The organism is Stenotrophomonas sp. STEN046, from assembly GCF_056759755.1.
Window position 1 is genome coordinate 1 of the sequence record NZ_JBRRDR010000026.1, and the last position, 55,958, is coordinate 55,958.

At 67.0% G+C, this 55,958-nt stretch carries 54 protein-coding genes (1 of these 54 running past the window's edge); 33 read left to right on the forward strand and 21 right to left on the reverse strand.

Annotated features, from left to right (window positions below):
* Window positions 1-473 precede the first annotated feature (473 nt).
* Window positions 474-1,685, reverse strand: coding sequence for a tyrosine--tRNA ligase (tyrS, locus tag ACVOLJ_RS12975; protein ID WP_481564278.1), 1,212 nt, complete (start codon window positions 1,683-1,685; stop codon window positions 474-476).
* 167 nt (window positions 1,686-1,852) lie between these two features.
* Between tyrS and ACVOLJ_RS12980 the strand changes: the two genes are divergently transcribed.
* Together ACVOLJ_RS12980 and ACVOLJ_RS12985 are read left to right on the forward strand one after the other, a co-directional pair.
* Window positions 1,853-3,325, forward strand: a complete 1,473-nt coding sequence (locus ACVOLJ_RS12980) for a peptidoglycan DD-metalloendopeptidase family protein (RefSeq protein WP_481564279.1) — start codon at window positions 1,853-1,855, stop codon at window positions 3,323-3,325.
* Window positions 3,326-3,389: 64 nt separating this feature from the next.
* Window positions 3,390-4,517, forward strand: a complete 1,128-nt coding sequence (locus ACVOLJ_RS12985; RefSeq protein ID WP_475280977.1) for an anhydro-N-acetylmuramic acid kinase — start codon at window positions 3,390-3,392, stop codon at window positions 4,515-4,517.
* Window positions 4,518-4,603: 86 nt separating this feature from the next.
* Here the strand turns inward: ACVOLJ_RS12985 and ACVOLJ_RS12990 are convergent, their stop codons facing one another.
* From ACVOLJ_RS12990 to ACVOLJ_RS13000, 3 genes are all read right to left on the reverse strand, one after another.
* On the reverse strand, window positions 4,604-4,834 hold the full coding sequence (locus ACVOLJ_RS12990; protein ID WP_475280976.1) for a hypothetical protein: 231 nt from the start codon (window positions 4,832-4,834) through the stop codon (window positions 4,604-4,606).
* Window positions 4,835-4,911: 77 nt separating this feature from the next.
* A complete protein-coding gene (locus tag ACVOLJ_RS12995; protein WP_475280975.1) occupies window positions 4,912-6,216 on the reverse strand; it encodes an AmpG family muropeptide MFS transporter in 1,305 nt (434 codons plus the stop codon).
* Window positions 6,213-7,013: an exodeoxyribonuclease III gene (locus tag ACVOLJ_RS13000; protein ID WP_475280974.1), complete on the reverse strand. Its 801-nt coding sequence runs from the start codon at window positions 7,011-7,013 to the stop codon at window positions 6,213-6,215. The genes ACVOLJ_RS12995 and ACVOLJ_RS13000 overlap by 4 nt, the downstream gene beginning before the upstream one ends.
* Before the next feature lie 163 nt (window positions 7,014-7,176).
* Between ACVOLJ_RS13000 and pyrE the strand changes: the two genes are divergently transcribed.
* From pyrE to ACVOLJ_RS13040, 8 genes are all read left to right on the forward strand, one after another.
* Window positions 7,177-7,836 carry an orotate phosphoribosyltransferase gene (gene pyrE, locus ACVOLJ_RS13005; protein WP_475280973.1) on the forward strand — a complete coding sequence of 220 codons (660 nt, stop codon included), beginning with the start codon at window positions 7,177-7,179 and terminating at the stop codon, window positions 7,834-7,836.
* A 19-nt stretch (window positions 7,837-7,855) separates the two neighbouring features.
* Window positions 7,856-8,515: a hypothetical protein gene (locus ACVOLJ_RS13010; protein ID WP_475280972.1), complete on the forward strand. Its 660-nt coding sequence runs from the start codon at window positions 7,856-7,858 to the stop codon at window positions 8,513-8,515.
* Window positions 8,516-8,690: 175 nt separating this feature from the next.
* Window positions 8,691-8,783, forward strand: a complete 93-nt coding sequence (locus ACVOLJ_RS13015) for a potassium-transporting ATPase subunit F (RefSeq protein ID WP_005407770.1) — start codon at window positions 8,691-8,693, stop codon at window positions 8,781-8,783.
* A 12-nt stretch (window positions 8,784-8,795) separates the two neighbouring features.
* Window positions 8,796-10,505: a potassium-transporting ATPase subunit KdpA gene (kdpA, locus tag ACVOLJ_RS13020; protein ID WP_475280971.1), complete on the forward strand. Its 1,710-nt coding sequence runs from the start codon at window positions 8,796-8,798 to the stop codon at window positions 10,503-10,505.
* Window positions 10,506-10,515: 10 nt separating this feature from the next.
* A complete protein-coding gene (gene kdpB, locus ACVOLJ_RS13025) occupies window positions 10,516-12,573 on the forward strand; it encodes a potassium-transporting ATPase subunit KdpB (RefSeq protein ID WP_475280970.1) in 2,058 nt (685 codons plus the stop codon).
* Window positions 12,570-13,214 (forward strand): potassium-transporting ATPase subunit KdpC, encoded by a 645-nt coding sequence (gene kdpC / locus ACVOLJ_RS13030; RefSeq protein ID WP_475280969.1) that lies wholly within the window; start codon window positions 12,570-12,572, stop codon window positions 13,212-13,214. The genes kdpB and kdpC overlap by 4 nt, the downstream gene beginning before the upstream one ends.
* Window positions 13,215-13,265: 51 nt before the next feature.
* Window positions 13,266-15,926, forward strand: a complete 2,661-nt coding sequence (locus tag ACVOLJ_RS13035; protein ID WP_475280968.1) for an ATP-binding protein — start codon at window positions 13,266-13,268, stop codon at window positions 15,924-15,926.
* A complete protein-coding gene (locus ACVOLJ_RS13040) occupies window positions 15,907-16,620 on the forward strand; it encodes a response regulator transcription factor (protein ID WP_475280967.1) in 714 nt (237 codons plus the stop codon). Before ACVOLJ_RS13035 ends, ACVOLJ_RS13040 begins: the two co-directional genes overlap by 20 nt.
* A 67-nt stretch (window positions 16,621-16,687) precedes the next feature.
* Here ACVOLJ_RS13040 and ACVOLJ_RS13045 read toward each other — a convergent pair whose 3' ends face one another.
* Genes ACVOLJ_RS13045 through coaBC form a run of 3 tightly spaced genes read right to left on the reverse strand, consistent with a single transcriptional unit; the run spans window position 16,688 to window position 20,796 of the window.
* A complete protein-coding gene (locus ACVOLJ_RS13045) occupies window positions 16,688-19,033 on the reverse strand; it encodes a phosphomannomutase/phosphoglucomutase (protein WP_481564280.1) in 2,346 nt (781 codons plus the stop codon).
* 12 nt (window positions 19,034-19,045) lie between these two features.
* Window positions 19,046-19,534 carry a dUTP diphosphatase gene (gene dut / locus ACVOLJ_RS13050; protein ID WP_475280965.1) on the reverse strand — a complete coding sequence of 163 codons (489 nt, stop codon included), beginning with the start codon at window positions 19,532-19,534 and terminating at the stop codon, window positions 19,046-19,048.
* Complete coding sequence (coaBC, locus tag ACVOLJ_RS13055) at window positions 19,531-20,796, reverse strand: bifunctional phosphopantothenoylcysteine decarboxylase/phosphopantothenate--cysteine ligase CoaBC (protein ID WP_475280964.1); 1,266 nt, start codon at window positions 20,794-20,796, stop codon at window positions 19,531-19,533. The genes dut and coaBC overlap by 4 nt, the downstream gene beginning before the upstream one ends.
* A gap of 225 nt (window positions 20,797-21,021) precedes the next feature.
* Between coaBC and ACVOLJ_RS13060 the strand changes: the two genes are divergently transcribed.
* The 4 genes from ACVOLJ_RS13060 to ACVOLJ_RS13075 all read left to right on the forward strand — a co-directional run bounded on the left by ACVOLJ_RS13060 (window position 21,022) and on the right by ACVOLJ_RS13075 (window position 25,139).
* On the forward strand, window positions 21,022-21,648 hold the full coding sequence (locus tag ACVOLJ_RS13060; RefSeq protein WP_475280963.1) for a response regulator: 627 nt from the start codon (window positions 21,022-21,024) through the stop codon (window positions 21,646-21,648).
* Window positions 21,649-21,719: 71 nt separating this feature from the next.
* Window positions 21,720-22,424, forward strand: coding sequence for a RadC family protein (radC, locus tag ACVOLJ_RS13065; RefSeq protein ID WP_475280962.1), 705 nt, complete (start codon window positions 21,720-21,722; stop codon window positions 22,422-22,424).
* 114 nt (window positions 22,425-22,538) lie between these two features.
* Window positions 22,539-24,227 carry an arginine--tRNA ligase gene (gene argS, locus ACVOLJ_RS13070; RefSeq protein WP_475280961.1) on the forward strand — a complete coding sequence of 563 codons (1,689 nt, stop codon included), beginning with the start codon at window positions 22,539-22,541 and terminating at the stop codon, window positions 24,225-24,227.
* A gap of 21 nt (window positions 24,228-24,248) precedes the next feature.
* Window positions 24,249-25,139 (forward strand): SPOR domain-containing protein, encoded by an 891-nt coding sequence (locus ACVOLJ_RS13075; RefSeq protein ID WP_475280960.1) that lies wholly within the window; start codon window positions 24,249-24,251, stop codon window positions 25,137-25,139.
* A gap of 118 nt (window positions 25,140-25,257) precedes the next feature.
* Here the strand turns inward: ACVOLJ_RS13075 and ACVOLJ_RS13080 are convergent, their stop codons facing one another.
* Window positions 25,258-26,010 carry an SDR family NAD(P)-dependent oxidoreductase gene (locus ACVOLJ_RS13080; RefSeq protein ID WP_481564281.1) on the reverse strand — a complete coding sequence of 251 codons (753 nt, stop codon included), beginning with the start codon at window positions 26,008-26,010 and terminating at the stop codon, window positions 25,258-25,260.
* An 89-nt stretch (window positions 26,011-26,099) separates the two neighbouring features.
* Entirely contained in the window at window positions 26,100-26,594 is a 495-nt protein-coding gene (locus ACVOLJ_RS13085; RefSeq protein ID WP_481564282.1) for a hypothetical protein, read from the reverse strand.
* A gap of 85 nt (window positions 26,595-26,679) precedes the next feature.
* On the opposite strand from ACVOLJ_RS13085, the gene ACVOLJ_RS13090 reads away from it, so the two are divergent.
* On the forward strand, window positions 26,680-27,147 hold the full coding sequence (locus ACVOLJ_RS13090; RefSeq protein WP_475280957.1) for a YehS family protein: 468 nt from the start codon (window positions 26,680-26,682) through the stop codon (window positions 27,145-27,147).
* On the opposite strand, the gene ACVOLJ_RS13095 is transcribed toward ACVOLJ_RS13090, so the two are convergent.
* A complete protein-coding gene (locus tag ACVOLJ_RS13095) occupies window positions 27,116-28,003 on the reverse strand; it encodes a LysR family transcriptional regulator (RefSeq protein ID WP_481564283.1) in 888 nt (295 codons plus the stop codon). The genes ACVOLJ_RS13090 and ACVOLJ_RS13095 overlap by 32 nt on opposite strands.
* 144 nt (window positions 28,004-28,147) lie before the next feature.
* Between ACVOLJ_RS13095 and ACVOLJ_RS13100 the strand changes: the two genes are divergently transcribed.
* Window positions 28,148-29,296 (forward strand): MFS transporter, encoded by a 1,149-nt coding sequence (locus tag ACVOLJ_RS13100; protein ID WP_481564297.1) that lies wholly within the window; start codon window positions 28,148-28,150, stop codon window positions 29,294-29,296.
* Here ACVOLJ_RS13100 and ACVOLJ_RS13105 read toward each other — a convergent pair.
* Window positions 29,293-29,961, reverse strand: coding sequence for a TorF family putative porin (locus ACVOLJ_RS13105; RefSeq protein ID WP_481564298.1), 669 nt, complete (start codon window positions 29,959-29,961; stop codon window positions 29,293-29,295). The two genes, ACVOLJ_RS13100 and ACVOLJ_RS13105, sit on opposite strands and share 4 nt — an antisense overlap.
* 192 nt (window positions 29,962-30,153) lie before the next feature.
* Here ACVOLJ_RS13105 and ACVOLJ_RS13110 point away from each other — a divergent pair, with 192 nt between their 5' ends.
* Window positions 30,154-30,543 carry a DUF6165 family protein gene (locus ACVOLJ_RS13110; RefSeq protein ID WP_481564284.1) on the forward strand — a complete coding sequence of 130 codons (390 nt, stop codon included), beginning with the start codon at window positions 30,154-30,156 and terminating at the stop codon, window positions 30,541-30,543.
* 7 nt (window positions 30,544-30,550) lie between these two features.
* Here the strand turns inward: ACVOLJ_RS13110 and ACVOLJ_RS13115 are convergent, their stop codons facing one another.
* Together ACVOLJ_RS13115 and ACVOLJ_RS13120 are read right to left on the reverse strand one after the other, a co-directional pair.
* The gene (locus tag ACVOLJ_RS13115) at window positions 30,551-31,228 is read right to left on the reverse strand and encodes a response regulator (RefSeq protein ID WP_481564285.1); all 678 of its coding nucleotides are present in this window, start codon (window positions 31,226-31,228) and stop codon (window positions 30,551-30,553) included.
* A gap of 190 nt (window positions 31,229-31,418) precedes the next feature.
* Window positions 31,419-31,991 (reverse strand): OmpO family porin, encoded by a 573-nt coding sequence (locus ACVOLJ_RS13120; RefSeq protein WP_475280953.1) that lies wholly within the window; start codon window positions 31,989-31,991, stop codon window positions 31,419-31,421.
* A gap of 299 nt (window positions 31,992-32,290) precedes the next feature.
* Between ACVOLJ_RS13120 and ACVOLJ_RS13125 the strand changes: the two genes are divergently transcribed.
* Window positions 32,291-32,650 (forward strand): DUF1428 domain-containing protein, encoded by a 360-nt coding sequence (locus ACVOLJ_RS13125; protein WP_475280951.1) that lies wholly within the window; start codon window positions 32,291-32,293, stop codon window positions 32,648-32,650.
* A gap of 15 nt (window positions 32,651-32,665) precedes the next feature.
* Here the strand turns inward: ACVOLJ_RS13125 and ACVOLJ_RS13130 are convergent, their stop codons facing one another.
* The gene (locus ACVOLJ_RS13130) at window positions 32,666-33,352 is read right to left on the reverse strand and encodes a hypothetical protein (protein WP_481564286.1); all 687 of its coding nucleotides are present in this window, start codon (window positions 33,350-33,352) and stop codon (window positions 32,666-32,668) included.
* 133 nt (window positions 33,353-33,485) lie between these two features.
* Complete coding sequence (locus tag ACVOLJ_RS13135) at window positions 33,486-34,412, reverse strand: histone (protein ID WP_475280949.1); 927 nt, start codon at window positions 34,410-34,412, stop codon at window positions 33,486-33,488.
* A 490-nt stretch (window positions 34,413-34,902) separates the two neighbouring features.
* Here ACVOLJ_RS13135 and ACVOLJ_RS13140 point away from each other — a divergent pair, with 490 nt between their 5' ends.
* The 10 genes from ACVOLJ_RS13140 to ACVOLJ_RS13185 all read left to right on the forward strand — a co-directional run bounded on the left by ACVOLJ_RS13140 (window position 34,903) and on the right by ACVOLJ_RS13185 (window position 43,383).
* Window positions 34,903-36,336, forward strand: a complete 1,434-nt coding sequence (locus tag ACVOLJ_RS13140; RefSeq protein ID WP_475280948.1) for a Do family serine endopeptidase — start codon at window positions 34,903-34,905, stop codon at window positions 36,334-36,336.
* A 102-nt stretch (window positions 36,337-36,438) separates the two neighbouring features.
* A complete protein-coding gene (locus tag ACVOLJ_RS13145; RefSeq protein ID WP_475280947.1) occupies window positions 36,439-36,801 on the forward strand; it encodes a hypothetical protein in 363 nt (120 codons plus the stop codon).
* 8 nt (window positions 36,802-36,809) lie between these two features.
* Complete coding sequence (locus tag ACVOLJ_RS13150; RefSeq protein ID WP_475280946.1) at window positions 36,810-37,280, forward strand: phage holin family protein; 471 nt, start codon at window positions 36,810-36,812, stop codon at window positions 37,278-37,280.
* Entirely contained in the window at window positions 37,277-37,708 is a 432-nt protein-coding gene (locus tag ACVOLJ_RS13155; RefSeq protein WP_475280945.1) for a protein sip-5, read from the forward strand. Before ACVOLJ_RS13150 ends, ACVOLJ_RS13155 begins: the two co-directional genes overlap by 4 nt.
* 67 nt (window positions 37,709-37,775) lie before the next feature.
* Complete coding sequence (locus ACVOLJ_RS13160) at window positions 37,776-38,873, forward strand: AI-2E family transporter (RefSeq protein ID WP_475280944.1); 1,098 nt, start codon at window positions 37,776-37,778, stop codon at window positions 38,871-38,873.
* A gap of 94 nt (window positions 38,874-38,967) precedes the next feature.
* Window positions 38,968-39,435: a hypothetical protein gene (locus ACVOLJ_RS13165; protein WP_481564287.1), complete on the forward strand. Its 468-nt coding sequence runs from the start codon at window positions 38,968-38,970 to the stop codon at window positions 39,433-39,435.
* Window positions 39,436-39,503: 68 nt separating this feature from the next.
* Entirely contained in the window at window positions 39,504-40,232 is a 729-nt protein-coding gene (locus ACVOLJ_RS13170) for an HAD family hydrolase (protein WP_475280942.1), read from the forward strand.
* A 3-nt stretch (window positions 40,233-40,235) separates the two neighbouring features.
* On the forward strand, window positions 40,236-41,603 hold the full coding sequence (locus tag ACVOLJ_RS13175) for a leucyl aminopeptidase family protein (RefSeq protein WP_475280941.1): 1,368 nt from the start codon (window positions 40,236-40,238) through the stop codon (window positions 41,601-41,603).
* A 143-nt stretch (window positions 41,604-41,746) separates the two neighbouring features.
* Window positions 41,747-42,850, forward strand: a complete 1,104-nt coding sequence (locus ACVOLJ_RS13180; protein WP_475280940.1) for a catalase family peroxidase — start codon at window positions 41,747-41,749, stop codon at window positions 42,848-42,850.
* Window positions 42,847-43,383 carry a cytochrome b gene (locus ACVOLJ_RS13185; RefSeq protein ID WP_481564288.1) on the forward strand — a complete coding sequence of 179 codons (537 nt, stop codon included), beginning with the start codon at window positions 42,847-42,849 and terminating at the stop codon, window positions 43,381-43,383. Before ACVOLJ_RS13180 ends, ACVOLJ_RS13185 begins: the two co-directional genes overlap by 4 nt.
* 49 nt (window positions 43,384-43,432) lie before the next feature.
* On the opposite strand, the gene ACVOLJ_RS13190 is transcribed toward ACVOLJ_RS13185, so the two are convergent.
* Genes ACVOLJ_RS13190 through ACVOLJ_RS13205 form a run of 4 tightly spaced genes read right to left on the reverse strand, consistent with a single transcriptional unit; the run spans window position 43,433 to window position 46,922 of the window.
* Entirely contained in the window at window positions 43,433-44,035 is a 603-nt protein-coding gene (locus ACVOLJ_RS13190) for a response regulator transcription factor (protein ID WP_475280938.1), read from the reverse strand.
* Window positions 44,032-45,246, reverse strand: coding sequence for a sensor histidine kinase (locus tag ACVOLJ_RS13195; RefSeq protein WP_481564289.1), 1,215 nt, complete (start codon window positions 45,244-45,246; stop codon window positions 44,032-44,034). Before ACVOLJ_RS13195 ends, ACVOLJ_RS13190 begins: the two co-directional genes overlap by 4 nt.
* 6 nt (window positions 45,247-45,252) lie before the next feature.
* Complete coding sequence (locus ACVOLJ_RS13200) at window positions 45,253-46,029, reverse strand: ABC transporter permease (protein WP_481564290.1); 777 nt, start codon at window positions 46,027-46,029, stop codon at window positions 45,253-45,255.
* Complete coding sequence (locus tag ACVOLJ_RS13205) at window positions 46,026-46,922, reverse strand: ABC transporter ATP-binding protein (RefSeq protein ID WP_481564291.1); 897 nt, start codon at window positions 46,920-46,922, stop codon at window positions 46,026-46,028. Before ACVOLJ_RS13205 ends, ACVOLJ_RS13200 begins: the two co-directional genes overlap by 4 nt.
* Window positions 46,923-47,124: 202 nt before the next feature.
* Between ACVOLJ_RS13205 and ACVOLJ_RS13210 the strand changes: the two genes are divergently transcribed.
* The 5 genes from ACVOLJ_RS13210 (at window position 47,125) to ACVOLJ_RS13230 (ending at window position 54,922) form a co-directional block, all read left to right on the forward strand.
* Complete coding sequence (locus ACVOLJ_RS13210; RefSeq protein ID WP_475280934.1) at window positions 47,125-48,372, forward strand: efflux RND transporter periplasmic adaptor subunit; 1,248 nt, start codon at window positions 47,125-47,127, stop codon at window positions 48,370-48,372.
* A 104-nt stretch (window positions 48,373-48,476) separates the two neighbouring features.
* Window positions 48,477-49,166: an ABC transporter ATP-binding protein gene (locus tag ACVOLJ_RS13215; RefSeq protein ID WP_049435531.1), complete on the forward strand. Its 690-nt coding sequence runs from the start codon at window positions 48,477-48,479 to the stop codon at window positions 49,164-49,166.
* A gap of 14 nt (window positions 49,167-49,180) precedes the next feature.
* On the forward strand, window positions 49,181-50,338 hold the full coding sequence (locus tag ACVOLJ_RS13220) for an ABC transporter permease (RefSeq protein WP_481564292.1): 1,158 nt from the start codon (window positions 49,181-49,183) through the stop codon (window positions 50,336-50,338).
* Window positions 50,339-50,348: 10 nt separating this feature from the next.
* Entirely contained in the window at window positions 50,349-51,665 is a 1,317-nt protein-coding gene (locus ACVOLJ_RS13225; RefSeq protein ID WP_481564293.1) for an ABC transporter permease, read from the forward strand.
* Between the two features lie 398 nt (window positions 51,666-52,063).
* Window positions 52,064-54,922, forward strand: a complete 2,859-nt coding sequence (locus ACVOLJ_RS13230) for a TonB-dependent receptor plug domain-containing protein (RefSeq protein WP_481564294.1) — start codon at window positions 52,064-52,066, stop codon at window positions 54,920-54,922.
* A 116-nt stretch (window positions 54,923-55,038) separates the two neighbouring features.
* On the opposite strand, the gene rarD is transcribed toward ACVOLJ_RS13230, so the two are convergent.
* Both rarD and yedA read right to left on the reverse strand, forming a co-directional pair.
* Window positions 55,039-55,938 carry an EamA family transporter RarD gene (gene rarD / locus ACVOLJ_RS13235; RefSeq protein ID WP_475280930.1) on the reverse strand — a complete coding sequence of 300 codons (900 nt, stop codon included), beginning with the start codon at window positions 55,936-55,938 and terminating at the stop codon, window positions 55,039-55,041.
* Window positions 55,935-55,958 carry the end of a drug/metabolite exporter YedA gene (gene yedA, locus ACVOLJ_RS13240; RefSeq protein ID WP_475280929.1) on the reverse strand. It continues 882 nt past the right edge of the window, so 24 of the gene's 906 nt are visible here — the last part of the coding sequence; the start codon falls outside the window, past its right edge — the gene reads right to left on this strand; it ends in the stop codon at window positions 55,935-55,937. Before yedA ends, rarD begins: the two co-directional genes overlap by 4 nt.

Sequence of the window (55,958 nt, forward strand, 5' to 3'; positions counted from 1 at the left end):
TATCGCTTGCTTTAAAACAATTAATAGTTGCTTGATCAAACGTCTGCAAGATGGACAATCATCCTTCCTGCAGGCGCCTTCACAAGATACCTGCGCATACTTTCAAAGATCTGGGGAAGTGGCCTCAGCGCCGTTCCCGTGTGCCGCGAAGTTTCCTTCGTAGCGAGCCGCCTATTATGCCGGACTTTTTCAGTCCGTCAACACCTTTCGTTCGATCATCTCGTTCGGCGGTGGTGGCGTCCCTTGTGTCGCTGAAGCCCCTTGTTGGCGACCCCTGCGACGGGGGAGGGAAAGTATGTCCCTATCCGCGGCATTTGTGAAGGGGGTGTGGCAACTTTTTTCAACGGATGTTGCATCCGTTCATGCGAGCGCCTGTGCGGTGGGTGTTCCGCGGAGAGCAGAGGCAGCCAAGCTTGGGCTTGGCTCTACAACAAGAGGAAGAGGGGGCCGGCTGCGCCGGCCCCCTCTTCCTATCAGGCAGCGACCAGGCGCACGCGGGCGAAGGTGCGCTTGCCCACCTGCAGCAGGCCTTCAAAGCCGGGCTGCAGCACCTGCTGTCCGTCTTCCACCACTTCACCGTCCACCTTCACTGCACGCTCCTTGAGCTTGCGGTTGGCTTCAGAGTTGCTTGGCGTCAGGCCGGCGGCAGTCAGCAGCGCGGCGATACGCAGGCCTTCGGCCGGGATCGCCACGTCCTGCAGCGGCAGCTGGGTGATATCGCCCTGCCCGGTCACCGCCGCTTCCCAACCGGCAACCGCCTGTTCAGCCGCAGCGGCGTCGTGGAAGCGGGTCGCCAGCTCGCGTGCCAGACGCAGCTTGACCACGCGCGGGTTCAGGCTGCCGCTGGCCACCTGCTCGCGCAGCTGCACGGCTTCGGCCTGGCTGATATCGAAGGACAGCAGCTCGATCCAGCGCCACATCAGGGCGTCGTCCACCTTCATGGTCTTGGTGACGATGTCGATGGCCGGCTCGCTGATGCCGATGTAGTTGCCCAGCGACTTGGACATCTTGTTGACGCCGTCCAGTCCTTCCAGCAGCGGCATGGTCAGCACCACCTGCGGCTTCTGCCCGTGGTGTTCCTGCAGGCCACGGCCCATCAGCAGGTTGAACTTCTGGTCGGTGCCGCCGAGTTCGACGTCCGCTTCCAGGGCCACCGAATCGTAGCCCTGCACCAGCGGGTACAGGAATTCGTGGATGGCGATGGACTGCTGGGCCGCATAGCGCTTGGCGAAGTCGTCACGCTCGAGCATGCGCGCCACGGTGTGCTGCCCAGCCAGGCGGATCATGTCGGCCGCGCCCATCTTGCCGAACCACTCCGAATTGAAGCGGACCTCGGTCCTGTCGCGGTCCAGCACCTTGAAGACCTGCTCCTCGTAGGTACGGGCATTGGCCAGCACGTCGTCCTTGCTGAGCGGCTTGCGGGTCAGGCTCTTGCCGGAGGGGTCGCCGATCATGCCGGTGAAGTCACCGATCAGGAAAATGACCTGGTGGCCGAGGTCCTGGAACTGGCGCAGCTTGTTCAGCAGCACCGTATGGCCCAGGTGCAGGTCCGGCGCAGTGGGGTCGAAGCCGGCCTTGATCCGCAGCGGGCGGCCTTCCTGCAGGCGCGCGCGCAGATCCTCCAGCTTGAGGATCTCGTCGGCACCACGGCCGATCAGGGCAAGGGCTTCTTCAATCGAGGACACGTGACTACTCCCGGCAACGCCGTTTCTTATGTGGGGTGTTAAAGCGAAGTTAACCCGATCGGCTTCACAAAAGCCAATAGGCACAAGGGTTTGACGCGAATTTGTTAGGTGTCTATGTTACCGGCGTTTAGGCCCGCGTTCCCGGGCCAGCCAGAGACCGACATCTGATGCTCAATTCCGAACACGGCCGCGCACGCAAGCAGCGCTTCCAGGAACGACTCCACGTCCTGCACGACAACGCCCTGCACCGGAAGCTGAGGCAACACCTACCTGCCGCATTCAACGAGCGCTGGACAAGGCGTCACTGGATGCACGCCAGCCTGTTTGTGACCATCGGCGCACTGGTGGCCACGATCGTGCCGGGCTTCTCGCACACCATCGATGCTCCCTACGCCGACGGCCATACCAGCCTGGCGCTGCCGCTGCCGCCGCTGGCAATGGCCCGCCAGCAGCAGATCCCCGGCGACAGCTGGCAGGTACTGCGGGTACAGCGCGGGCAGACCCTGAGCGACCTGTTCGACAAGGCCGGCATTCCCGCCACCACCCTGCACCGCGTGCTGGAGCACCCCGGTGCACGTGAATCGCTCACCAAGCTGCGCCCGGGCGCCGAGATCGCCTTCGACATGCCGCTGTCCGGCGACCTGCGCAGCATCCGCTTCGATCGCGATGGCGACAACCGCGTCGAGCTGAGCCTGACCGGCGACGACATCAAGGAAAAAGTGACCAAGCGCGAGACGTCCACGCGCACGGTGGTCACCAGTGGTGAGATCACCAGTTCGCTGTATGCGGCCGCGCGCCGTGCCGGCTTGTCGCCGTCGGCGATCGCGACGATGACCGACGACATCTTCAAGTACGACATCGACTTCTCCAAGGACCTGCAGCCGGGCGACCGCTTCAGCGTGGTGATGGATGAGACCTGGCGCGAGGGCGAGAAGGTCGATACCAGCAAGATCCTGGCAGCGACCTTCACTACCGGCGGCAAGACCTATTCCGGCTTCCGCTTCGACCGCAACGGCAAATCCGAGTACTACGACATCAGCGGCCGTTCGCTGAAGAAGAGCTTCATCCGCATGCCGATCCCGTTCGCACGCCTGAGCTCGACCTTCGGCGCGCGCAAGCATCCGGTGCTGGGCAAGATGCGCATGCACAAGGGCGTGGACTACGCCGCGCGCACCGGCACCCCGATCATGGCCGCCGGCGACGCGCGGGTGCAGTTCGTCGGCACCCAGCGCGGCTATGGCAACGTGGTGATCCTCGACCACGGCCGCGGGCACACTACCCTGTACGGCCACATGTCGCGCTTTGCCGGGATCCGGAACGGCCAGCGCGTGGCCCAGGGCACGGTGATCGGCTATGTCGGGTCGACCGGTCTGGCGACCGGTCCGCACCTGCACTACGAATTCCGCGTCAACGGCGAACACCGCAACCCGCTGACGGTGACCATGCCGCCGCCGGAACCGCTGAAGGGCGCCGAGCTGGTGGCCTTCCGCGCACAGACCGCACCGGCGATGGCACGCATCCAGGGCATGGAGAAGCTGATCTACGCCGACGCCAGCCCGGCCCCGAGCAGCCGCGAAGCGGCCACCACCGAGGTGGCCAGCGCCAAGGACAAGGCAGCGCCGGGCCGCAAGCGCGGTTGAGCCCTGCGTTGACGAAGGAGGACACGGCAGCCCAAGCTTGCCGTGTCCTTTTTTTATGCCCGCCATGAACACAGCTGCCGACCCGTCCCTCCCCCTCTATCTGGGCCTGATGTCCGGCACCAGCGCCGATGGCATCGACGCCGCACTCGTGCAGTTTCCGGGCAAAGGGGGGTGCCGCTTCGTGCATGGGCTGACCGCGCGTTGGGAACCGGTGCTGCGGGCGCGGCTGGTGGCACTGGGTGAGGGCGGCGCGTTGCAGTCGCTGGAGGAGCTTGGCGAACTGGACGCGCGGATCGCGATCAGCTTTGCCGATGCCGCCAACCAACTGCTGGCCGACGCCGGCGTGGACCGCTCCCGGGTACGCGCAATCGGCTCGCATGGGCAGACCGTGCGCCACCGACCGTTGGCCGATCCGGCCTTCACCGTGCAGCTGGGCGATGGCAACCGCATTGCTGAACTGACCGGGATCACCACCGTGTGCGACTTCCGCCGACGCGACATCGCCGCCGGTGGACAGGGCGCGCCACTGATGCCGGCCTTCCATCTGGGCATGCTGGGTGCGGCCGACGAGGATCGCGCCGTGCTGAACCTGGGGGGCATTGCCAACCTGACCCTGATTCCACGCGATGGACGTGTGCTGGGCTTCGATACGGGCCCGGCCAATGCCCTGATGGATGCCTGGTGCCAGCGTCACACCGGGCGCAGCTTCGACGCCGACGGCGCCTTCGCGGCCAGTGGTGCGGTGGATGACAGCCTGCTGGCAGGCTGGCGCGCGGACCCATGGTTCGCGCTGCCGCCACCGAAGAGCACCGGGCGTGAGCAGTTCCACCTGCCCTGGGCCGAGGCGCACATGGAAGAAGGCCAGTACGCGGCCGCCGATGTGCAGGCGACGCTGCTGGAACTGACCGCGGCGACGGTGGCCGATGCACTGCTGGCGCAGCAGCGCGATACCCGACGGCTGCTGGTGTGCGGCGGCGGCGTGCGCAACGCCCAGTTGATGCGACGGCTGGTGGCACGGCTGCCGGGCGTTGTCATCGAGTCCACGGCGCTGCACGGGCTGGACCCGGAGTACGTGGAAGCGATGGGTTTTGCCTGGCTGGCACAGCGCACGATGGACGGACTGGCAGGCAACCTGCCGAGCGTGACCGGAGCGAAGGGGCCGCGGGTTCTGGGGGCAATCCACCTGGCGTGAGCGGGGCTACATCCGCCGGGCATGGCCCGGCGCTACCCCGTCGGCAGCATCCCGCCGGGCAGGTATCGCGGCGACCAGGCATCAGCTCAGTCGAAGCCCTGCCCTGCGGGCATCGCCTGCAGCGCGGCGATGGCGGCAGACAGGGCGTCCACTTCGGGATCGCCGAAGCCGGATCGGACCTCCAGTTCACTGCTGAACAGGCCCTGCTCTAGCAGCGCCGCGCAGGTCTGTTCGTGGGTCCAGCCCCGGGCAACCGCGACCCGTTTGATGCGTTCCAGCAGCAGCGGGTCCAGATCCCGCAGCACTACGTCGGCCATGCTCACTTCCCCGTTCGCAAGGCACCGCCCCCTCGGCGCGTCGGGGCGATGATCCCGCAGACCGGGCGGTCAGGCAATCAGGCGGCGGGCGACGGCCCCCTGTCCAGGATGCGCGGCCACAACCAGATGAGCAGCAGCATGGTCGGCACCACCGTGACCGCACTGAGCATGAAGAAGGTGCTGTAGGAAGTGGCTTCCACGATGTACCCGGAGACGCCACCGACGAACTTGCCCGGCAGGTTGGCCAGCGATACCAGCAGCGCGTATTGGGTAGCGGTGAAGTTGCGATCGGTGAGCGAGGACATGAAGGCCACCAGCACCGTGCCGGCGAAGCCCTGGAACAGGTTGTCGGCGCTGAGCGCTGCATAGAACGCCCACAGCTGGCCGGGGTTGTGGGCCATCAGCAGGAAGGCCAGGTTGGACAGCGCCACGCCCAGGGCCGCGACCAGCAGCATCCGGCGGAAACCGAAGGCAGCCACGGCGATGCCGCCGAGGAAGGCCCCGCCGATGCCCATCCAGACGCCGAACAGCTTGGAGACGGTGGCGATGTCTGCCTTGTCGAAGCCCGAATCCAGATAGAAGGGACCGGCCATCACGCCGATGACCTGGTCCGGAAACTTGAAGAACCCGACAAACGCCAGCAACGCCAGCGCCAGCGCCATGCCGTTGCGGGTGAAGAAGCTGGTGATCGGCTGCACGAAGGCTTCGGCGATGTCGATGCGGCGCTGGACAGCGTTGGCCGGGCGCTCGGGCTCGCGACAGAACAGGGTGGTGATGATCGGCACGATCATCAGCGTGGCCATCGCCAGGTAGGCAATGATCCAGCCTTCGAACTGCGCCAGGTACAGGGCGCCGGCGCCGGCCAGGATGAGGCCGATGCGATAGCCCAGTGTGTAGGTGGCCGCCAATGCTGCCTGCGCGGTCTGCGGCGCGATCTCGATGCGATAGGCGTCGACCACCGAATCCTGGGTGGCGCCTGCGAAGGACGCCACGAGAACCCAGGCGACCAACGGCCATACGCCCTGCTCCGGCCGCACGAACGCCAGTGCAACCAGGCCCACCAGCACCAGGATCTGGGAGACCAGCAGCCATGAGCGGCGGCGGCCCAGGAAACCCAGCAAGGGGAACGCGTACCGGTCCAGCAGCGGGGCCCAGACGAACTTGAGCAGGTAGAAAAAGCTGGCCAGGCTGATCAGGCCGATGCTGCCCAGATCCAGGCCGACATCACGCAGGCGCGTGGACAGCGTCTGCGAGGCGATCAGCAGGAAGGGCAGGCCGCTGCCGAAGCCGAGCAGCGCCATGGTCAGTGCCGACGGCGTGCCGAACGCACGCTTGATCCCGGCCCAGCCCTTGTAACCGGCCGGCTTGGCAGCCTCGGTCACAGGTCGTAGTCCACGATGAACGGTGCGTGGTCGGAGAAGCGCTGGTCGCGGTAGATCGAGCAGCTGCGCAGGCGGTCGCGCAGGCCCGGGGTGATGAACTGGTAGTCGATGCGCCAACCGACATTGTTGGCGCGGGCCGCGCCACGGTTGCTCCACCAGGTGTAGTCCTCGCCGGTCGGATGCAACAGGCGATAGGCGTCAGCCCAACCGCGGCCGGTGACCACGTCGGTGGCCTGGCCGTGGTCGGCGCACAGGGCGTTGAGCCAGTCGCGTTCCTCGGGCAGGCAGCCGGAGTTCTTCTGGTTGGACTTCCAGTTCTTGATGTCCAGTGCGGAACGGACGATGTTCCAGTCGCCGCACAGCACGTAGTCGCGGCCACTGCGGGCCCACTCCTCGAGGATCGGCCGCAGCCACTCCATCACTTCGAACTTGAAACCCTGGCGCAGGTCGCCGGAGCTGCCCGAGGGGATATAGAAGGAGACCACGCTGAGGTTGCCGAAGCGGGCCTCGATGTAGCGGCCTTCATCGTCGAACGGAGCCCAGCCCAACGAGGTGATGACCTGGTCCGGCTCGCGCTTGCTGTAGATGGCCACGCCGCTGTAACCCTTCTTGGTGATGGCATCGCGGTAGAAGCAGTGGTGGCCATCCGGGCGGAACATCGGGTCGGTCAGCTGGTCTTCCTGGGCCTTGGTCTCCTGGATGCAGAGAACATCGGCGTCCTGGGCGCGGAACCAGTCGAGGAAGCCCTTGGTGGCGGCCGAGCGGATGCCATTGGCATTGAAACTGATGATGCGCATGCGGAAGAACCTACGGCGGGAAACCGGGCAAGCATACCGGTTGCCTGCCGGGCTGAGCAGCCCATGGAGGCGCCGGCCGGCGCGCGCGTGAAGGCCTCTGGCGAGCGCGAAATGTCCAGCTGGATTAGGATTTGCGCTCCAAATGAAGATGAATCGAGTTTTGATGAGCGACCACCGTCACCGTTTCCTGCAGCTGGCCCTGACCGCCGATGCCCTCCGCTTCGGCCAGTTCACCCTCAAGTCCGGCCGGCTGAGCCCCTATTTCTTCAACGCCGGTCGCTTCGACTCCGGCTCCCTGCTGTCGCAGCTGGGCGCGTGCTATTCCGACGCCATCGACGCCAGCGGGATCAAGTACGACGTGGTGTTCGGGCCGGCCTACAAGGGCATCCCGTTGGCCACCGCGATGGCCTGTGAGCTGGCCCAGCGTGGCCGCGACCTGCCGCTGTCGTTCAACCGCAAGGAAGTGAAGGACCATGGTGAAGGCGGCCAGCTGATCGGCGCCGACATGACCGGCAAGCGTGTGCTGATTGTCGACGACGTGATCACCGCTGGCACCGCCATCCGCGAGGCCCTGGCGATCATCCGCGCCGCCGGTGGCATCCCCGCAGGCATCGTGGTGGCCCTGGACCGACAGGAGATCGCCTCGGACACCGACCACCGCTCCGCTGCCCAGGCCGTGGCCGAAGAGGCAGGGATTCCGGTGATTGCAGTGGCTACGCTGGCCGACCTGCTTGATTTCGCCTCCGGAAATCCGGAACTTGTGGGCTACCGGCAGCCGCTGGAGGCCTATCGCGCCCAGTACGGTGTCCGTTCCACACGCTGACCGCCAGGGGGAAGGTCGCATGTTCCGAGTTCCTGCCATCGTTGCCGCCGGCCTGCTGCTGGCGATCCCGGCCACGCTGCTGGCCCAGTCCGGCGGCAAGGCCGCCGACAAGAAGCTGTACTGCTGGAACGAGGGCAAGGAGCGGATCTGCAGCGATGCGCTGCCGGCCGACGCGGTGAACAACGCGCGTGAGGAGTTCAATGCGCGCAGCGGCCTGCGCAATGCGCAGGTGCAGCGCGCGTTGAGCGACGAGGAACGCGCCGTTGCCAGTACGGCAGCGGCGCAGCTGCAGCTGGACCAGATGGCCGAACAGACCCGGCAGCGCACCGAGCAGGCGATGCTGACCACCTACGGTGACGAGGACGCCCTGCGGCGTGTGTTCGCCGATCGCCAGGAAGTGCTGGACAACAACCTCAAGACCGCCCAGTACAACGTGGCCAGCCTGCGCGATTCGCTGGTGGCCCTGCTGGCCGCCGCCGGCGACCGCGAACTGGCCGGTGCCCAGGTGGGCGAAAAGCCTGCCGGGGCGATCGCCCAGCGGCATGCGCAGCTGCAGTCGCAGCAACGCCTGCTGGCCAGTTTCCAACAGCAGCAGCAGGCGCTGAAGCTGGAGATCGAGAGCAGCCTGCAGCGCTATCGGCAGCTGAAGGGGCTGGTGCCGGCCGCACCGGCGGGCTGATACCGCTCCCCACGCCGGGAATGGCCCGGCGCCCCCCAAGGCCCCGGTTACGGCAGCGGGCCACGAATTTATGCACTTTTTACGCGTCGGCCCGGTCCGGCGCGTAGTGCGTTTATGGGGGGTGGGACGACGATGACGGCCTGAGGTGGAGGGGTTCCACCAGGTCTCGTATTCCATGTCCCCCTGGCTGTCGTTGCTGTGTGGCGTGCTGGTGCTGGTCGCCGCCGCCTATCTTCTGTATGTCGTGCTGCGGCCCGAGTCGTTCTGAGCGGAGCCTGCCATGACTGAAATTCTTGCCATTATTGCCGCCAGCCTGGTGCTGGCGTGGCCGCTGGGCCTCTACCTGGCGCGGGTGATGCGCGGCACGCCGATGAAGGTCGACGTGCTGTTCCACTGGATTGAAAAGCCGCTGTACAAGGTGCTCGGCGTCGATCCCACGCGTTCGATGTCCTGGCGTGGCTACGTGCTGGCGTTCGTGCTCAGCAACGTGGTGGTCGCGGTGCTGACCCAGGCCGTGTTCATGACCCAGGCGTGGCTGCCGTTGAATCCGGACCAGATCCCGAACATGCGCTGGGACACAGCGCTGCACACGATGATCTCGTTCCTGACCAACACCAACCAGCAGCACTACTCGGGCCAGGCACAACTGTCCTACTTCTCGCAGATGACCGGCATCACCGGCCTGCAGGTGGTGACGCCGATGATGGGGCTGGCGCTGGCAGTGGCCACCCTGCGTGCGCTGTTCTGGCCTGCGCCGAAGGCCACAGCGACGGATGCTGCCGGCGATGACCGCCAGGTGGCCGTGGGCAACTACTACGCCGACGTGGTGCGCCTGTGCGTGCGCTTCCTGCTGCCGTTGTGCCTGGTATGGACGCTGCTGCTGACCAGCCAGGGGGTTCCCTCGACGCTGGCGGGCGGACCGCAGGCCACGCCGATCGATGCGGCTTCGGGCATGGCGCAGCAGAAGCTGCCGCTGGGCCCGGTGGCGGCGATGGTCGCCGCCAAGCAGCTGGGCGCCAATGGCGGCGGCTGGTACGGCCCGAACAGCAGCTTCCCGCTGGAAAACCCGACCCCGCTGTCGAACATGCTGGAAGTGATCGGCATCCTGCTGGTGCCGATGGCGGTGATCTTCATGATCGGCGCGTTCACCGGGCGGCGCCGTTTCGGCGTCCTGGTGTTCAGCTGCATGCTCGGCATGTCACTGCTGTCCACCGGCGCGATGGTGTGGAGCGAGGGCCATAGCGCCAGCGCAGCCACGCCCTTGCTGATGGAGGGCAAGGAGGTGCGCTTCGGCGCCGATGGCACCGCGTTGTGGGCGGCGGTGACCACCCAGGTCTCCAACGGTTCGGTGAACGGCATGCATGATTCGCTGAGCCCGCTGAGCGGCGGCCTGGCGATGGTCAACATGCTGGTCAGCGCCATATGGGGCGGCATCGGCTGCGGCCTGCAGCAGTTCATCGTGTACCTGCTGCTGGGCGTGTTCCTGGCCGGGCTGATGACCGGGCGCACGCCGGAACTGTTCGGCCGCAAGCTGGAAACGCCGCAGGTACGCCTGCTGGCCCTGCTGGTGCTGCTGCAGCCGATCACCCTGCTGGTGTTCACCGCCATCACGCTGGCGGTGCCGGGCCTGGCGGGCACCTCCAACCCCGGCTTCCACGGCATCAGCCAGGTGTTCTACGAGTACGTCTCGGCCTATGCCAACAACGGCTCGGGCTTCGAAGGGCTGGGCGACGCCACGCTGTGGTGGAACCTGAGCTGTTCGCTGGTGCTGCTGCTGGGCCGCTTCCCGCTGCTGATCATTCCGCTGGTGGTGGCTGCACAGCTGGCTGCAAAGCGCCAGGCGCCCGAGTCTGCCGGCAGCCTGCAGATCGAAACCCCGACCTTCGCGCTGACCCTGGTCTCGCTGATCGTCATCCTGACCGTGCTGCAGTTCATGCCGGCGCTGGTACTCGGCCCGATAGCCGATCACCTGAGCCTGGGACTGCACTGAGGACACCCCCATGAGTAGTCACGCAACCGCACCCCGTAGTTCCCACGCTGCCCGCCCTGCCCTGCTTGATGCTGCCGGCCTGCGCCGCGCGCTTGTCGAAGCAGTGCGCAAACTGTCGCCGATGCACCTGCTGCGCAGCCCGGTGATGGCCGTGGTAATGGCCGGCACGATCGTGGCGGCGATCATTACCCTGACCGGCAATGCGCCGCTGGGCTTCGGCCTGGCGGTGACCGCGATCCTGCTGGTGACCGTGCTGTTCGGCAATTTCGCCGAGGCGGTGGCCGAAGCGCGCGGCCGGGGCCAGGCCGCATCGCTGCGGCGAGCGCGCCAGGACCTGGTGGCACGCCGACTGGCGGCGCCGCAGCCGGGCGCCGCCGAAACGCAGGTAGCGGCCGCCGAGCTGCGCCCGGGCGACCATGTGATCGTCAGCGCCGGTGAGCTGGTGCCGGCCGATGGCGAGATCGTGCAGGGCCTGGCCACCATCAACGAAGCGGCGGTGACCGGTGAATCGGCGCCGGTGCTGCGCGAGGCCGGTACCGACCGCTCCGGCGTGATCGGCGGCACCAAGGTGCTGTCCGACCAGATCATCGTGCGGGTCACCGCCGAACCCGGCCACAGCTTCCTGGACCGCATGATCGCGCTGGTGGAAGGGGCCAACCGCCAGAAGACCCCGAACGAGATCGCGCTGACCCTGCTGCTGGCAGCAATGACGCTGACCTTCCTTGTAGTGGTGGCAACGCTGCCGGCCATTGGCGCCTCGGTCGGCGTGAAGGTGGATCCGCTGCTGCTGATCGCGCTGCTGGTGTGCCTGATCCCGACCACCATCGGCGGCCTGCTGCCGGCCATCGGCATTGCCGGCATGAACCGTGCGCTGGCCGCCAACGTGCTGGCCAAGTCGGGCAAGGCGGTGGAAGTGGCCGGCGACGTCGATGTGCTGCTGCTGGACAAGACCGGCACCATCACCTACGGCGACCGCCAGGCCAGTCATTTCCACGCGCTGGCCGGGATCGATGCCGACCAGCTGCGCGAAGCGGCATTGCTGTCCTCACTGGCCGACCCGACCCCCGAGGGCAAGTCGATCGTGCGCCTGGCCCGCGAACAGGGATGTTCAACCGCCGAGCCGGATCGTGCCGAGTACCTGGCATTCAGCGCGCAGACCCGCATGTCCGGCGTGGACCTGGAGCATGGCCGGCAGATCCGCAAGGGTGCGGCCGATGCGATCCGTGCCCACGTGCAGGCGCTGGGCGGCACTGTGCCGGCTGAACTTGCCGGACGCGTGGAGCAGGTGGCGCGTAACGGTGCCACCCCGCTGGTGGTGGCCGAAGGTCGCCACGTGCTGGGCGTGATCGAGCTGTCGGACGTGGTCAAGCACGGCATGCGCGAGAAGTTCGCGCAGCTGCGGGCGATGGGCATCCGCACGGTGATGATCACCGGCGACAATCCGCTGACCGCAGCGGCGATCGCAGCCGAAGCCGGCGTCGACGACTACATCGCCGAGGCACGGCCGGAGGACAAGCTGGCGCGCATCCGTGCCGAACAGGCTGGCGGCCGGCTGGTGGCGATGGTCGGCGATGGCACCAACGATGCACCGGCGCTGGCGCAGGCCGACATCGGCCTGGCGATGAACTCCGGCACGCAGGCGGCCAAGGAGGCCGGCAACATGGTGGATCTGGATTCAGACCCGGCCAAGCTGCTGGCGGTGGTGGAAGTGGGCAAGCAGCAGCTGATCACCCGCGGCGCGCTGACCACCTTCTCCCTGGCCAACGATGTTTCCAAGTACTTCGCGATCCTGCCGGCGTTGTTTGCCGCCGCCGTGCCCGCCATGGCCGCGTTGAACGTGATGCAGCTGTCGAGCCCGCGCAACGCCGTGCTGGCGGCGCTGATCTTCAATGCCCTGGTGATTCCCGCGCTGATCCCGCTGGCCCTGCGTGGCGTGCGCTTCCGCCCGGCCACTGCCACCGCGCTGCTGCGCCGGAACATGCTGGTGTATGGCCTCGGTGGTGTGTTGCTGCCGTTCGCGGCGATCAAGCTGATCGATCTCTTCCTTGTCATGGTATCCGGCACATGAACCGTTCTTCTGTTCCTTCCCGTTCCCGCGATCTGATGACCGGGGCACGCGTGGTCACGCTGCAGGATGACGCGCGCTGGCGCCCGGCCATCGGCCTTGGCCTGGCCACCCTGTTGCTGGCCGGTGCGGTCTACGCCGGCATCGCCACCGGCTTCGCGGGCCTGTCCTTCCCGGCGCAGGCCGAAGGCAGCCTGCTGCGCGATGGCAGCGGCCAGGTGCGTGGCTCGGCGTGGCTGGCCCAGCCCTTCAGCGGTGACGGCTATTTCCAGGCGCGCCCGTCGGCGGCCAACTACGACCCGATGGCAGCCGCCGGCTCCAACCTGGCGCGCAGCAACCCGGCGCTGGCCGCGCGCGTGACCGCCAGCACCGCTGCGGTGGCCGCACGTGAAGGCGTGGCACCGGCACAGGTACCGGCCGACCTGGTCACCCAGTCGGGCGGCGGACTTGATCCACAGGTGTCGCCTGCAGCGGCACAGCTGCAGGTCGCGCGCGTGGCGCGTGCGCGCGGATTGCCGGTCGAACGCGTGCAGGCGTTGGTGAAGGCACATACCGAAGGGCGCCAGTGGGGCCTGTTCGGTCAGCCGCGGGTGAACGTGGTGACGCTGAACTTCGCGCTGGACCATGCCGCAGCCACACCGTGATGCAGGCGTGCACCCGCAGCGCGCACAATGGCGACCATGACAGCGGCGCCCATGACTGACGTGCGAACCCGCCAGGCAGATGCCCTGGTGGAAGGACTGCAACGCGAGGCGGGCGGCAAGCTGACCGTGTTCCTGGGCGCGGCACCCGGCGTGGGCAAGACCTACGCCATGCTTACCCGTGCCCAGGAGCAGCTGCGCCGCGGCGTTGACCTGGTGGTCGGACTGGTGGAAACCCACGGCCGTGCCGATACCCAGGCGCTGCTGGTGGGGCTGCCACAACTGCCATTGAAGGATGTGGCCTACCACGGTCACGAGCTGCACGAGATGGATCTGGATGCCGTGCTGGCACGGCATCCGGCGCTGGTGCTGGTGGACGAGCTGGCGCATCGCAATGCCCCGGGCAGCCGCCATGAACGGCGCTGGCAGGACGTGATGGAGCTGCTGGACGCGGGCATCGATGTCTGGACCACGGTGAACATCCAGCATCTGGAAAGCTTGAACGATGTGGTGATGCGCATCACCGGCGTGCGCGTGAGCGAGACCGTCCCGGATGTCGTGCTTGATCGCCTGCACGACATCGTGCTGGTCGATCTGCCACCGCGTGAGCTGATTGCCCGCCTGCAGCAGGGCAAGGTCTATGTGCCCGAGCAGGCGGCGCAGGCGCTGCAGGCGTTCTTCTCCCCGGCCAACCTGACCGCGCTGCGCGAGCTGGCGATGCAGGAGGCCGCCGACCGCGTCGACAGCAGCCTGCGCGAAGCGCGCGCCGCACGCGGCGAGAGCAACCTGCCGCTGCGGCGTGGCGTGCTGGTGGCCATTGATGGCGGCGGCCAGAGCGAGTACCTGGTGCGGGTCGCGCGACGCATCGCCGAACGCCGCGACGCGCCGTGGACGGTGGTAACCGTGCAGGGGCGACGCCAGGACGAAGCGACCCGGCGCGAGATCGACGCAGCGTTCGCACTGGCCCGCCGCCTCGGTGGCGAGGCCGAACTGCTGCATGGTTCGAGCATCGCCGATGCCCTGCTCGACCATGCCGCGCACAACGGCGTATCCACCCTGGTGCTGGGCCGCACCCGTGAACGGCCGCTGGCGCGCATGTTCAACCGCACCCTGACCCAGCAGCTGATCCAGCGTGGTGCGCACTACGAGATCACCATCATCAGCACGCCGCAGGCGCGGGCGCGCTCGCGCCGCGAAGGCCTGCTGCCGCCGATGCGCGGCATGAGCCACGAGCCGCTGCAGGCGCTGGTCGCCACCGGCCTGGCCTGCGCGGTGGCATGGCTGGTCGAACGCTGGGTGGGCATGGCCGACCTGTCGATGGTGTTCATCGTGGCCGTGGTGCTGGTGGCCGCACGCACCCGCGCCAGCGTGGCGGTGATGGCAGCGATCCTGTGCTTCCTGGCCTACAACTTCCTGTTCATCGCGCCGCGATTCACCTTCGCCATCGGCGCGCGCCAGGGCGTGATCACCGTGTTCCTGTTCCTGGCCGCCGCACTGGTGGCCGGACGCCTGGCATCGCGCCTGCGCATGCAGGTGATCGCCCTGCGCGCGGCCAACCGCCATGCGCGTGCGCGCCAGCAACTGGGCCGGCAGCTGGCCAGCGCGGCCGGCAATGGCGAAGTGGCACAGGCCGGCAGGCTGGCGCTGGAACAGGCGATGGATGTTCCAGCATGGCTGCGGATCGGCACCGACACCGCTGCCGGTGGTCGCAGCCAGCCCGGTGACACGGATCTTGCCGCCGCCGACTGGGCGCTGCGCCATGGCCAGCCCAGTGGACGCTTCACCGATACCCTCGCGGGTGCGCAGTGGTGGTTCCTGCCGCTGCTGGATGGCGAGGACCGCGCGATCGGGGTAGCCGGCCTGTACCTGCCCGGCGCGCAGGCGCGACTGCTGCCCGAACAGCGGCAGCTGGCCGAAGCGATGGTCGATGACATCGCCCAGGCCGCGCTGCGTACACGTCTGGTGGCCGAACTGGAACAGGCGCACGTGAGCAACGAGACCGAACGGCTGCGCTCGGCCCTGTTGTCTTCGGTCTCGCACGACCTGCGCTCGCCGCTGGCGGCGATGATCGGCTCGGCCGACAGCCTGGCCAGCTACGGCACCGCGATGGACCAGGCCGACAGGCGCGCCTTGCTGGACACCATCCTGGTGGAAGGCGAACGCCTGGACCGCTATATCCAGAACCTGCTGGACATGACCCGCCTGGGCCACGAAGGGTTGAAGATCAACCGCGACTGGATCGGCGTGGACGAACTGATCGGTTCGGCCGCGCGTCGCCTGCAGCGCTATCAGCCCAAGGTGCGGCTGGAACTGGATATTCCAGCGACGCTGGCACCGATCTGGGTGCATCCGGCACTGGTCGAACAGGCCGTCTTCAATGTGATGGAGAACGCGGCCAAGTTCTCGCCGGCCGATGCCGCCGTGCAGGTGCTGGCACGCGAACTGGATGGCCAGCTGCGGATCGACGTGATCGATGCCGGCCCCGGCATTCCCGATGACGAACGCGCGCGCATCTTCGACATGTTCTACAGCGTGGAACGGGGTGACCGCGGCCGCCATGGCACCGGCCTGGGCCTGACCATCTGCCAGGGCATGATCGGCGCGCATGGTGGCAGCGTGCAGGCGCTGCCCGGGCGTGACGGTCGCGGTACCCTGATCCGCATCACCCTGCCCCTGCTCAAGCCAGCTGCCCACGATGAGCCCGACCCCGACTGATGCCAGCACGCCCGCCCCGCGCGTGCTGGTGATCGACGATGAAACCCAGATCCGCCGGTTCCTGGACATCAGCCTGCGCGCGCAGGGCTACCAGGTGCGGCAGGCCGCCAGCGGCCAGGAAGGCCTGCAGATGGCGGCCAGCGAAGACATGGACCTGGTGATCCTGGACATCGGCCTGCCGGACATGGAAGGGCATGAGGTGCTGCAGCAGCTGCGCGAGTGGAGCCAGGTGCCGGTGATCATGCTGACCGTGCGTGCCGGCGAAACCGAGAAGGTGCGCGCGCTGGACAACGGCGCCAACGACTACGTGACCAAGCCGTTCGGTACACAGGAACTGATGGCGCGGGTGCGGGCGCTGCTGCGCACGCGCAGCGTGCCCAGCGACGGCACCCCGCCGCTGTTCGACGATGGCCACCTGCACGTGGACCTGGTGCGGCGTGAAGTAGCGCTGGATGGCGAACCGGTGGCGTTGACCCGCAAGGAGTACGCACTGCTTTCGCTGCTGCTGCGCAATGCCGGACGGGTGGTGACCCAGCCGCAGATCCTGCAGGAAATCTGGGGACCGACCCACCAGCACGACACCCACTACCTGCGCATCCTGGTCGGAAAACTGCGGCACAAGCTGGGCGATTCGGCGCTGGATTCACGCTACCTGTTCACCGAACCCGGGGTGGGCTTGCGGTTCAAGGGGTAAGGCGTGCCGACCGACGGTCGGCACCCACCAAAGCGGATCGTTGTGCCGGGCGCAGCCCGGCCCTGCCTCAGAAGCCCAGTGCGGTATCGCCCAGCACGGGCTGCAGCTGGCTGCGGAACAGCGACTGGATGCGCTCCAGCGCGGCCTCGTCGTTGCCTTCGAAGCGCAGCACCAGCACCGGCGTCGTGTTGGAGGCACGTACCAGGCCCCAGCCGTCGGCGAAGTCCACCCGCAGACCATCGATGGTCGACAGGCGGCCACCCACGTAAGGGTTGTCCGGCGACTGCGCTGCAGCCACCAGCATCGCCACCAGCGCGTGCGGCGTACCCTCTGCCACCGGCACCTTCAGTTCCGGCGTGGCCACCATTTCCGGAAGTTCCGCCAGCACCTCATCGGCAGTTTCCTCACGCTGGGCGAGGATCTCCAACAGGCGCGTAGCGGCATACAGGCCATCATCGAAACCGAACCAGCGTTCCTTGAAGAAGAAGTGGCCGCTCATCTCACCGGCCAGTTCGGCGTCGGTCTCGCGCATCTTCGCCTTCATCAACGAATGCCCGGTCTTCCACATCAGCGGGCTGCCACCGTTGCACAGCACGTGATCGGACAGTTTTCCGGTGCACTTCACGTCGTAGATCACCATCGCGCCCGGGTTGCGCATCAGCACGTCGGCGGCAAACAGCATCAACAACCGGTCGGCATAGATGATCTTGCCTTCGCCGGTGACCACGCCAAGACGATCACCGTCGCCATCGAAGGCGACGCCCAGGTCGGCACCGAACCGCTTGACCGTCTGTACCAGGTCTTCCAGGTTGGCCGGCTCGCTGGGATCGGGGTGATGGTTGGGGAAGGTGCCGTCGACATCGCAGTAAAGCGGGATGACCTCGGCGCCGATTGCTTCCAGCAGCTGCGGCGCGAAGGCACCGGCCACGCCGTTGCCGGCATCGGCCACCACCTTGAGCGGTCGGTCCAGCTGCACGTCATCGGCGATGCGCTGGATGTAATCGGCGGCCACCTCGCGCTGCTGGTAGTCACCGGGCTCTGCAGCCTGCACCAGTCGGCCTTCGACGATGCGCTGGTACAGATCGGTGATTGCATCGCCGGACAGTGTTTCGCCGCCGATGACGATCTTGAAGCCGTTGTAGTCCGGCGGGTTGTGGCTGCCGGTCACTGCAACGCAGGTACCGGTGCGCAGGTGGAAGGCAGCGAAATACACCACCGGCGTTGGTGCCAGGCCGATATCGATCACCGCACAGCCGGCACGCCGCAGGCCCTCGGCCAGACCGGCCGACAGCTCGGGACCGGACAGGCGGCCGTCGCGACCAATCACCACCTCGCGCAATCCCTGTTCAAGGGCGACGGTGCCGATGGCCTGGCCGATCAACGCTGCAGTCCGGGCGGTCAGTTCGCTGCCCACCAGCCCGCGGATGTCGTAGGCACGGAAGATGCCGGCTGCCAGTTCCTCTGCGGGTACGGGTGGCGGCGGCGGCGTGGCATCGGCCGCGGCAGCATCGGCCACCGGCGGTGGCTCCCTCTGCAGGCTCTCGCGCAGCGTCGGGCCGTGATCGGCCTCGGCTGCGGTGCCGCGTCGACTGGGCAGCGGCAGCGCCTTCGGCAGTCGGCCACGGCCCACCACCAGCAGCACCGCGATGAACGCCAGCAGCAACGCCACGATCGCACTGGCCAGCCCCCCCAGCCCCAGCGGGCCGGGTTCCACGTTGGGCACTGCGGCGGTCAGCCGCAACGGCGTGCCCGCGACCGGACGTGCCATTGCCTCGGCGCTCTCGGACAGGCCCGCATCGCCTTGCACCACGATGTTGTGCGCGCCCTGGCGCAGTGCCAGAAAACCATTGCCGGGGGCCTGCACCTGGTCCAGCGGGGCGGTCAACCGCAGCAGCGGCTGGCGGACATAGACCACCGCCGGTCCCACACCGGCCAACTGAACCGGCGCGGCCAGACCTAGGCGGTTGCCACCGCCATCGCGGACCACGCGCAGGGTCGCCTTGCCATCGGCCAGTGCCGCTTCGAGCAGCGCCAATCGGGCATAGCCGAACGTCGCAGGGGCGGCGTAACCCGCCGCCAGGTCTGCACCCAGCACCTCTACCTGCTCGACACCGGTCCAGCTTTCACGCAGTGCCAGTGCGGCGGCAGCCGCATCACCGGCCTGCAATGCCTGCTGCACGCGGTCGCCTTTCAGGTGCTGCTGCAACTGCTGCAGTTGGCCGGAGGCGGCCTGCTGCAGGCCTTGCACGGCCTGGTCACGTGCCTGTTCCAGCGCTTCCCCGCTGGCCACCTGCCGCCACTGCTGTACCGCGCTCCAGCCAAACCATCCGGCCAGCGCCACCAGCAGCACGCCCAGCAATGGCGCACTGCGTCCCAACGACTTTCCCCGCTGTGCTTCCCCGATGCCGCTCATCGATGTCCCCTGTCAACGCACCCCGGTATGGCCGAATCCACCCGTTCCCCGCACGCTGTCGGTGAAAGTATCCACCACCTGCAGGCTGACGCGGGCAATCGGCACGATCACCAGCTGGGCAATGCGATCGCCCGGCTCGATGGTGAAGGCCTCACGGCCACGGTTCCAGACACTGATCAGCAACGGGCCCTGGTAATCGGCGTCGATCAGGCCGGTGCCGTTGCCGAGCACGATGCCATGCCGGTGGCCCAGGCCCGATCGCGGCAGGATCACCGCGCACAGCTGCGGATCGGCGATATGGATGGCCAGGCCGCTGGGAACCAGCGCGGTATCGCCCGGCTGCAGGGTCAGCGCGGTTTCCAGCGCGGCGCGCAGGTCCATGCCGGCGCTGGCTTCGGTGGCATAGGCCGGCAGCGGCCAGCTGTCGCCGAAACGCGGATCGAGCAGCTTCACCTGCAGCGGTTGCGGGGAAAACACCGGGTGGGCACTTGCCTGGGTCATGCCTGAAGCCTCCGCGCGATCAGCGCCAGCAGTTGTTCGGCCAGCTCACGCTTGGAAGTGGCCGGGAATACCTGTTCGCCGTCCTGCCAGAAGGCAGTGGCGGCATTGTTGTCGCTTTCAAAACCACCGCCACTGATGCCCACCTGGTTGGCGATCACCAGATCCAGACGCTTGTCGATCAGCTTGCCACGGGCGTACTTCTCCACGTCGTGCGTCTCGGCGGCAAAGCCGACCACCAGCTTCAGCGACTGTGTCTGCGCGGCCACCTCGGCCAGGATATCGGGGGTGCGCACCAGCTCGATCACCAGCGACTGGCTGTCGGCGGTCTTCTTCAGCTTTTGCGCGGCCACCTGGCGCGGGGTGTAATCGGAAACGGCCGCGGCGCCGATATAGATGTCCGCCGGCAACGCGCCGAGCACCGCCTCGCGCATCTGCGCGGCCGAACGCACATCGATGCGCTGCACGCCGGGCGGGGTTGGCAGCTGCACCGGTCCACTGACCAGCACCACCTGCGCACCGAGCGCAGCGGCGGCGGCGGCCAGCGCGAAGCCCATCTTGCCGCTGCTGCGGTTGCCCACGTAACGGACCGGGTCGATGTCCTCGTAAGTCGGCCCCGCACTGATCAGCAGACGGAGGCCCTGCAGCGCAAGGGTTTCCGGTGCGGCGGACACGTTCCCGGCGGCACCGGCGCTGGCTGCCAGCGCAGCCACGATGTCGCCCGGCTCGGCCAGCCGGCCCGGGCCGGACTCGCCCTCGGCCAGTGGACCGTCCACCGGCCCGATGACCTGCGCGCCACGCTGGCGCAGCAGGGTGATGTTGGCCTGGGTGGCCGGATGCAGCCACATGCGATGGTTCATCGCCGGGCAGACCGTGAGCGGTGCGGTGCTGGCCAGACACAACGTGCTGACCAGATCATCGGCGTGCCCGTGGGCAAGGCGTGCCAACAGGTCGGCCGTGCCCGGCGCAATCACGATGCGATCGGCCCATCGGGCAAGTTCGATATGGCCCATGGCCTGCTCGGCCGCGCTGTCCCACAACGTGGTGCGGGTGGGCTGGCCGGACAGCGCCTGGAAGCTGAGTGGAGTGACGAACTGCTGGGCCCCCGCGGTCATGGCGACCTGCACCAGGGCACCGGCATCACGCAGGCGTCGCACCAGTTCCAGAGCCTTGTACGCCGCGATCCCGCCGCCCACGCACAACAGCAGTTTCTGGCCTTCCAGCGCGCGGATCCGCGTCGGGGAAGCGTTGGGGGAGTCAGCCACCTGGAATTCCTGTGCAAACGAGGGCGTTAGCTTACCCGAAGGCTGGCAGGCGCCTGGTGCATGCAGCACATAGCGGGCGGCTATCAGCACATGGGGCTGGCATGACACCGTTTTCCGGCTTTTCCGCACGGCGATTCGGATCTTTCCTATACCTCTCGGCACCCCCGCTCCGCAGAATCGTCTTCGGCCCACCGAGGTGAGCCATTTGATTTTCGAGGAGCTTCCGTGCAACCGCGCATCATCATTGCCGACGACCACCCGGTCGTTCTGCACGGCATCCGCATCGTGCTTGAAACCCACCAGATGGAAGTCGCCGGCGCGGCAGCCGATGGCGCCGGCCTGCTGCAACTGCTGCTCGACCAGCCCTGCCATGCGGTGCTGACCGATCTTTCCATGCCAGGTGCCGGCCCCGATGGTCCCGAACTGCTGAAGGTCGTACGTGAACGCCACCCCGACCTTCCTGTCGTGGTGCTGACCGGCACCCGTCACCCGGGGCTGCTCGATGGCCTGCTGCGCGATGGCATACAGGGCCTGGTCGACAAGAGCGCCGACTTCGCAGAGCTGCCCCAGGCCCTGCATGCCGCCATGGCCGGGCAGGTCTTCGTGTCCCAGCAGCTGCGTCGCCACCTGCAGTCCCGCGACCTGCTGTTCCCACACCCACCGGCTACGCTGTCGGCGCGTGAACAGGAAGTGCTGCAGCTGTTGGCCGACGGCCTGAACATCAACGCGGTGGCCGATCGCATCGGGCGCAGCCCCAAGACGATCAGCCGGCAGAAGGCCGAAGCCATGCGCAAGCTCGGGCTGGACAACAACCAGGAGCTGTACGACTACCTGCAGAGCCGGCGCATGTGAGGTGTTGGCCGACCCGCAGGGACGGCAAGGACTTATGGGAGCCGAAGGCGGGGATCGCCATGATGGTGGCCATGCCCATCCACGACTGGCCCGAACAGGAACGTCCCCGCGAAAAGCTGCTGAGCCGAGGCCCGCCAGCACTCTCCGACGCCGAACTGCTGGCGCTGTTCCTGGGTTCCGGCGTTGGCGGCCGGGATGCGGTACAGACCGCCCGCGACCTGCTGCTGGCCCATGGACCATTGCGGGTGCTGCTGGCCCGCAGCGCCGGCGAACTGGCACAGCTGCCGGGCCTGGGGCCGGCGCGCAGCTGCACATTGGCCGCAGGGCTGGAACTGGCCCACCGCTATCTGGCCGCTGAGCTGCAGCACGGCGAGGCCGTGGGCAGCAACCCGGCCACGGTCGGGCGCTACCTGCAGCACCGCCTGCGCGGGCAGGCACGGGAACTGTTCGTCGTGCTGTTCCTGGACAACCGCCATCGGCTGATCGCCTGCGAAGAACTGTTCGCCGGCACCATCAACGCCGCCCCGGTCTATCCCCGCGAAGTCGTGCGCAGGGCCCTGCTGCACAACGCGGCAGCGGTCATCCTCAGCCACAACCATCCTTCCGGCGACCCGGAACCGTCGGCAGCCGATACGCAGATCACCGAGGAACTCCAGCGCGCGCTGTCGCTGGTCGACATCCGCCTGCTGGACCACTTCGTGGTGGGCGAGGGACGGCCCGTTTCGTTTGCTGAACGGGGTCTGCTCCCGCAGTCCCAGGCCCGCCTGTTCGGTTGAGGCCCGCAGACGTAAAGGATCGGGCGCGACCAGGCAGGCAGGGCGCGGTCAGCGTTGCTGCCGACATCTGCGCTAAAATGGGCGATTCCGCCGCTCATTCTCACAGCAGGCCTCGTGAAAAATCTCCTCCGCGCCCTGATCAGCCAAGGCATCGAAGCCTTGCGCGCCAATGGCACCCTGCCCGCCGACTCCCTGCCGCCGGACTTCGTGGTCGAGCGCCCGAAGACCCGTGACCACGGCGACTTCGCCACCAATGCCGCGATGCTGCTGGCCAAGGCCGCGCGCAGCAACCCGCGCGCACTGGCGCAGGCGCTGGTCGAAGCACTGCCGCGCAGCGAAGACGTCAGCAAGGTCGAGATCGCCGGACCGGGCTTCATCAATTTCCACCTGGCACCGGCCGCCTACCAGCGTGAAGCGGCGTCGGTCATCAAGGAAGGGGCCGACTACGGCCGCAACCTGTCCGGCAATGGCCGCACGGTGGGCGTGGAGTACGTTTCGGCCAACCCGACCGGCCCGCTGCATGTCGGCCACGGCCGCGCCGCGGCCATCGGTGACTGCGTGGCGCGCGTGCTGGATGCCAACGGCTGGAACGCCAAGCGCGAGTTCTACTACAACGACGCCGGCGTGCAGATCGAGAACCTGGCGCTGTCGACCCAGGCGCGCGTGAAGGGCATCGCTCCGGACCAGGAAGGCTGGCCGGAAGGCGGCTACCGTGGCGACTACATTGCCGACGTGGCCCGCGCCTACATGACCGGTGCCAGCGTTGAGCTGGAAGGCACCACGGTGGTCGGTGCCAAGGATGCCGAGGACATGCAGGCGATCCGTCGCTTCGCCGTGGCCTACCTGCGCAACGAGCAGAACCTGGACCTGGCCGCGTTCGGGGTCGACTTCGACATCTACTTCCTGGAAAGCTCGCTGTACGCCGACGGCAAGGTGGCTGAAGCGGTCGCCAAGCTGCAGGCCTCGGGGCATACCTATGAGGAAGGTGGCGCGCTGTGGCTGCGCAGCACCGACTTCGGGGACGACAAGGACCGCGTGATGCGCAAGTCCGACGGCACCTTCACCTACTTCGTGCCGGACGTGGCCTACCACCTTTCCAAGTGGCAGCGCGGCTACGAACGTGCGATCACCGAACTGGGCGCCGACCACCACGGCTCGCTGGCGCGCGTGCGCGCCGGCCTGCAGGCGATGGAAGTGGGCATCCCGCAGGGCTGGCCGGAATACGTGCTGCACCAGATGGTCACCGTCATGCGCGGCGGCGAGGAAGTGAAGCTGTCCAAGCGTGCCGGCAGCTATTTCACCCTGCGCGACCTGATCGAAGAAGCCGGCCGCGATGCGACCCGCTGGTTCCTGATCGCGCGCAAGCCCGATTCGCAGCTGACCTTCGACATCGACCTGGCCCGCCAGCAGAGCAACGACAACCCGGTGTTCTATGTGCAGTACGCGCATGCGCGTGTCTGCAGCCTGCTGCGCCAGGCACAGGAGAAGGGCCTGGTGTACGAACAGGGCAACGGGCTGTCCAACCTGGGCCGCCTTGCCGACGACGCATCGCTGGCCCTGATGAACGAGATCTCGCGTTACCCGGAAGTGGTGGAAGCGGCCGGCGTGGCGCTGGAACCGCACCTGGTCGCGCAGTACCTTCGCGAATTGGCGCACGCCTTCCACACGTGGTATCACGGGACGCCGGTGCTGGTGGACGACGCGACCGATCGCAATGCCAAGTTGACCCTGGCCTGCGCAGCGCGCCAGGTGCTGGCCAACGGACTCGACCTCCTGGGCGTCAGTGCCCCGGAAAAAATGTAAGCCTCAGGAGACGCAGTAGACATGGCAGCACGACGCGGCAAGACACAGGCTCGACGCAACAGCAGCCAAGGCACGCCCGGATGGGTGTGGCTGGTGGCCGGCGTGGCGATCGCGGCCGTGGTGTTCCTGGCGGCGCCGAACCTGTTCAAGGGCGATGGTGATGGGTTCCTGCGCGCAGGTCCGCAGCCGAACCCCAACGCGCAGCCGGCACCGGTTGCTGATACCGACAGCGATGTCGGTACCCAGCCCACCGCGCAGCCGGCCACGCCGAAGCCGGCTGAACCGGAAAAGCCGGCCGCCACCCAGTACGACTTCTATACCCTGCTGCCGGGCAAGGAAGTGGAAATGTCCGATGCTGAACTGGCCGCCAGCGCGCGTGCCGAGGATCAGCGCCGGGCCAAGGCCGAAGCCCAGCGCGCCCAGGCTGCGCTGGAAGGCAAGCCGGTACCGGCCACCCCGGCTGCAGCTCCGGCTGCGACCGCAAGCGTGGCCAGCACCGCACCGGTGACCGCAACCAGCCGGCCGTTGCCGACGCCGGTCAGTGAGCGCCCGGTGGCCAGCGCGCCCACGGCCAGCACCGCAGCGCCCGCCAGCAGCGCTGCTGCCGCTGCCCCTGCTGCTCGCAGTGAAGCGGCGCCGGCTGCCACCAGCCCGGCGGCAACGGCTGCACCGGCCGACAACGCCCGCTACATCCTGCAGGCAGGCGCGTTCGGTGCCTCCGGCGATGCCGAGGCAACCAAGGCCAAACTGGCGATGATGGGCCTGGCCGCACGTGTCGAGTCGGCGCAGATCAACGGCAAGACCGTGTATCGCGTGCGCATGGGGCCGTATGGCAGTGCCGGCGAGTTGTCCGAAGCCAAGCAGAAGCTCGATGGCACCGGCTTGCAGGCGATGGCGATCAAGGCACAGTAAGCCTGCCGATCCGAATGAAAAAGCCGGGCATTGCCCGGCTTTTTTGTTTCCGTAGAGCGGAGCCATGCTCGGCTGCCGTTGACGCGGTCGAGCAAGGCTCAACGCCGCAGACAGCAGGTCAGCCTTCGCGGGCGACCTGGAAACCGGCGAACGACTGGCTTACCGGCATCAGCTCCAGGCGATTGATGTTCAGGTGGGCCGGCAGGCTGGCCACCCAGAAGATCTGCTCGGCGATGTCTTCGGCGGTCATCGGGTTGGCGCCGGTGTACAGCTTGTCCGAGGCCACCTGGTCGCCATGGGTGCGGACCACGGTGAACTCGGTTTCGGCCATGCCTGGCTCGATCGTGGTCACGCGCACGCCAGTACCGTGCAGGTCCGAACGCAACCCCAGCGAGAACTGGCTGACAAAGGCCTTGGTGCCACCGTAGGCGTTGCCGCCCGGATACGGGTAGACACCTGCCACCGAGGAAATGTTGATGATCGCGCCCTTGCGTTGCACGAGCTGCGGCAGCAGCCGGTGGGTAAGGGTCACCAGCGCGGTGATGTTGGTGTCGATCATCGTCGTCCAGTCCTTCAGGCTGGCGCTCTGCGCCGGCGCGGTGCCCTGCGCCAGGCCGGCATTGTTCACCAGCAGATCGATGTCACCAAAGGCCGGCGGCAGGGCCAGCAGCGCCGCTTCCATGGCGACCGGATCACGCACATCGAACGCGGCGGCATGCACCACATCCTGGCCGTAGCGCTCGACCAGCGGCTGCAGCCGCTCGCTGCGGCGGCCGGTGGCGATCACTTTCCAGCCCGCCTGGGCGAAACGGTGGACGGCAGCGGCGCCGAAGCCGGAGGTGGCGCCGGTAATCAGGACGGTGCGGGTCATGCAGACAACTCCGTGGGTAACCAGAGCGCCATTCTGGCACCGTCGGCCGTGCGCTGCGTTGCCTGATCGGCCCGCTGTGTTGCGGGTGATCAGCGCAGGCGGAACACGCGCGCCTTCGGCAGATCTTCGTCGACCTGCAGGAACCAGCGCCCGGCGATGCCGGGGATGACTTCGATCTGCGGCGCCTGCAGCGTCCTGCGCAGTTTCATCTGGCCCTTCATCACCTGCCATTGCTGGCCATTGTCCAGGGTGAACACCGTGCCCGGCTCCCAGCCCGCGACGTCACCGACCACGCGGGCGCTGACCGGGCCTTCTTCCAGGCCCAGATGCATCGCCGCCGGGGCCGGAACGTTGGCTGGCAGCGATGCGCCCGAGCTTGCCGCAACCGGCGCCAGGGCAGCGGCCGGCCGGGAGGCCTCGGCTTCCCGCAACACGCGGTTCAGGGTCTGCAGCTGGGTCGCGTCCAGGCCCACTTCGGCCAGCTGGGCCGCACTGAGGCGCTGTTCCAGGGGCACGAAGCGGTCCTGGGCGGCAGCGGCGAAGGTGCTGGCGGTCAGCAGGGCGGAAAGGAGGTACCGGCGCATCGGAAAGGGTCTCTACAGGGCAGTGCTCACGATGCTTCAATCCGATGACAGCCCGGTGACAGCGGCCGGACCGGTACAATGGGCCATGATCAACAATGATGTGCTGCGCAGCGTGCGCTACTCCCTGGACCTGGGCGACCACCATGTGGTGACCCTGTGCCAGATGGCCGACCCCGACTTCGCGGTGGATACCGAGCAGGCCAAGGCCTGGCTGCTGCGCGAAGACGAGCCGGGTTTCCAGCCGATGAACGACAGTGCGCTGGCGCACTTCCTGGACGGCCTGATCCTGCACCTGCGCGGGCGCGATGAAAGCCAGCCGCAGCGCGCGGTGGAAACCCGCATCGACAACAACCTGGTGCTGAAGAAGCTGCGCGTGGCCTTCCAGCTGCGCGATGTGGACATGACGGACATCTTCGCCGCCGTGGGCTTCAATGTCTCCAAATCCGAACTCGGCGCGCTGTTCCGCCAGCCCGGCCACAAGAACTATCGGCGCTGCCTGGACCAGATGCTGCGCAACTTCCTCAAGGGCCTGAGCCTGCGCCTGCGCGGCTGAGCACGGCATCGACGAAGGCGCGCGCGGCCGGCGTTGGCAGACGCTGCCAGACCAGATGCACGCGCCGGGTCGGGGTCGGTTGCAGAGGCACCTGCACCACCCCTTCGAAGCCATCGGCGATCAGCACCGGCACGATGCCGACCGCCAGGCCATGGCGGACGAAGCGCTCGACCAGTTCCATCAGGTTGACCTCGAAACGCACCTGGTGCGGCAGGCCCGCCGCGGCGAACGCGTCGTCGGTCTGCCGGCGCGCACCGGTTCCACGCGGGAAATCGACCAGCGGCTCGTCCTGCAATGCGGACAGCGGCAGTCGACGGCGCCGGGCCAACCGGTGCTGCGGTGCCAGCACGGCCACCAGATCCTCTTCCTGCAACATCTGATGGCAGACGCCATCCAGCTGCGCCGACGGTGCCAACCCCGCCAGCGCGACATCCAGCGCGCGCGACTGCACCTGCGCCAGCAGGCTTTCGCTCTTGTCCACCCGCAGCTGGAACTCCACCTGGGGGTGGTCGTGCTGGAAGGCGGCCAGCATCGCCACCACGTCGATGCCGGTAAGCGAAGAAATCTGCCCGATCGCCAGCATGCCGCGCACCTCACCACTGACGGCGGCCACATCGGCGCGCAGATGACGCAGGCTGGCCAGCACCTGGCGCGCATGTACCAGCAGCGCCTCGCCCGCCGCGGTGGTGCGCACCACGCGCGGCAGCCGTTCGAACAAGGCCATGCCCAGTTCCTGCTCCAGGTGGGCGATCTGGTGGCTCAACGCAGACTGCACCACATGGCAGCGCGCGGCCGCCCGGGTGAAGTTGCCTTCCTCGGCCAGGGCAACGGCGAACTCGAGCTGTTTGAGATTCACGCAACTATCTCAATTAAAGATGATTGCGATGATGATGATTCATTTCCATCATCACTGCAGGCGGCGGACACTGTGCGTCCCCGCTTCACGGAACATCGCGTGACCACTTCCCTTCCCCCCCTGCAACGCTGGCAGATCCTGCTGATGTCGGTCGCCACCGGCGTGGCGGTTGCCAGCAACTACTACGCACAGCCGCTGCTGCACACCATCGCCGATGCCTTCGGCGTGCCCTTCGGCCAGGTCGGCATGGTGGTGACGGCAGCGCAGCTGAGCTATGCGGCCGGGCTGATCCTGCTGGTGCCGTTGGGCGATCTGTTCGAGCGTCGCCGGTTGATCGTGGTGATGACGCTGCTGTCGGCCAGCGGACTGGTGATCAGCGCCTGCGCGCCGTCACTGACGTGGCTGCTGGTGGGCACGGCGATCACCGGCCTGTTCTCGGTGGTGGCACAGGTGCTGGTACCGTTTGCGGCCACCCTGGCCGCACCGGAGCATCGTGGCCGGGTGGTCGGTACGCTGATGAGTGGCCTGCTGCTGGGCATCCTGCTGGCACGCACCGTGGCCGGGCTGTTGTCGAGCCTGGGCGACTGGCGGCTGGTCTATGCGATCGCCGCAGGCACCCTGGTGCTGACGGCGCTGGCCCTGCACCGCGGCCTGCCGCGCTTCCATCACACCGCTGGGCTGGGCTACTTCGCACTTCTGCGTTCGATCGGCACGCTGTTCGTGCAGGAGCCGGTGTTGCGCCGACGTACGCTGCTGGGCGCGTGCAGCTTTGCGATGTTCGCGATCTTCTGGACACCGCTGGCCTTCCTGCTGGCGCAGCCTCCGTTCGCATACAGCGACGCCACCATCGGCCTGTTCGGCCTGGTGGGTGCCGCCGGCACGCTCGCGGCCGGTCTTGCCGGGCGCATGTCCGACCGTGGCCAGACCAGCCGTGCCACGGCCATTGCGCTGGTGCTGTTGCTGCTGTCGTGGCTGCCGCTGGGGCTGTCGGCGCATTCCCTGCTGGCGCTGCTGGTTGGCGTGGTGGTGCTGGACCTGGCCGCGCAGCTGCTGCATGTCAGCAACCAGAACCTGATCTACGCGCTGCAGCCAGAGGCGCGCAATCGCCTCAATGCCGGCTACATGACCGGCTACTTCATCGGTGGTTCGCTCGGCTCGCTGCTGTCGGCGCAGGTCTATCAGCGTTTCGGCTGGACCGGCGTCTGCCTGGCCGGTACCGCGGTGGCGGTACTGGCCCTGCTGGTGTGGCTGCCAGACGCCTGGCGCGCGCGCCGGGCTGCTGCCGGCTGCTAGAAGCTGCCCTGCAACGCCAGTTCCCAGCGTCCCCCGGCGTTGCCGGGGAACAGGCGCTTTGCCGCCGTATCGGTGTCGTGCACGGTGGCACGCAGTTCCCAGGCCGGTGTCAGCGTGGCAACCGCGCTGAACTGGCCGTGCAGGTAATCGGGCCCCTGCGCGGTGGCCAGCCAGTACTGCCCCGCTGCAGCTTCCAACCGCACGCGTGCATTCAAGGGGACGCGCACGCCCAGCTGCGCATAGGTTCCGCGATGGCCGCCGGCCAACGCATCGCTGGAATGGGCGACCTGCAGCCAGGCGCGCTGCTTCCAGGTGGCGGTGACATTCAGTTCGGTCCAGTCCAGCGCACGTCCGGTGCCGGGGTAGATATAGCGGGTCACGTTCGTATCCAGGCTCCAGTCGGGCGTCAGTGCGCCGGACCAGCCGGCGACCAGGTCGAACTCGCTGCGTGCGCCGTTGTCCGGCCTGAAGGAAACATTCGAGCCCCACCCGCTGGCATACCAGCCCGGACCGACCGTCACCTTTGCCCCCACCTGCGCGGCCGGATCGCCGTCGCTCTGCGAACTGCCGCGCCAGACATAGTCGCTCGTCAGTGCTGCCATGCCGCTCACCTGCACCTGCGCCTGCGCGCTGCCTGCACCCAGCAGGCCTGCCAGCACGGCCATGCCGGCCGCGATCTTCCCCGTGTTGTTCACTGCCTGTGTTCCCGTTGTGGGCGGTCATTCCGCCGGGACGGCAGTGTCGGCGGCACGGCCGTAACCGTTCGATGGCGATCGGCCCGTCGCTGCGCAAATTCGGCGTAAATCCCGCTGCGGTGGGCGCGGTATCATGCAGGCCTGTTTCCAGGAACCAACCACGTGGACGCCATCCTGACCCCGGTATCAATCGGTGAACTGATCGACAAGATCACCATTCTCGAGATCAAGGCCGAGCGCATTGACGAGGCCACCAAGCTGGCCAACGTGCGCACTGAGCTGGGTGGCCTGCTGCCGCTGCTGCAGCAGCAGCTGGATGCGCAGCCGGCGCTGGCTGCGCTGAAAACGCAGCTGAAGGCGATCAACGAGCGCATGTGGGACATCCAGGACCAGCTGCGCGACAAGGAAGCGGCGCAGGTGTTCGATGATGCATTCATCCAGCTCGCGCGCGGCGTGTATGGCACCAATGGTGAGCGCGTGCAGGTGAAGAACGAGATCAATCGCGTTGCCGGCTCGGCGCTGGTGGAAGAAAAGCAGTACCAGGGCGGCTGAACGCCGGTCAGCCGCATTCCAGCAGATGGCGGATGCGGAACAGTTCGCCATCGCTGTGGATACCCAGCTTGCGGTAGGCCGTCTTCTTCTGCGTGCTGATGGTGCTCGCAGAACGCTGGAAGCGCCGGGCTACTTCGCCGGTACTGCAGCCCTGCAGCACCAGGCGCAGCACTTCGCGCTCACGCCGGCTGAGCGGCGCCAGGCTGGGCGCCGACATCCGGCGCGAACGCGACCGGTTCAGCTGGTTGCGCAGGTTGGGCGGCACGAAACGCCCGCCGCGGGCGACCACGTTCACCGCGCGCAACAGCATTTCAGGCGTGGTCGATTTGCACAGGAAACCGCGTGCACCCGCCTGCATCGCACCGGTCACGGTGCTGGCGTTGCAGTGCGCCGACAGCACCAGCACCGGCAGCGTCGGCCAACGCCGCGCCAGGGTCCGCAGCAGCGCCAGGCCATCGCCAAGATCCCCCAGGGGCAAGGCATCGATCACCAGCAGGTCGACGCAGCCTGGGTCGTCTTGCAGCAACTGCAGCAGATTGCCTTCGTCGGCATAGCTGCCCAGCACGTCCATGCCGCTGCACTGGCGCAGCAGTACTTCCACGCCCAGCCGCAGCACCGGATGCGGATCGAGCAAGGCCAGGCGACGCGGCCGATCGGGAAGCAACGGTGGAAGGACGGGCGACATCGCGGTGGTCCAGCAGCACGGGATATCCACCGTAGGGGGCTGCTGACGGTGGCGGAATCCAATTCATTGCAATGCAGCATGGCCGCATGCCAGCCAGTCAGACTCTGTTTTGAAACCCCACAACGCAACAGGCCCGGCAATGCCGGGCCTGCTGCAGCACGGGCGGCGCGCAGGCGCGCCGTCGATGCGATTACCAGCTGAAGCGCGGGCCGACGGTGTATTCCTTGTCGCCGTGGCGGTTCATCTTCAGCTCGCCGTTCAGGCCCCAGTTCTGGTTCAGCTTGACCTGACCACCCAGACGGCCGTACCACTGGCTGTCGATGTCGATGCCGTGCTTCTTCGAGTAGTCTTCGTAACCGACCAGGCCGTAAACCTCGGCGTGGGCACCGAAAGCAGTGCGGATACCGGCTTCAGCGCTGTAGCCGTTGAAGTCCAGGCCGTGCTTGCGGTCGAACTTCTGGTAGGCAACGCGGGCAACGAAGTCGGTCGACGGTGCGATTTCGACGTTGTAGCCGGCACCGACCTTCCACTGGTCAACCTTGATGTTGGTGTGGTCGACTTCCTGGCGGTTGTATTCACCGAAAGCGTGGAAGTTCGGCAGGAAACCGTAGGAACCCTTCACGCCCCAACCATCAGCCTTGATGCCGTCAATGTCGGTCTTGGCGTAATCGGCCTCGGCGTAGTTGTACGACAGGTTCTCGGCGGCCGAAGCGGTGAACGGCAGGGCAGCGGCCAGGGCCAGAGCAATCAGCGAATTCTTCATGGGGGTACACCTTTACTTTCTTATGGTGTGCAGCAGCGCCAGGGCGCCATCGCATCGGGAATGTAAATTCTCCGTTATTCGCCACAACGCTCCCTGAAAACAGCGGTCTTCGCATTGCTGAATTTTTTGCATTGATTCAGCAAGCCTCAGGCATACGCGCGCGGTGCGCGCACGCGCTTCGTTATCAACGACATCCACTGCGGGATGAACAAGCTGGCGATGGTTGTCGATTTGCCGCGCCAGCAGACGTCGAACACCTGAAGGCCCTGCATCAGGCAGAGCCACACCGGAGGCAAGCGATGAGCTACATCGATGGTTTCGTACTGGCGGTACCGACTGCCAACAAGGAAAAGTTCCTGGCCCACGCACGCAGCGCCGATGTGGTGTTCCTGGAATACGGAGCGCTGCGGGTGGTGGAAGGCTGGGGTGATGATGTGCCGCATGGCAAGACCACCGACTTCTTCGGCGCGGTGAAAGCCACGGCGGAGGAAACGGTGGTGTTCTCGTGGATCGAATGGCCGGACAAGGCCACCCGCGATGCGGGCATGCAGAAGATGATGGAAGACCCACGGCTGGACCCGGCCAGGAATCCGATGCCCTTCGATGGTGCACGGATGATCTACGGCGGCTTTGAACCGATCTTCGAACTCAAGCGCTGACCGGGGCAGGCGCGTTCAACGCGCGCCTGCTTCATCCTCACCGGCTGCATGGCCGGCGCCCATCGCAGCGCCGGCCCCCAGGCCCATGCCCGCACCCATGCCGCCGCCCGCACCGCCGCCGCCACCGGCGCGACCGCCCTTCCCTTCACCGTCACTGCGGCCCTTGCCGCCACCGCCACCGCCCGCAGGACGGGTCGGCCCCTGCCGCGGCATTTCCAGGTCGGCCGGTACCGGCGCCAGATCCAACGCCTCGCGCACGAAGTCGCGCAGTGAGATCACCAGTTCGTGCGTGTGCACCGGGCGCCCCTGCGCCAGTTCACTGGCAGCACGCGCGGCCAGCCGTACCTGCTCATCGGTGCCCAGCAGCAGGATGTCCGACAGCGCCGCCTCGACCGCATCGCGGATGCGCCGCGCACGGTCCGAGCCGGGTTCGCTGATGCCTTCTTCGTGGGCACGCTGGCGCAGCTCGCGCAGGTGCGCCGGGTCGACACCCAGTTCGCCGGTAAAGGACCCACCCAATGTCTTGTAGGCGGCCATCAAGGTGCGCAGCCGCTCGTTGATCTGGCGGTTTTCGCGCTCGCGGCGCTGTTGCAGGGTCTGCATCACCAGCAGGCGGATACCCACGCCCAGCAACGTGATCAGGACCAGGCCGGCCAGGGTGGAGAGCACGCCCTGCCATGAACTGAAATCGATACCGCGCATGCCGGGCACTCCTGCGGAAGGCCTCCATCTTGCCCCAGCACGGGGCATCGTTGCCACGCGTGGACGCCCGATCCCCACAAACGCAAAAGGCCCTCCCACCCGATGGGTGGAAGGGCCTTCGCAGCCAGCGCGCTTACTTGCGCTTGGCAGCCTTGCGCACGGCCTTCTTGGCCGGCGCCTTCTTGGCGACCGCCTTCTTCAGCGGTGCAGCCTTCTTGGCGACGGTCTTGCGGGTGGCGGCGACCTTCTTGCCGACAACCTTCTTGGCCGCAGCGGTCTTCTTGCCGACAACCTTCTTGGCAACGGCGGTCTTCTTGCCGACAACCTTCTTGGCGGCAGCGGTCTTCTTGCCGACGACCTTCTTGGCAACGGCGGCCTTCTTGCCGACAACCTTCTTGGCAGCAGCCGTCTTCTTGCCGACGACCTTCTTGGTAGCGGCGACCTTCTTGCCGACGACCTTCTTGGCGGCGACAGTCTTCTTGCCGGCCACCTTCTTGGCAGCGACAGTCTTCTTGGCCACAGCCTTCTTGGCGGTCGCGACCTTCTTGCCGACAACCTTCTTGGCAGCGGTGGTCTTCTTGGCCACGGCCTTCTTGGCGGTCGCAACCTTCTTGGTCGCGGCCTTCTTCACGGTGGCGACCTTCTTGCCGGCAGCCTTGGTGGCGGCCTTGGTGGTCTTCTTGGCTGCAGCAGCCTTCTTGGTCACGGCCTTGCCGGCAGCTGCCTTCTTCTTGGCCACTTCCTTCTTCAGGGCAGCCGCTTCGGCCTTGGCATTCTTCTTGGCCGCTTCCAGCTTCTTCTTGGCGCTGGCGACGGTCTTGCCAACCGACTTGGCAGCCTTCTCGGCCTTCTTGGCCACGGTCTTTTCGACCTTGGCCACGACCTTCTTGGCCTTGGCAACGCGGGTACCGGCAGCCTTGGTGGCGCGCTTGACGGTCTTCTTGACCGACTTCACTGCGTCTTCGGCGGCGTGGGCGATGGTCTCGCCGACGTTGGTGGCGGCTTCTTTCACGTTCTCGACGGCGTCGGTCACGACCGACACACCATTACCGTTGCTCATGTTGCCCTCCTAGGGGCCTGGATTGTCAAAACGGGGCGATGCTATACCGACAATGGCGATCGTGGAACGGGCGCGCGCCAGCAATCGCATCTACTGCGACGCTGCTGGTGTAGGCAACAGCCTGCGCCGACACGCCGTGCATTCATGAAACCCCTTTTTTTAAGTAGTGCGCTGCACTGGCGTGTTGCCGACGGCATGCCGGCACAACCTGCGCCAGCACCAACGCATCAATGCAACAACCCGTGCCATCGCAACGGCCGGATGCGCGGAACTGCGCAAGTATCACGGTGTGTCCGGGCAATGCCGGGACACCCTGCAACACCCGCTCGAGGCTGTCGCGAACAGCTTTTCGGCGCGCGCGGCACCGTCGAGCGGCCCCTCGGCATGCGTGCGATTTTCATGGGGCATTTATCCAGATCGCGACACACTCATTCAGCTTGCTCTACCGTATGCGTCAACGGCCCCCATCCCAGCCTGCGAACCGACTCCCATGCGACCGCTTCCCACCCTGCTCACGCTCGCAATCGCCGCTGCCTTCGGCGGCTTCGTTGCCACCGGCCTCAATGCCCACCTGGACAACCGTGCCGACGCGGCACCGCTGCCGGCCGTGCTGCCAACCACGGCAGCACTGCCTGCATCCGTCGCCGGCCAGGCCGTGCCATCGCTGGCCCCGATGCTGGAAAAGGCGATGCCTGCGGTGGTCAGCGTCAACACCAAGCAGGTGGTGCGGGTACGCAATCCGTTCTTCAACGACCCGTTCTTCCGCCGCCTGTTCCCCGATATTCCGCAGGAGCGGATCAACGAGTCGCTCGGTTCGGGCGTCATCATCGATGCCACCGAAGGCCTGGTGCTGACCAACCACCACGTCATCGACAACGCCGATGACGTGCAGGTGACACTGGCCGATGGGCGCACGGTCAAGGCCGAGTTCCTCGGCTCGGACCGTGACACCGACATCGCGCTGATCCGTATTCCGGCGCAGAACCTGACCGACATCAAGCTGGGCAACAGCGACCAGCTGCGGGTCGGTGACTTCGTGGTGGCCATCGGCAATCCGTTCGGTTTCAGCCAGACGGTAACCTCCGGCATCGTCTCGGCGGTAGGCCGCAGTGGCATCCGTGGCCTGGGCTACCAGAACTTCATCCAGACCGATGCGTCGATCAACCCGGGCAATTCCGGCGGTGCGCTGGTCAACCTGCAGGGCCAGCTGGTGGGCATCAATACCGCCAGCTTCAATCCGCAGGGCAGCATGGCCGGCAACATCGGCCTGGGCCTTGCCATTCCCTCCAACCTGGCACGCAGCGTGGTCGACCAGCTGGTCAAGCATGGCGTGGTGGTGCGCGGCACGTTGGGCATCGAAAGCCAGAACCTGAGCGCGCAGATCGCGCAGGGGCTGGGCCTGGGCGAAACCCGCGGTGCACTGGTGACCCGCGTGCTGGCTGGCTCGGCCGGCGCGGCGGCGGGGCTGAAGCCGGGTGACGTGGTGGTATCGGCCAATGGCCAGCGCGTGGACAGTGCCGAGGCCCTGCACAACGTGGAAGGCCTGGCGGCGGTGGGCAGCACGCTGACCCTGGACGTGCGCCGGGAAGGCAAGCCGCTGCAGATCAAGGCGACGCTGAAGGAGCAGGCACGTGCCGTCACCGGCGAGAGCCTGGACCCGCGCCTGGCCGGTGCCACCTTTGTCGACCTGCCCGAGTCGCTGCGTCAGTCCGGCGTCGGCGGGGTGCTGGTCAGCGAGGTCAAGCGCGGCAGCCGGGCCGCGACCAACGGCCTGCAGCAGGGCGACATCATCACCGATGCCACGGTGGGCGAATTTGCCGACCTGGCCAGCTGGCGCGCCAATTTCCAGCAGCGCCCGCCCACCCTGGTGCTGCGCATCCTGCGCAACAATGGCCAGCAGCAGGGCCAGCTGGTGATGCGCTGATCGCCTGGCCGTAACGTGGCCTATACCCCTGTGATGCTATTGCTGTAAGTCCAGATCGGCAGCGCCGGTCGTCCGTTCCCCCATCGCAACTGGAGTGATTCGATGAGCCCCACCAATACCGAGAACCTGAAGGACCACCTGGGTGAAGCCGGTTCCCACCTGAAGCAGGCCGCTACCGCTGCCGGCGGTGCGATCAAGGGCGCCACCGGCGCTGCCACCGACGAACTGCGCATCGGCAAGGCCAACGTCAAGGCCGAACTGTCCGACAGCGCGCTGTCGGGCCTGGCTGCCGCCGAGTTCGGTGGTGCGGCCGCCAAGGAACAGGTCGACGCGCTGATGGACAAGGGCAAGGATCTGATCGACAGCGCTGCCGAACTGATCCGCGAGCGTCCGCTGGCCTCGTTCGGCGTGGCCTTCGCTACTGGCTGGATCATCGCCAAGCTGGCCCGCGGCAGCGACAAGTAAGTCACGGCGTGAGCGAAGACACCACGCAACGTCCCGATCCGGCGGCCACCCCGCCGCTGGACGAGAGCATCCGCCAGGTCGGCAGTGCCGGCCGGGCGACCGCCGATTCGGCCAAGCACTCGCTGCGCTCGCTGCGCCGCTTGGCGTCGGCTGATTTCGCGCTGGCACGCAGTGCGTTCGGGCGCGCGTTGGCCTGGGCCGGCGTCGCCATCGTGTTTGGCGCGTCGGCCTGGCTGCTGATGGCCGCCACGCTGATCGCGCTGCTGCAGAGCATCGGCCTGAGCTGGTTGCAGGCCCTGCTGATCACCTCGCTGCTCAGCCTGGCGGTAACCGGCTATGCGATCTGGCGGGTTTCCTACTTCTTCCACCATACCGGCATGCACGCCACGCGGCGTCAGCTTTCCAGGCTGGGGCTGTTCGATGAGCCCAGCGATGACGACCCCGATGCCGGTGTGCAGGTTCCGGAGGGCAAGCCATGAAGTTCGGTGCATTGCAGCGGCGGGTAAAGCGCTGCGAGCAGGTGATGGCCGTGCGCATCGGCGAGACCCAGGACAACTGGACCGTGCTGAGCCAGGTCTGGCGGCAGGGCTGGTCGCCACTGCGCATCGTGGTGGTCGGTCTGGCCGGTGGCTTCATCGCCGGCAAGCTGGAAGTGCCGGGCAAGGTCAACGGTGCGCGTTGGCTGCAGATGGTCGGCTCGGTATCGAGCCTGTTCGCCAGTGCGCAGGCTGCCTTTGCCTCGGTAGTGGCGGCGCAGGCCGCCGAAAGCGCGGACGATGCGGCCGACCAGGCAGAGCAGGCCGTGCAGCCGCCGGCACCTGCGCAGCCGGTGCCACAGCCGGCACCCGAGCCGGAAATGCGCGAGCCGCGACCGGCGGAAGCGGCCACTGAATTGTCCGAACGTTGACGAACCCCACCCGCCGCGTTGATCGCGGCGGGCGGATAATGGGCTTCCCTTCCCGGTCGGTGCGTCAATGAGCGAGTCCCTGTTGTCCCCGGCTGGTCCCGATCCGGCACCGCTGCCACCTTCGCCGCGCCCGCGCGCGCCGATGTCGCTGGTGGTGCTGGCAACCCTGGCCGTGGCCTACACCCTGTGGGCGGCACAGGACATCATCCTGCCGGTGCTGCTGGCGGTGTTCTTCGCACTGGTCGGCAATCCGATCCTGCGGTTGCTGCAGAAGCTATGGATACCGCGTGCGATCGGCGCCCTGCTGGTGCTGGGCATGGGCCTGGGGGTGACCAGTGCACTGGCGGTGCAGCTGATCGGCCCGGCCATGGACTGGGCGCAGGAGGCACCGCAGCAGCTGCGCAAGGTTGCCCGCCAGGTGCAGGACCTGACCAAGCCAGTGCAGCAGGCCAACCAGGCTGCAGAGAACTTTGCCCGCGTGGCAGGCGGTGATGGCAACCGCAAGGTGCAGGTGATCCGCACCCAGCTGGATGACCCCTACCGCATGTTGACGCGTGCCCCGCGATTGGCGGCCTCGGTGCTGGCGGTGGTGCTGCTGACCCTGTTCTTCATGATCTATGGGCAAAGCCTGCAGCGCGCGGCCATCGCGCTGTTCCCGAACCGGCAACAGCAACGCTTCACCAGTGACATCCTGCGTTCGATCGAACGGGAGGTGTCGCGCTACGTGCTGACCATCAGCGTCATCAATACCGTGGTCGGATTGCTGCTGGCGGGCGTGCTGATGTTGCTGGGCATCGGCCTGCAGGAAGCATTGCTGTGGGGAACGGTGGCGGCACTGCTGAACTTCGCGCCCTACGTGGGCCCGCTGATCGGCGTGGCGTTGATGCTGCTGATGGGCTTTGTCGAATTCCGCGATCCACTGCAGGCCCTGCTGCCAGCGGCTGCGTACCTGACCCTGCACACCCTGGAAGGCCAGCTGGTGACCCCGATCGTGCTGGGCCGGCAGATGAAGCTTTCGCCGCTGGTGTTGATCCTGGCGCTGATGCTGTTCGGCTGGGCCTGGGGAATGATCGGCCTGCTGCTGGCGGTGCCGCTGCTGGTGTGCATCAAGCTGGTGCTGGCGCGGCTGGACGGCATGCAGGGCTGGGCACGTCTGCTGGAATAAGCGCGCCACGGCAACGAGCGCGCAGATCGCAGCGCCGGAAACACGGGCAAAGCTGGCAGAATATGGCCCCCTTTTTTCGGATGGATCCGTTCGGATGACGTCGTTCGCCACGCGCTGCCTCGCCCTTGCCTGCCTTGCCTTCCCTGCTTTCGCCGCCACGCCATCGGCTGCCGATCAGGCGCGTGCCCAGCTGGTCGAAGCAGTCACCTGCAAGCGCCACCTCACTCCCAGGCAGTTCGAAGCGATGGCCCAGCGACTGGCGCCACCACCGCTGCGTGCGGAAAACGGCGAATCCAGCGGTGAATTCCTGTTGACCACGCCGCTGATGGTGCTGGGCCAGCCAGTGAACCGCCTGCAGGCGTACGACGGCGACAGCGGTGAGGATGGCGTGGACAGTTTCACCGCGTACTTCAGCGCGGCCAGCGTCGAACAGGTCGCAGCACTGGCGAAGCTGTCCAACCCGGTGGCAGGCACCTACACGCGGGAAGTGGGCCGGCACAACCTGGACGTGCAGCGTTCCGATGGCCAGACCACCATCGGCTGCTCCTACGACCTGCGCTGACGCGCCCTGCAGCACCCCGGTCCGTCGCGGTGCATGAAAGCTCGCGCGGGCGGGGATAGAATGGCGGGGTGAAATTTCCTGTCCTAGCCATCACCCTCGACCTCGACGATACGTTGTGGCCGTTCGCTCCTATCGGTGCCCGCATCGACCAGGTCCTGTTCGACTGGATGCGTGAGCACAGCCCCGCCACCGCTGCGATGTACCCGGTAGCGGCGATGCGCGAACTGCGCGAGCGCTCGTTCCGCGACAATCCGCACCTGCATTTCGACCTGAGCGCGCTGCGCCGCCTGACAATCCAGGAGGCGCTGGAAAACAGCGGCGCCAGCCTGGAGCTGCTGGAACCGGCCTATGAAGTGTTCTATGCCGCGCGCAACCAGGTGGAGTGCTACCCCGACGCACTGGACGCGCTGGCGCGGATCGCCGCACGGGTACCGGTGGCCGCATTGAGCAACGGCAATGCCGACCTGGAACGGATCGGCCTGGCCCATCACTTCACGTTCCAGCTGGGTGCGCGCGAGCACGGCGCAGCCAAACCGGAAGCGAGTATTTTCCACGCCGCCTGCGCGCGCCTGGGGGTGCCTCCGGCACAGGTGCTGCATGTGGGCGACCACGTCGAGATGGACGTGGCCGGCGCCATGGCCGCCGGCCTGCGCGGCTGCTGGATCAACCGCGAAGCGGCCACCTGGAACCACCCGCAGCTGCAGCCGGACCTGCAGTTCGACACCCTCACCGGGCTGGCCGACTGGCTTGATGCCACCGCCGATGCCGCCGACGCTGACCAATCCCGGAGTACCTGACGCATGAGCGAGATCACTGGTTTCACTGCCGACACGGCTGCGGCGCTGCCGCTGCACGTGGTTGACCGCACCCAGTTCGAGGCATGGAAGAACGGCCAGCCGGCCGCCATCCAGGCCTGGCTGAAGTCGCAGGGCTTCACCGCCGGCGCGCACTCGGTGGCGCTGCTGCCGGGCGCCGACGGTCTGGCCGGCGCGGTGATCGGCGTGGGTGATCGCGCCGATGCGTACAGCTATGCGCATGCGCCGCATGCACTGCCGGAAGGCAGCGTATGGCAGCTCGCCAGCGAACTGCCTGCCGCCGAACAGGCGCTGCTGCAGCTGGGTTGGGGCCTGGGCAGCTACCGCTTCGACCGCTACCGCAAGCGCAACCGCGCGCCGGCGCAGCTGGTTGCCGCACCGTCGGGCGAAGTGGCCGACCTGATCGCCGCCAGCCTGCGCGTGCGCGACTGGGTCAACACGCCGACCGAAGACATGGGCCCGCAGCAACTGGAAGACGCGGCACGCGCCCTGGCCGAGGCACACGGTGCCGAGGTCGAGGCCATCACCGGCGATGCACTGCTGCAGCAGAATTTCCCGGCAATCCACGCCGTCGGCCGTGCCTCGCACCGCGCACCGCGCCTGATCATGCTGCGCTGGGGCAAGGCAACCGATCCGGCGCTGGCGCTGGTCGGCAAGGGCGTGTGCTTCGATACCGGCGGCCTGGACATCAAGCCTGCCGATGGCATGCGCAACATGAAAAAGGACATGGGCGGTGCGGCGCACGCGCTGGCGCTGGCCGGGCTGGTGATGGCCCAGCAGTTGCCGGTGCGCCTGACCCTGCTGGTGCCGGCGGTGGAAAATGCGATCGGCCCCGATGCGTTCCGTCCGGGCGAAGTGATCGCCACCCGCAAGGGCCTCAGCATTGAAATCGACAACACCGATGCCGAAGGCCGGGTGATCCTGTGCGACGCGCTGACCTTTGCCGGTGAGCAGAAGCCGGACCTGGTGCTGGACTTCGCTACGTTGACCGGCGCGGCACGCATCGCGCTGGGCCCGGATCTGCCAGCGCTGTTCAGCAACGACGACACGCTGGCCCAGCAATGGCTGCAGGCCGGCGATGCCACCCGCGACCCGGTGTGGCGCATGCCATTGTGGCGCCCGTACCTGCGCTACCTGAGCAGCGGCATCGCCGACCTGGCCAACGCCGGTTCGCGCATGGCCGGCTCGGTAACCGCCGCGCTGTACCTGGAACGCTTCCTGGAAGATGGCCAGCGCTGGGCACACCTGGATGTGTACGCCTGGAACGATGGCGAGCGCCCGGGTCGCCCGGCCGGTGGCGAAGCGCTGGCACTGCGTTCGGCGTGGGCGATGCTGAAGGCGCGTTACGCCTGATGGAGCCGCCGGGCATGGCCCGGCGCTACCCGCCCTGGTGGGGCCGGCAAATCTGACGAAAAATTGAATTTCGGCCCCGGCCGGGTTCTGCGAGGATGTGCGGGTCGCCCACCCACACGCTCCGTGAAGGCAGGTCCTGGCCCATGTCGCTCTTCCGCTATACCCGCGCCGGCCAAGGGCCGAGCTCCCCGCGCAGGCATTCACCGCTGCCCTGGCTGGCGCTGATCGCGCTGATCCTGGGTGCAGCCGCGCTGACCTTTGCCTGGCTGGCAGGCTGGATCGGCAACCGCCTGACCGCGCAGCGCTTCACCGACACCATCGAATCGACCGGGCCGGCCCACCCCGGCTTCCGCCGCGCGCACAGCAAAGGCGTGTGCGTTGCCGGCTGGTTCGAGCCCAGCGCACAGGCGCAGACCCTGTCCAGCGCGCGGGTGTTTTCCCAATCCAGCGTGCCCGTACTTGGCCGCCTGTCGATTGGCGGCGGCGACCCTTACGGTGCAGACAACACCGCACGCGTTCGCAGCCTGGCCGTACAGATGGTTGGCGATGACGGCCAGGAATGGCGGATGGCGATGAACAGTTTCCCGTTCTTTGCGGTGCCCACTGCCGAGGCATTCTTCGAGCAGACCCGTGCGTCCGTCCCCGACCCGGCGACCGGCAAGCCGGACCCGGCGAAGATGGCCGCCGTGCTGGCGAAATACCCGAGCGCGCAGGCGTTCCAGCAATGGGCCAGGAACGCCCCCTGGACCAGCAGCTGGGCCAACACCACGTTCAACAGCGTCAACAGTTTCTGGTTCACCAACGCGCAGGGGCAGAAGCGCGCGGTGCGTTGGCGCTGGCAACCGCAGGCCGCGGTGGTGGAGATGGACGCCGAAGCGCGCAAGCAGGCCAGCATCGATTTCCTCAGCCAGGAACTGCAGCAGCGCCTGGCAGCCGGGCCGGTGCGCTGGAACCTGGTGGTCAGCATTGCAGAGCCGGGCGACGCCATTGACGACCCCTCGCAGCCGTGGCCGGATGTGCGCGAGCAGGTGGTGGCCGGCGTGCTCAGCCTGGACCGCATGCAGTCGCAGGAAGAAGGCAGTTGTGGCCAGCTCAACTTCGATCCGCTGATCCTGCCCAGCGGCGTGCGTGGCAGTGATGACCCGATCCTGGCCGCACGCTCGGCGGTGTACTCGCAGTCCTTCAACCGCCGCGAGCGCGAACGTGCCGCCGGCACGGTTGAACAGCCGAAGGAGGCCGCACGATGAACACCGGCAACGGCCATTTCAACCTGCTCGCCCGTGTACTGCACTGGTCGATGGCGCTGATGATCATCGCGATGCTGTTCGTGGGCGTGACCATGGTCGCCTCGCTGCAGCTGCGGCCGATGCTGATCGACCTGCACCGGCCACTGGGTATCGCGATCCTGCTGCTGGCGGTGCTGCGCCTGTACAACCGCCTGCGCCATCGTCCGCCGCCGCTGCCCTCCGACCTGCCCGCCTGGCAGGTGCTGGCAGCGAAGGCTTCGCACTGGATGTTGTATGGCCTGATGCTGGCGATGCCGCTGATCGGCTGGGCCATGTTGTCGGCCGGCGGCTATCCGATCGTGCTGGGTGGCGGGCTGCAGCTGCCGGCCATCGTGCCGCACACGCCGTCGCTGTATGCGGCGCTGCGCAATGCACACAGCCTGCTGGCCTATGTGTTGTTCGCCACGGTGCTGATGCACGTGGGGGCCGCGCTGTTCCACCTGTGGGTGCGTCGCGATGGCGTGTTCCAGGCGATGGCACGCGGGAAGGATTGATCGGGTTCGCCGGGTGTTCCCGGCGCTACCGATGCGTTGGGGCACGCCCCTACAACCACCCCTTCTGCCGTGCCAGCCGGTAGGCCTCGATGCGGTTGGCGACACCCAGCTTGCCGATGCACTCGGACAGGTAATTGCGCACCGTGCCATGCGACAGCCCCAGCTGCTCGGCGATCTCGCTGGCGGTACGGCCTTCGCCGGCCAGACGCAGCACACGTCGCTCGCGGTCAGTCAGCGGATCGGCCTGCGACCATGCATCCAGCGCCAATTGTGGATCGATCGCACGGATGCCCTGTTTCACCTTGCGCAGGGCGTCGGCCAGGTTCTCGGCCGGCGCATCCTTCAACAGGTAACCCAGCACACCCGCCTCCAATGCGCGGCGCAGGAAGCCGGCGCGGGCGAAGGTGGTCACGATCACCACCTTGATCGGCAGTTCATGGCGGGCGATGCGTTGGGCCAGCTCCAGCCCGCTCAGGCCCGGCATCTCGATGTCGGTCACCAGGATGTCCGGTTGCAGCTGCTGCAGCATGCGCCAGGCGGTCTCGCCATCGGCAGCACTGCCCAGCACGTCAATGTCCGGCTCCAGGCCCAGCAGCGCCGACAGCGCACCGCGCACCATGGCCTGGTCTTCGGCCAGCAGGATGCGGATCATGCCGCGCCCCCCTGTGCCACTGTTGCAGGCGACAACGGTGTGGTGGCAGCCACCAGCGGCACGCGCACGGTCAGCACCGTGCCTTCGCCACGTGGCGAGTGCAGGGTCAGCTGGCCACCCAGCGCCGCGGCCCGCTCACGCATGCCACACAAGCCATTGCCCTCGGCCTGCACGCCACCGCGGCCGTCATCGCGTATCTGCATTGCCAACTGTCGTCCCTCAAGCATGAAATCCACCTGCACCTGGGTCGCCTGCGCGTGGCGCACGATGTTGGTGGCGGCCTCGCGCAATACCAGCGCCAGCCCGCGCTCCACCTCCACCGGCATCGGCGGCGGTGGCGCGTACTGCAGGTGCACCTGCTGGCACTCCAGCAGCAGGCGCGCCGATGCCAGTTCGCCGGCCAGGTCGCTGGCGCGGATGCCGGTCACCGCACTGCGTACCTGTGCCAGCGCTTCGCGGGCGATGGCCTCGGCTTCACCGATCTCCTGCCGCGCACGCGCATCGTCGCGGTCGTACAGCTTGCGCGCCAGTTCCAGCTTCAGCGTGATCAGCGACAGCGTGTGGCCCAGCAGGTCGTGCAGATCGCGCCCGATACGCTCGCGTTCGGCGGTGGTCGCCAGCCGCCGCACTTCGTCCTGGGACAGCTGCAGGGCCACGTCGCGCTGCTGGCTCAGGGCCTCGACGTTGACCACCAGCCCGACGATGAACGAGACCGCCGGCATCCACACCATGGCCTGCCACGGGTAACCGAAATACAGCGCGGTGCTGCAGAACAGAAGGTTCAATCCGGTCAGCTGCAGCAGATACACCCACCAGCCGCCACGGCTGCTCATGCGGATCATCACGCAGCCGAACACGAAGTAGCTCAGCCCCGACGGATACCACGGCAGCAGTACCAGGGCCATCGCGATCATGCCCAGCGCGTAGCGCCACGCGTGGTGCCGTGGCGCCAGCATCACCTTCGCATAGAGCAGCAGGAACAGCGGGTAGCTGGCCAGGGTCAGCAGCAGCCAGCGCAGCGTGAAGCCGTTGCCGAGCACCGGGGTGAGAAAGATCCATACCGACCACAGCAGATGGATCGCACCGCTCCAGGGCGACTTGCCACGCCGCAGCAGTTCGGCCACCGCCGAATCCGGTGCAGGGCGCAGCAGGGACGCAAGCCAGCTCGACGACACGGGTGATTCCAGGCGGGGAGGATCGCTGCCGATCATGCCAGTTCAGCCGATCCGGCGCAGGCGCCGACGCGCCAGCAGCAACGCGACCACGGTCACCGCCAGCAACACCAGCAGGTGGCCGGTGACAGCACCCACCGACGGCAGCCCGACCACCGGCAGCGCCAGCTGCGCCAGATGCCAGGTCGGCCACAGCGGCGCCATCGTCGAAAACACGTTCGGCAGCGCCGACAGTGGCAGCCACAGGCCGGACAGCAGCGCCAGCGGCAGGTAGACCAGGTTGACCATTGCCGGCGCCGCACTGGCACTGGCATGGCTGCCGATCAGCAGGCCGATGGCGCCCAGCGGCAGCGCGGCCAGTCCGGCCACCGCCAGCAGCTGCAGCATCTGCACTGCCTGCAGGTGCACGCCTCCCAGCACGCGGGCGACGCCAATCAGCAGCAACGCCACCAGCAGCGCAAACAGCACCGCCATTGCCAGTCGCGCCAGCAATGGCGCCGCCGCCGGCATCGGCAGCGCGCGCTTGAGCGTCAGCAGGCCGCCTTCACGATCCAGCGCCAGCTGCACGCCGAAGCCGAACAACGCCGGTGCCATCGCCCCGAACACGCAGTAGGTGGCCAGCAGGTACAGCGGCGCGTGGCCGCGGCCAAGCAGCACGCCGAACAGCAGGTAGAACAGCACCGGAAACAACAACGAGGGCACGGCGAACGCCGGTGTGCGCCAGGCCCGTCGCAGTTCGGCCAGCAGTTCGGCGCGGTACGGGCGCAGTGCCTGGCGCCAGGCAGATGCCGGTACGGGTGGGGTGCTGGTCAGGGCGTTCATGCGGCCTCCCGGGTCAGATCGAGGAAAGCATCGGCCAGTGCCGCGCCCTGTACTTCCAGTTCGCGCAGCTGCGCGTCGGCTGCCAGCAGGCGCGCCACCACCGGCTCGGCCGGGCTGGCCAGCAGCTGCAGATGTCCGCCTTCCCGCTGCGCCTGCTGCACACCCGGCCACTGCTGCACCTCATCGACCGCCAGCGTGCTGCGGCAGCGGATACGCCGCGGTCGGTCGGCCAGGCGCAGTTCCGACAACGGCGCATCGACCAGCACCCGCCCCTGCTCCAGCACCACCACCCGCTGCGCCAACGCCTCGGCCTCTTCCAGGTAGTGGGTGGTCAACAGCACGCCGCAGCCTTCGGCCACACACTGCCGGATCGCCTGCCACATCGCCTGCCGCGCCTGGATGTCCAGGCCGGTGGTGGGCTCGTCCAGGAACAGTACGCGTGGCCGCCCACAAAGCGCGATGGCGAACTGCACGCAGCGCTGCTGGCCGCCGGACAGCTGGCCGTAGCGGCGCGTGGCCAGATCGCGCAGGCCGGCGCGCTGCAGGACGTCAGGCAGCGGCAGGGGATCGGCATAGCAGGCACTGGCCTGTGCCACCAGCTCGTCCACCTGCAGCATCGGCGGCAGGCTGGTGCTCTGCAGCATCACCCCCAGGCCGAGGCGGCAGGCGCGCAGCTGCGGGTCGCCACCGAGCAGCGCCACCTGGCCGGCATCGGCGCGGCGCAGGCCCAACAGCACGCTGATCGCGGTACTCTTGCCGGCACCGTTGCGGCCCAGCAGCGCCAGCACCTGGCCAGCGCGAACCTGCAGGTCGATACCGTGCAGGGCGGTATGGTCGCGGTAGCGCACCTGCACCTGCCGCAGGTGGGCCAACGACGGGGCGATCGGATCCATGGGCAGTACCGGTAGCGGGGACGTTGCCATCCTGTGCCGCCGTGGTCACATTTCGCAGTTGCCACCGTCAATGTCTTCGGATGACAGCTGTCACTGCCGTCATCGCTGTGCCTGCCGTCATGCTGTGCCGCACGCTCCACCGCCGGAACCGCTGCAGTCCGCCCTTCCGGTCACACCCGCCCGAACGCCTGTGATGGAACGAATGAACGCTTCTGCCGAGCTGTTGAAGGAACTCCGCATCGACCGCAAGTCGCCACCGCCCGCCTCCAGCGGCGGCAACGGGGGACGTCGCTGGCTGTGGATCGTCGTGGCCGTGATCATCCTGCTGCTGGCCGGGGGTGCCTTCGCACTGTTCGGCCGCGCCCCTGCCGTGGAAGTGGAAACCGCGCCCGCGGTGGCCATCCAGCAAGGCGGTGCCAGCAGTTCGGTACTCGATGCCAGTGGCTATGTGGTCGCCCGGCGCATGGCCACCGTCTCGGCCAAGATCACCGGCAAGGTGCGCGAGGTGATGATCGAAGAAGGCATGCGCGTGGAGCAGGGCCAGATCATGGCCACCCTGGATCCGATCGATGCCGATGCGCAGCGCAGCCTGTATGCATCGCAGCTGCAGGCCGCGCGCAGCCAGGTGGCCGGACTGGAGGCACAGCAGAAGCAGGCTGCCGCAGAAGCAGGCCGCCTGCAGGCACTGGTTGGCCAGCAGCTGGTCTCGCGTTCCCAGTACGACCAGGCCGTGGCCCAGCGCGACAGCCTGCGTGCACAGCTGGAAACCGCGCAGCGCAATGTCAGGGTCGCCAACGATCAGCTCGCCATTGCCGACCTGGGCGTGGACAACAACATCGTGCGCGCGCCGTTCTCCGGCGTGGTCACTGCCAAGGCGGCCCAGCCCGGCGAAATCGTCTCGCCGCTGTCGGCCGGCGGTGGCTTCACCCGTACCGGCATCGGCACCATTGTGGATATGGAGTCGCTGGAGATCGAAGTCGAAGTGGGCGAAGCCTTCATTGGCCGCGTGCAGCCGAAAATGCCGGTGGAAGCCACGCTCAATGCCTATCCGGAATGGAAGATCCCGGCCGAGGTGATCGCCATCATTCCCACCGCCGACCGTGGCAAGGCCACGGTGAAGGTGCGCGTGGCGCTGAAGGTGAAAGACCCGCGCATCGTGCCGGAGATGGGCGTGCGGGTCAGCTTCCTGGAACAGGCGCAGCCCCAGGCAGCGGCCAAGCCGCAGGGCGTGCGCGTGCCGGCCAGCGCAGTGGTCCAGCGCGATGCGGCATCGGTGGCCTTCGTGCTGGGCGATGACAACCGCGTACAGCAGCGCACGGTCGACGCCGGCCAGGCGATGGGCAAGGACCGGCAGATCCTGAAGGGCGTGAGCGCGGGCGAGCTGGTGGTGATCAATCCGCCAGACAACCTGCGCGATGGCGCCAAGGTGCAACAGAAACAAGCGCAATAACGGCCCGGCGCCTGCACGGCGCCGCCGGCAGTACCGCTCGACGCACGCCTCCGGCCATCGGCCGGCGCGACTTCCCGTTTCCCGCCTTTCGTGGAGAACCACCCATGTCGACCCTGGTTTCACTGCGCAACATCACCAAGACCTACCAGCGTGGCCCTGAAAAAGTGCAGGTGCTGCACGGCATCGACCTGGACATCGCCAGCGGCGACTTCGTCGCGTTGATGGGCCCGTCCGGTTCGGGCAAGACCACCCTGCTCAACCTGATCGGCGGCCTGGACAATCCCAGCGGCGGCGAAATCAGCATCGAAGGCGAACGCATCGACCAGATGAGCGGCGGGCAGCTGTCCACCTGGCGCAGCCACCACGTCGGCTTCGTGTTCCAGTTCTACAACCTGATGCCGATGCTGACCGCGCAGAAGAACGTGGAACTGCCGCTGCTGCTGACCCATCTCAGCGCGGCGCAGCGCAAGCGCAACGCCGAGATCGCGCTGACCCTGGTCGGCCTGGCCGATCGCCGCAGCCACCGCCCGAACGAATTGTCCGGCGGCCAGCAGCAGCGCGTGGCGATCGCCCGCGCGATCGTGTCCGACCCGACCTTCCTGATCTGCGACGAACCTACCGGCGATCTCGACCGCCAGTCTGCCGAGGAGATCCTGGGCCTGCTGCAGCAGCTCAACCGCGAACACGGCAAGACCATCATCATGGTCACCCATGATCCCAAGGCCGCCGAGTACGCCACCCATACGGTGCACCTGGACAAGGGCGAGCTGGCCGACGCGCCGCTGGCCCACTGACGGAGGCCACAGCGATGAAATACTTCTCGTTGGTCTGGGCGCAGCTGTTCCGCAGCCGCACCCGCACCCTGCTGACGTTGCTGTCGGTGGTGGCCGCGTTCCTGTTGTTCGGCATGCTCGATTCGGTGCGCGTGGCCTTTTCCTCGGGCGGCAGCGTGGAAGGCGCGAACCGGCTGGTGGTGGCCTCGCGGCTGTCGATCACCCAGTCGCTGCCGATCCGCCTGGAAGCCAATATCCGCCAGGTGACCGGCGTACGCGATGTCACCTACGGCATGTGGTTCGGCGGCATCTACCAGGACCCGAAGAACTTCTTCCCGAATTTCTCGGTGGCACCCAACTACTTCGACGTGTACCGCGAACTGCAGATCGACCCGGCGCAGCTGCACGACTGGCAGCAGACCCGCACCGGCGCGATCGTCGGCGAAACCCTGGCCAAGCAGTTCGGCTGGAAGATCGGCGACACCATCCCGATGCAGGCCACGATCTTCCCGCGCGGTGGCAGCAACGACTGGCCGCTGGAGCTGAAGGGCATCTACCGCTCCAAGGACCGCGCCCTGGCCGCCAATGAAGAACGCCAGTTGATGATGAACTGGAAGTACTTCGATGAATCCAACGACTACATCAAGAACCAGGTGAGCTGGTACACGGTAACGCTGGACAACCCGGACCAGTCCTCGCGGGTGGCGCAGGCCATCGATGCAATCTCGGCCAACTCCGACCACGAAACCAAGACCCAGACCGAATCGGCGTTCCAGCAGGCCTTCGTCAAGCAGTTCGCCGACATCGGCATGATCGTCACCTCGATCATGGGTGCGGTGTTCTTCACCCTGCTGCTGTTGACCGGCAACACCATGGCCCAGGCCGTGCGCGAGCGCGTGCCGGAACTGGCCACGCTGAAGACACTGGGCTTCAAGGACAGCACGGTGCTGACCCTGGTGATGGTCGAATCGGTGCTGCTGATCGGCCTGGGTGGCCTGATCGGCATGGGCCTGGCCGCATTGATCCTGCCGGCCATCAGCCCGAAGAGCATGGGCATGCTGCCGCCGCACGTACCCACACCCACCTGGCTGGTGGGCATCGTCCTGATCGTGGTGATCGGCATCGTGGTCGGGCTGCTGCCCGCGCTGCGGGCCAAGCGCCTGAAGATCGTCGATGCACTGGCCGGCCGCTGAGGACATTGTCATGAACAAGCTCAAGAAGTGGCTGGGAAATGCGGCGACCGTGCTGCTGCTGGCCGTGGGTCTGGTGGTATGGATCGGCCTGCCGTGGATCGGCGTGCTGGTCATCACCGTACTGGTTGCACTGTGGCTGCTGCTGACCCGCAGCGGGCGGCTGGCCCTGGCCGCCACCCGCATCGGCATCGCCAGCCTGCCGCAACGCTGGGGTGCATCGTCGGTGATCGTGATCGGCATCGCCGGCGTGGTCGGCGTGCTGGTGGCCATGCTGGCAATGGGCGAAGGCTTCCAGGCCACGCTCAACAACACCGGCGATGACACCACCGCGATCGTGCTGCGTGGCGGCTCGCAGGCCGAGACCAACTCGGTCATCACCCGCGAGCAGGTGCCCACGCTGTCCACGCTGCCCGGTATCAGCCGCGATGCCGAAGGTCGGCCCCTGCTGTCGCCGGAGCTGTCGCAGGTGGTCAACCTGGTCTCCAAGGCCGATGGCACCGACGTCAACGCGCAGTTCCGCGGCGTCGGCCCACAGGCGTGGGCTGTGCACGACAAGGTCAAGATCGTGGAAGGCCGCAAGTTCGCCACCGGCCTGCGCGAGATCGTGGTGGGTCAGGGCGCGAAGGGCCAGTTCCGCGACATGGACGTCGGCAAGACGCTTACGCTGGGCAATCAGACATGGACGGTGGTGGGTGTGTTCGCCACCGGCGATGCCCACGATTCGGAGCTGTGGACCGATGCCGATACGTTGGCCACCACCTACCAGCGCAGTGCCTGGCAGTCGATCAGCGTGCGCACCGACGGCAAGGCCGGCTTCGATCAGTTCAAAGCAGCGGTGGCCGCCGATCCGCGCCTGAAACTGGACGTGGAAACCACCCGCGTCTACTACAGCAAGCAGGGCGGCGGGCTGACCAAGCTGATCGACATCCTTGGCAAGGTGATCGGCACGATCATGGCGGTGGGTGCGGTATTCGGTGCGCTCAACACCATGTATGCCGCCGTGGCCACGCGTGCACGCGAGATCGCCACCATGCGTGCGATCGGCTTCCGTGGCCTGCCGGTGGTGACGGCGGTGATGCTGGAAACCATGCTGCTGGCCCTGCTCGGCGGACTGCTCGGCTGCGCGGTGGCATGGCTGCTGTTCAACGGCTACAGCGTGTCCACCATCGGCAGCAACTTCAGCGCGGTGGTGTTCAAGTTCCATGTATCGCCGGAACTGTTGTGGAGCGGGCTGAAATGGGCGCTGGGCATCGGCCTGGTCGGTGGATTGTTCCCGGCACTGCGCGCCGCGCGACTGCCGATCACCACGGCGCTGCGCGAGACCTGATCACCGCGCAAGCATGAAATAGCATTTTGCAGGGGACGGAGCGAAGGCTCCGTCCCTTTTTGTTTGGGCGTCATCCACGCATGCCGTGGATGACGCTGTTATTGCAGTAGATCCACGCCATGCGTGGATGGATGCGTGTACGCACGCGACAACGATTACAGATTGCGCAATCACTGCCGCTATCGGTGCCTCTGCTCATCGAAAACGCCGTCGGCGTGACGTTGCGCACAACTCACCTGTGGATTGTTGGGTGCGATTCATATTCGCGTCATTACAGCGCGCGCGGACAAACAGTTACCGATGAAAACACCTTAGAATCCCGGCCCCACGTTGGTTTGCAGCACCCCACGCGTCCACAGAACGGACGCATGTTTTTTCTGAAACACGAGATTTCACGGATGTCCCTGAAGACCACCCCGCTGCGCAACGCGATCGTCATCGCGCTGGCCGCCAGCTGCACCACCCCCGCCTTCGCACAGGAAGCCGGCGATACCCCCACCAACCTCGACCGCATCGAAATCACCGGCTCGCGCATCCGCCAGGCCAGTGTCGAGACCGCGCAGCCGGTAGTGGCCATCAACCGCGCCGACATCGAGAAGAAGGGCTACGTCAACGTTGCCGACATCCTGCAGGACGTCACTGCAGCCGGCGCACCGAGCCTGAGCCGCTCGTCCTCGTTGAGCTCCTCGCGCGATTTCGGCGGCATGTATGTCAGCCTGCGCAACCTCGGCCCGGAACGCAGCCTGGTGCTGATCGACGGCCGCCGCATGGGCGTCAGCGCCGGCGGCTACTCCGACCTGGCCTCCATTCCTTCGGCGATCGTAGACCGCGTGGAAGTGCTGACCGACGGTGCTTCGGCACTGTACGGCTCGGACGCCATCGCCGGCGTGGTCAACATCATCACCCGCAAGAACTTCGATGGTGGCGAAGCCAGCGTCTATGTCGGCCAGTACGGTGAAGGCGACGGCCAGAAGCGCTCCTACAGCGCGACCTTCGGCAAGACCTTCGACCGCGGCTGGTTCAGCGTCGGTGCCGAGCGCACCAAGGAAGACGAGATCCTCGGCAAGGACCGCGAGTTCAGCCGCTACCCGGGTGGCCCGCGCCACGCCGATGACGTCGACGCGCTGAGCCCGACCACCCAGTGGGGCACTGTCACCGTGGGCGGCAAGCCGCTGACCGTGGGCCCCGGCGGTGATCCGAGCCAGGCTGGCAACTTCCACACGCCGAACCCGGCTGATGGTGCCAACGCCAAGACCAACATGAGCCTGCTGAGCGGCCTGGACCGCACTTCGGTGTTCGCCAACGGTGGTTTCTCGATCACCGACAACCTGCGCATCGTCGCCGACGCGCTGTACAGCAAGCGCGAGTCGACCAAGCACCTGGCCGGCTACCCGTACTCGGTCTCGGCCGCGCAGGCCCGCAATGGCACCCGCGCGGCGCTGTCCAAGGACAGCACCTTCAACAAGTGGGGCCAGGACGTCCTGTTCTCGCACCGCACTGAAGAACTGCCGCGCGGTACCGAGAACACGCTGGAAACCAAGCGTGCCAGCCTCGGCCTGGAAGGCAGCTTCGAAACCGGTTCGCGTTACTGGGACTGGAACGTCAGCTACATGTACAACCGCAATGAAGGCGAGCGCGTTGGCACCGGCAGCATGTACCAGCCGCACGTCAACCAGGCCGTCGGCCCGTCCTTCATGGACGGCGACGTGGCCCGCTGCGGCGCACCGGGTGCGGTGATTGCCGGCTGCGTGCCGTGGAATCCGGCCGCGCCGATGGGCTACACCGGCCCCGGCTCGCTGGGCAACCAGGACGTGCAGGACTACCTGTTCACCCGTTTCGTCGACAAGATGCGCAGCACCACCAAGGTGGCCAGCGCCAACATCTCCGGCTCGCTGTTCACCCTGCCGGCCGGTGACATCATGGGTGCGATGGGCTTTGAGCACCGCAGCGAAGAAGCCAGCTACACCCCGGACCTGATGGTGCAGAAGGGCCAGATCGCCGGCACCACCGGCCAGCCGACCCGTGGCGATTACTCGCTCAACGAGGTCTACCTGGAAATGCAGGTGCCGCTGCTGGCCGACATGCCGTTCGCGCGCGAACTGTCGCTGGACCTGGCAGGTCGCTACACCGACTACAACACCTTCGGTTCGACCACCAACAGCAAGTTCGGCCTGAAGTGGAAGCCGATCGACAGCCTGCTGGTGCGCGCGACCTACGGTACCGGCTTCCGTGCACCCACCGTGGATGACCTCTACGGCGGCGCGGTGTCCAGCCGTGATTCGTTCACCGACCCGTGCGATTCCAAGTTCGGTATCGCCGCCAGCAGCGCCACCGTGGCAGCACGCTGCCAGGCGCTGAACGTGCCGACGAACTTCCGCCAGCAGACCGGTTCGGATGGCAATGTTGCCAACCGCCCGGGCCAGCAGGCCACCTCCGATTTCAACTCCGGTTCCAACCCGGAACTGAAGCCGGAAACCGCCAAGACCTGGACCGTCGGCCTGGTTTACAGCCCGGACTTCGTGCAGGGCCTGGACATCAGCTTGGACTGGTGGAAGATCCGCATCGACAACGCCATCGTCGGCGAGTCGGCCACCGACATCCTCAACCAGTGCTATGTGCAGGGTGTGGATTCGGCATGCGGCCGCTTCACCCGTTCCACCGCTGCGGCCACTCGTGGCCAGGTGACCGCGCTGGATCGCTCGCTGGTCAATGCCGGCTACCGCGAAACCGCCGGCTATGACATCGGCGTGCGCTACCGCCTGCCGGAAACCGCGTACGGCAAGTTCGCCATCAACTGGAACACCACCTACACCGACTACCTGGAACAGCGCAACGACAGCGCCGCCACCACCCCGGTGGAGCAGCGCGTGGGCTGGGCCGGTGACTTCCGCGTGCGTTCGACCGTCAACCTGGACTGGCAGTACGGCAACCTTGGCATCGGCTGGACCGCGCGTTACTACTCCGGCATGAAGGAAGCCTGTTCGTACGATCTGGGCGGTGGCCCGGACTGCAACATGGCCGACTTCGTTTCGCCGTATACCGATGCACAGCCGAGCCGCAAGGTGGGGTCCAACACCTTCCACGACCTGCAGGTGCGTTACAGCCTGCCGTGGGATGGCACCGTGTCGCTGGGCCTGAACAACGTGTTCGACCACCAGGGTCCGATCATGTACAGCCAGCCCAACAGCAGCTTCACCTACTACGGTGGCTTCGACATTGGTCGTTTCATGTACATGAAGTACCAGCAGCGCTTCTAAGCCTGCAACCGCGTTCCCGCCACGGCCAACTCTCTCCTGGCCGTGGATGGAAGCAGAACGGCGCCCCTCGGGGCGCCGTTCTTTTTTGCACCGCCTTCGCCGGGCATGGCCCGGCGCTACCGTTTCGCAACCCGCATCGCGCGCACGTTGTCGCCGACGAACAGCACCAGGCCGGCCCAGATCGCCGCAAACCCGATCGCCTTGCCGGTATCGAACGCTTCGTGGAAGAAGAACACGCCCAGCAGCAGCTGCAGGCTGGGCGCGATGTACTGCAGGATGCCGACCAGCGACAACGGGATGCGTTTCACCCCGTAGGCAAAGCCGATCAGCGGTACCGCCGTGATCACGCCGCCGAACACCAGCAGCAGATCGTTGCCCCAGCCCCAGCCGCCGAAGAAGCCACCGCCATGCCCGTTTTCCGACCACAGCGCGAAGCCCAGCGCCGGCAGGAACAGGTACAGGCTTTCCACGCCCAGCCCGGCCACCGGATCGACCGACACCAGCTTGCGCAGCAGGCCGTACAGGCCGAACGAACACGCCAGGCCGAGCGCGATCCACGGCGGCGTGCCGGCGTCGATGGTCAGCCAGGCCACGCCCACCGCAGCGATCGCCACGGCCAGCCACTGCACCCGGCGCAGGCGCTCTTTCAGCACCAGTACGCCCAGCAGCACGTTCACCAGCGGGTTGATGAAGTAGCCCAGGCTGGTCTCGATGACATGCCCGGCGTTCACCGCCCAGATGTACAGGCCCCAGTTGAAGGCGATGGTCAGGCTCGACAGCAGCAGGATCGGCAGCGCGCGCGGCTGCGCGGCGATCTTCTGCCACCAGCCCAGGCGCGAGGCGATCAGCAGCCAGCCCACCACCAGTACCGCGCTCCAGATGATGCGATGGGCGATGATCTGGAACGAGGGCACCTCGTTGAGCAGGTGCCAGTACACCGGCACCAGCCCCCACAGCACGAAGGTGGAGGCGGTGACCAGCAGGCCCCGGCGTTGTTCGTTCTCGTCCATGCTCATCGCTTGCGCGTCCTCGCCAT

Bases quoted from the DNA above. Each gene is read 5' to 3' on its own strand.
- ACVOLJ_RS12980 (WP_481564279.1), top strand. From the start codon at position 1,853: ATGCTCAATTCCGAACACGGCCGCGCACGCAAGCAGCGCTTCCAGGAA.
- ACVOLJ_RS12985 (WP_475280977.1), top strand. From the start codon at position 3,390: ATGAACACAGCTGCCGACCCGTCCCTCCCCCTCTATCTGGGCCTGATG.
- ACVOLJ_RS12990 (WP_475280976.1), bottom strand. From the start codon at position 4,834: ATGGCCGACGTAGTGCTGCGGGATCTGGACCCGCTGCTGCTGGAACGC.
- ACVOLJ_RS13000 (WP_475280974.1), bottom strand. From the start codon at position 7,013: ATGCGCATCATCAGTTTCAATGCCAATGGCATCCGCTCGGCCGCCACC.
- pyrE (WP_475280973.1), top strand. From the start codon at position 7,177: ATGAGCGACCACCGTCACCGTTTCCTGCAGCTGGCCCTGACCGCCGAT.
- ACVOLJ_RS13010 (WP_475280972.1), top strand. From the start codon at position 7,856: ATGTTCCGAGTTCCTGCCATCGTTGCCGCCGGCCTGCTGCTGGCGATC.
- ACVOLJ_RS13015 (WP_005407770.1), top strand. From the start codon at position 8,691: ATGTCCCCCTGGCTGTCGTTGCTGTGTGGCGTGCTGGTGCTGGTCGCC.
- kdpA (WP_475280971.1), top strand. From the start codon at position 8,796: ATGACTGAAATTCTTGCCATTATTGCCGCCAGCCTGGTGCTGGCGTGG.
- kdpB (WP_475280970.1), top strand. From the start codon at position 10,516: ATGAGTAGTCACGCAACCGCACCCCGTAGTTCCCACGCTGCCCGCCCT.
- kdpC (WP_475280969.1), top strand. From the start codon at position 12,570: ATGAACCGTTCTTCTGTTCCTTCCCGTTCCCGCGATCTGATGACCGGG.
- ACVOLJ_RS13035 (WP_475280968.1), top strand. From the start codon at position 13,266: ATGACTGACGTGCGAACCCGCCAGGCAGATGCCCTGGTGGAAGGACTG.
- ACVOLJ_RS13040 (WP_475280967.1), top strand. From the start codon at position 15,907: ATGAGCCCGACCCCGACTGATGCCAGCACGCCCGCCCCGCGCGTGCTG.
- ACVOLJ_RS13045 (WP_481564280.1), bottom strand. From the start codon at position 19,033: ATGAGCGGCATCGGGGAAGCACAGCGGGGAAAGTCGTTGGGACGCAGT.
- dut (WP_475280965.1), bottom strand. From the start codon at position 19,534: ATGACCCAGGCAAGTGCCCACCCGGTGTTTTCCCCGCAACCGCTGCAG.
- radC (WP_475280962.1), top strand. From the start codon at position 21,720: ATGCCCATCCACGACTGGCCCGAACAGGAACGTCCCCGCGAAAAGCTG.
- ACVOLJ_RS13075 (WP_475280960.1), top strand. From the start codon at position 24,249: ATGGCAGCACGACGCGGCAAGACACAGGCTCGACGCAACAGCAGCCAA.
- ACVOLJ_RS13080 (WP_481564281.1), bottom strand. From the start codon at position 26,010: ATGACCCGCACCGTCCTGATTACCGGCGCCACCTCCGGCTTCGGCGCC.
- ACVOLJ_RS13085 (WP_481564282.1), bottom strand. From the start codon at position 26,594: ATGCGCCGGTACCTCCTTTCCGCCCTGCTGACCGCCAGCACCTTCGCC.
- ACVOLJ_RS13090 (WP_475280957.1), top strand. From the start codon at position 26,680: ATGATCAACAATGATGTGCTGCGCAGCGTGCGCTACTCCCTGGACCTG.
- ACVOLJ_RS13100 (WP_481564297.1), top strand. From the start codon at position 28,148: ATGTCGGTCGCCACCGGCGTGGCGGTTGCCAGCAACTACTACGCACAG.
- ACVOLJ_RS13105 (WP_481564298.1), bottom strand. From the start codon at position 29,961: ATGGCCGTGCTGGCAGGCCTGCTGGGTGCAGGCAGCGCGCAGGCGCAG.
- ACVOLJ_RS13115 (WP_481564285.1), bottom strand. From the start codon at position 31,228: ATGTCGCCCGTCCTTCCACCGTTGCTTCCCGATCGGCCGCGTCGCCTG.
- ACVOLJ_RS13120 (WP_475280953.1), bottom strand. From the start codon at position 31,991: ATGAAGAATTCGCTGATTGCTCTGGCCCTGGCCGCTGCCCTGCCGTTC.
- ACVOLJ_RS13125 (WP_475280951.1), top strand. From the start codon at position 32,291: ATGAGCTACATCGATGGTTTCGTACTGGCGGTACCGACTGCCAACAAG.
- ACVOLJ_RS13130 (WP_481564286.1), bottom strand. From the start codon at position 33,352: ATGCGCGGTATCGATTTCAGTTCATGGCAGGGCGTGCTCTCCACCCTG.
- ACVOLJ_RS13135 (WP_475280949.1), bottom strand. From the start codon at position 34,412: ATGAGCAACGGTAATGGTGTGTCGGTCGTGACCGACGCCGTCGAGAAC.
- ACVOLJ_RS13140 (WP_475280948.1), top strand. From the start codon at position 34,903: ATGCGACCGCTTCCCACCCTGCTCACGCTCGCAATCGCCGCTGCCTTC.
- ACVOLJ_RS13145 (WP_475280947.1), top strand. From the start codon at position 36,439: ATGAGCCCCACCAATACCGAGAACCTGAAGGACCACCTGGGTGAAGCC.
- ACVOLJ_RS13155 (WP_475280945.1), top strand. From the start codon at position 37,277: ATGAAGTTCGGTGCATTGCAGCGGCGGGTAAAGCGCTGCGAGCAGGTG.
- ACVOLJ_RS13160 (WP_475280944.1), top strand. From the start codon at position 37,776: ATGAGCGAGTCCCTGTTGTCCCCGGCTGGTCCCGATCCGGCACCGCTG.
- ACVOLJ_RS13165 (WP_481564287.1), top strand. From the start codon at position 38,968: ATGACGTCGTTCGCCACGCGCTGCCTCGCCCTTGCCTGCCTTGCCTTC.
- ACVOLJ_RS13175 (WP_475280941.1), top strand. From the start codon at position 40,236: ATGAGCGAGATCACTGGTTTCACTGCCGACACGGCTGCGGCGCTGCCG.
- ACVOLJ_RS13180 (WP_475280940.1), top strand. From the start codon at position 41,747: ATGTCGCTCTTCCGCTATACCCGCGCCGGCCAAGGGCCGAGCTCCCCG.
- ACVOLJ_RS13185 (WP_481564288.1), top strand. From the start codon at position 42,847: ATGAACACCGGCAACGGCCATTTCAACCTGCTCGCCCGTGTACTGCAC.
- ACVOLJ_RS13190 (WP_475280938.1), bottom strand. From the start codon at position 44,035: ATGATCCGCATCCTGCTGGCCGAAGACCAGGCCATGGTGCGCGGTGCG.
- ACVOLJ_RS13195 (WP_481564289.1), bottom strand. From the start codon at position 45,246: ATGATCGGCAGCGATCCTCCCCGCCTGGAATCACCCGTGTCGTCGAGC.
- ACVOLJ_RS13200 (WP_481564290.1), bottom strand. From the start codon at position 46,029: ATGAACGCCCTGACCAGCACCCCACCCGTACCGGCATCTGCCTGGCGC.
- ACVOLJ_RS13205 (WP_481564291.1), bottom strand. From the start codon at position 46,922: ATGGATCCGATCGCCCCGTCGTTGGCCCACCTGCGGCAGGTGCAGGTG.
- ACVOLJ_RS13210 (WP_475280934.1), top strand. From the start codon at position 47,125: ATGAACGCTTCTGCCGAGCTGTTGAAGGAACTCCGCATCGACCGCAAG.
- ACVOLJ_RS13215 (WP_049435531.1), top strand. From the start codon at position 48,477: ATGTCGACCCTGGTTTCACTGCGCAACATCACCAAGACCTACCAGCGT.
- ACVOLJ_RS13220 (WP_481564292.1), top strand. From the start codon at position 49,181: ATGAAATACTTCTCGTTGGTCTGGGCGCAGCTGTTCCGCAGCCGCACC.
- ACVOLJ_RS13225 (WP_481564293.1), top strand. From the start codon at position 50,349: ATGAACAAGCTCAAGAAGTGGCTGGGAAATGCGGCGACCGTGCTGCTG.
- ACVOLJ_RS13230 (WP_481564294.1), top strand. From the start codon at position 52,064: ATGTCCCTGAAGACCACCCCGCTGCGCAACGCGATCGTCATCGCGCTG.
- rarD (WP_475280930.1), bottom strand. From the start codon at position 55,938: ATGAGCATGGACGAGAACGAACAACGCCGGGGCCTGCTGGTCACCGCC.